Source organism: Litoreibacter arenae DSM 19593 (genome assembly GCF_000442275.2).
GTDB lineage: Bacteria > Pseudomonadota > Alphaproteobacteria > Rhodobacterales > Rhodobacteraceae > Litoreibacter > Litoreibacter arenae.
In genome coordinates this window covers 1,071,645-1,126,353 of record NZ_KE557306.1, presented here as the reverse complement: position 1 = coordinate 1,126,353, position 54,709 = coordinate 1,071,645, and the positions used below count along the sequence as shown (strand labels likewise).

Genomic DNA, 54,709 nt, shown 5'->3' with positions numbered 1-54,709 from the left:
TGGCTCCGAAGCCGGGCTGAGCGTGGCGCAGATTTCGGTCTTCGTCTCCGCGATCTTTGTCGGCGCCATGGTTTTGCAATACCCGATCGGGTGGATATCCGACCGGATGGATCGACGTGTGCTAATTCTGACGGTCTCGGCAATCGCATCCGTCGCTGCATTCGTAGCTTGGCTTTACGGCACCTATTTCCCTGTTTCGCTGGTGTGCGCCTTTATCATCGGCGGCATGACCAATCCGCTTTATGCGCTGCTGATCGCCTATACCAATGACTATCTTGATGTCGAAGACATGGCCGGGGCTTCCGGCGGTCTGCTGTTCGTCAACGGTTTGGGTGCCATTGCCGGTCCGGTTCTGACGGGCTGGTTGATGACGCAATTCGGGCCGCAAGGGTTCTGGCTGATCATCGTGGCGACCATGGCGGCTACTGCGATATACGCCGCATACCGGATGACCCGACGCCAATCGGCCTACGCCGAAGAGGACGAGTACGAGGCCGTGCCATACGCGGCGGTCGGTCCCGGCTCGACGCCGTACATCGCGGAGATTGCGCAGGAAGTGTATGTGGAAGCCGCCGAAGAGATTGCCGAGGCGTCCGAGGATGTTGCCTCATAGACCTCATGTTAATCAGTGTCTGGAAAAGTGCTTGCGGTTGTAGCCGCGTGTTGTAACCTTTTGTTAACGCTTGGGGGGCTGCGACACGGGAGGAAGTGCCATGTCTACAGCTGAGGACGTCCTTGCATTCTGGCTGGACGAGTTGAAACCATCCGATTGGTATACCGGAGGGAGCGGGCTGGACGCCAAAATCCGCGAGCGTTTCGAGCCGTTGTGGGAGCGTGCGATGGGGGGTGGGCTTTCGATGTGGATGACCTATCCCAGTGGTGCGTTGGCCTATATCATCCTCACTGACCAGTTCCCGCGAAATATGTTCCGTGACACGGGGAAAGCCTTTGCGTCGGACAAGTTGGCGCTCGCCGTTGCCAAGACCGCGATCAGCAAAGATTGGGACCTTAAGATTGACGAGCCGGCACGCCAGTTCTTCTACCTTCCGCTGATGCACTCCGAAAGTGTCAGCGATCAGGAGCGCTGCGTTCGCCTGTTCCTGACCCGAATGGAGAAAACGGGGGCGAACAACCTGCTTCATGCCAAAGCACATAGACAGGTCATCCGCCAGTTCGGGCGTTTTCCGTATCGCAACGAGGCGCTCAACCGCCGCACGACTCAGCCGGAAAGCACCTACATGGAGCAAGGGGGCTACGGAACGACCGTCCAAGCCCTTAAAGCCGCTGGTTAGGAGTCCTGTCCGCGTGACACTCTCAGCTTTTCGCCGGACTTTGTTGGCGGCGTGTCTGTCTTTTGCCGCGTTGTCACCCGCCGTCGCCGACCCTCGCGACGACATTCTGGTGATTGGTGACAGCATGCTGGAGTGGCAAAGCTTCAGGGGCGCTTCCATTCCACAGGTGTTGGCAAAACGCCTGAATCGGAATGTCGAGAACCGCGCGGAGTCCGGTGCCAAACTTTACCTGACGGGCAATGTGGACAATGAGCGCGATGTCATTCCCGCCCAATACTCGAAAGGGAATTGGAACTGGGTGATCGTCAACGGGGGCGCAAACGACCTGTTGGCAAAATGCGGCTGCACGCGTTGTGACGCGGTGCTGGACCGGCTGATCTCGAAGGATGCCAAAACTGGTATCCTGCCCGACCTTGTGGACCGCATCCGCCGCGACGGGCCGCGGGTGCTGCTCCTCGCCTATTACGAGGGTAATGTCCGGCCGAACCTGTTTTCGCGCTGCGAGCAGGTTGTCCTGCAATTGAGCGAACGTCAGCGACGGCTTGCCGCGTCGCTTCGCAATGTGGAGTTTTTGCGCACCAGACCCGCGATCAATCCCGAAAACCGCAGCCATTTCGCCTTCGACGGGTTTCACCTTTCCCGCAAGGGAACGCGCCGGGTAGGGGCGCTGTTGGCGCAAGCGCTAGAACAATTCGAGGCGCGGCGCCGCTGAGACCCCAAAGTGCGGGAGGTAAATATCGCGTTGCGTTACCAACTGGTAAAAACTAATTTAGCTTTAAACTATTTTACGCGCTTGCGGGAGTTATAGACATGGCTGCTAAATCCTTCGATCTGATCGTCATCGGTGCGGGGCCGGGAGGCTACGTGGCAGCAATCCGGGCGGCGCAGCTTGGCCTGAACGTGGTCATTGTCGAACGCGAGCATATGGGCGGCATCTGCCTGAACTGGGGCTGCATCCCGACCAAGGCCATGTTGCGCTCGTCCGAGGTATTCCATTTGATGGAGCGCGCCAAGGATTTCGGATTGAAGGCGGAAAAGATCAGCTACGATCTGGACGCCGTGGTCAAGCGCTCGCGCGGCGTGGCTGGGCAGTTGTCCAGCGGGATTGGGCATCTGATGAAGAAGAACAAGATCACCACGATCATGGGCGAGGCGACATTGCCCGCCAAGGGCAAGGTGTCGGTAAAAACCGACAAGGGCACGGAAGAGCTGACCGCCAAGAACATCGTGCTGGCCACCGGTGCCCGCGCCCGCGAATTGCCCGGCTTGGAGGCGGACGGCGACTTGGTCTGGACGTACAAGCACGCGCTGACACCCAAGCGTATGCCCAAGAAACTGCTGGTGATCGGTTCAGGCGCCATCGGGATCGAGTTCGCCAGCTTCTACAACACGCTGGGTTGTGACACCACGGTGGTGGAAGTCATGGACCGGATATTGCCGGTCGAGGACGAGGAAATCTCGAAATTTGCGAAGAAGCAATTCGAGAAGCAGGGAATGAAGATCCTTGAGAAAACGATGGTCAAACAGCTTGACCGCGGCAAGGGCAAGGTGACCGCGCATATCGAGGCGAAGGGCAAGGTCGAAAAGCTCGAGTTCGACACGGTGATTTCCGCCGTTGGCATTGTGGGCAATGTCGAAAACCTTGGCTTGGAAGAGCTTGGCGTAAAGATCGACCGCACGCATGTGGTCGTCGACGAATACTGTCGCACCGGCGTCGACGGGCTGTTTGCGATTGGTGACATTGCTGGCGCACCTTGGCTCGCGCACAAGGCCTCGCATGAAGGTGTGATGGTGGCCGAACTGATCGCGGGCAAGAATGACGTGCATCCGGTGCGACCGGAAAGCATCGCGGGCTGCACCTATTGCCACCCGCAGGTCGCGTCTGTCGGCTTCACCGAGGCGAAAGCCAAAGAGCTTGGCTACAAGATCAAAGTCGGGCGCTTTCCCTTCATCGGCAACGGCAAGGCCATCGCTCTTGGAGAGCCGGAGGGGATGGTGAAAACCGTCTTCGACGAGAAAACCGGAGAGTTGCTGGGTGCGCATATGATCGGTGCCGAGGTGACGGAACTGATCCAGGGATATGTTGTAGGGCGCACGCTGGAGACGACTGAGGAAGACCTGATGAATACGGTTTTCCCGCATCCCACGCTGTCCGAAATGATGCACGAATCCGTTCTGGACGCCTACGGGCGCGCGATTCACTTCTAAGCGCGCAGGCCAACCAAGCATCAACATTGTCGGCATAGTTGAGCGGTGCCTCAACGGCGTCCCTATTGTGCATTCATGCGCATTGACCGTGGCGGCTCTGAGGCGCAGAAGGCAGACATGGCACTTCAAAAAACAAACTGGCTCCTCGTTTTTGCCCTGCTGGTCGCAGGGCTTTTTGCTGCGGCGCAATTCGGCAAGCTGACGTTGACCCTTCCGCTTTTGCGGGATGCCTACCCGGAAGGCGGGGCATTGGTGCCGGTTTTGATTTCGATCGTCGGCATGGTCGGCATCGCGCTTGGTGCTGTGGCAGGGGCGGTTGTCGCACGGGTCGGGATCGCGCGGGCGTTGACAGGGGCCTTGGTGGCAGGCGGTTTGCTGTCGTTGATCGAAGCGACACTGCCCCACATTTCGGTCTTCGCATTGCTTCGCGCCGCCGAGGGAGTTTCGCATCTCGCCATCGTTGTGGCCGTGCCGACACTTATGGCGAGTATTGCGTCGGACAAGGATCGCCCTGTGGTCATGGGCATCTGGGCCACCTTTTTCGGCATCTCCATCGCGATCACCGCTGCGCTTTTGCCGTGGCTCCTGTCGATGGGCGGGCTGAAAGCGGTCTTTCTGGCGCATGGCGGCGGTATGCTGGTAATGGCCGCCTTATTGTTCCCGTTACTTCCCAAGGGACGCATTTCCCGCCCGGTCCCTGTTTCATATTGGGCGGAGCATCGCATCATCTACACGACGCCGCGTCTGTTGATCCCGGGCGGCGGCTTTGTCTGGTACACCAGCCTCTATATCGCGCTGCTTGCCGTGCTTCCGGTCGCGCTGGCGCTGCCGGTTTGGGTTATCACCGCCTTGCCGTTGATCAGTATCGTCGGCACCTTGCTCGGAGGCTTCCTCGGCAAACGCCTCGCACCCGACCGGCTGGTAATTGCGGGTTTTGTCATGACCATCGTAGCAAGTGCCATCGTCTACTTCGCAAGCCCTGCCATCTGGCCATTATTCGTCTTGTTCTTCGTCATGGCACTGATCCCCGCTGCCTCGTTTGCGGCGATCCCTCACTTCAACTATGACGCCACGGATCGTGCGCGGGCCACTGGCGGCATCGCGCAGTTGGGAAATGTGGGCACGACGACCGGCACCCCGATATTCGTGCTCGTTTTCGATCAAGCAGGCTTGGGCGGCGTTTGTCTGTTGATGTCGATGATTTGCATTCTTGGCATCGTATTGACTGCGCTCTTGCGCGCCAGAATTAAATAAATCGGTAGATGTTCCGTTAATGTTCTGATAACCCGTTGGAACCTCGCCCCAGACGCCTTATGTGTGGCGAAACGTATCCGGGTGGACCATGGCCGAGCTTAAGAAAATCGAAGTGCGCGGCGCGCGCGAACATAATCTGAAGAACATCGACGTGGACATTCCGCGCGACCAATTGGTGGTGATCACTGGCTTGTCGGGGTCGGGAAAATCCTCGCTGGCGTTTGATACGATATATGCCGAGGGACAGCGCCGCTATGTGGAGTCGTTGTCTGCCTATGCGCGCCAGTTCCTTGATATGATGCAAAAGCCTGATGTGGATCACATCTCCGGTCTGTCGCCTGCGATTTCCATCGAGCAAAAGACCACATCGAAGAATCCGCGCTCGACAGTCGGCACGGTCACCGAAATCTACGACTATATGCGCTTGCTGTTCGCACGTGTTGGCACGCCGTATTCCCCCGCCACCGGCAAGCCCATCGAGGCGCAGCAGGTGCAGGACATGGTCGACCGCATCATGGCGATGGAGGAGGGGACGCGCGGTTATTTGCTGGCCCCGATCATCCGTGACCGAAAAGGTGAATACCGCAAGGAATTCATGGAGTTGGCCAAGCAGGGTTTCCAACGCGTCAAGGTCAACGGCGAGTTCTACGAGTTGGAGGACGCGCCGACCCTGGACAAGAAATTCCGCCACGACATCGACGTGGTCGTGGACCGCATCGTGGTGCGCGAAGGGCTGGAGACCCGGCTGGCGGATTCGCTTCGCACGGCGCTCGACCTCGCCGACGGTATCGCCATTCTGGAAACCGCGCCCAAAGAGGGCGAGCCGGAACGGATCACGTTCTCGGAAAAATTTGCCTGTCCGGTTTCAGGTTTCACGATTCCCGAGATCGAGCCACGCCTGTTCTCGTTCAACGCGCCTTTCGGGGCCTGCCCCGAATGTGACGGTCTTGGCGTCGAGCTGTTCTTTGACGAACGTCTTGTGGTGCCTGACCAGACGCTGAAGCTCTATGACGGGGCCTTGGCCCCGTGGCGCAAGGGCAAGAGCCCGTACTTCCTGCAAACCATCGAAGCCATCGCCAAGCATTACGAGTTTGACAAAAACACGGCTTGGAAGAACCTCGATGCGCATGTCCAACAGGTCTTCCTCTACGGCTCCGGCGAGGATGAAATCCCGTTTCGTTATGACGAGGGCGGTCGCGTCTATCAGGTGACGCGCAGTTTTGAAGGCGTCATCCCCAACATGGAACGCCGCTACCGCGAAACGGACAGCAGCTGGATTCGCGAAGAGTTTGAACGTTACCAGAACAACCGCAAATGCGGTGTCTGCGACGGCTACCGTTTGCGGGCCGAAGCCTTGGCGGTGAAGATCGCTGGGCTGCATGTGGGCCAGGTGGTCGAGATGTCGATAAAGGAAGCGTTTGACTGGTGCGAAAGCGTGCCTGCGTCGCTGACTAATCAGAAAAACGAGATCGCACGTGCTATCCTGAAAGAAATTTGCGAGCGGCTTGGGTTCCTCAACAACGTGGGTCTTGAGTACCTTACCCTGTCGCGCAACGCTGGTACTTTGTCTGGCGGTGAAAGCCAGCGCATCCGGCTGGCGTCGCAGATCGGGTCGGGGCTGACAGGGGTACTTTATGTGCTCGACGAGCCGTCCATCGGTTTGCACCAGCGTGACAATGACCGCCTGTTGGCCACTCTGAAAAACCTGCGCGATCAGGGCAATACTGTGATCGTCGTGGAGCATGACGAAGAGGCCATTCGCGAGGCGGATTATGTCTTCGACATCGGTCCGGGGGCGGGTGTGCATGGCGGCGAAGTTGTGGCGCATGGCACGCCGGCAGAGGTTGCTGCCAGCGGCTCGATCACCGGCGATTATCTGACCGGCAAACGTGAGATTCCGTTCAACCCTGACCGCCGTAAAGGCAACAAGAAGAAGCTGACCGTGGTGAAGGCCTCGGGCAACAACTTGCAAGACGTGACGGTTGATTTCCCGCTGGGCAAGTTCGTCTGCGTCACGGGGGTTTCCGGTGGGGGCAAGTCGACGCTGACTATCGAGACGTTGTTCAAAACCGCCTCTATGACCCTCAACGGAGCGCGGCAGACGCCTGCGCCTTGCGAGACCATCAAAGGCTTGGAACATCTCGACAAGGTGATCGACATCGACCAACGCCCGATTGGGCGCACGCCGCGCTCGAACCCTGCAACCTACACGGGGGCGTTCACCCCGATCCGCGACTGGTTCGCGGGTCTACCGGAAGCCAAAGCGCGCGGCTACAAGCCCGGCCGCTTCAGCTTCAACGTCAAAGGCGGGCGCTGCGAAGCCTGTCAGGGTGATGGCGTTATCAAGATCGAGATGCACTTCCTGCCCGATGTCTATGTAGAATGCGAAACCTGCAAGGGCGCACGCTACAACCGCGAGACGTTGGAGGTGAAGTTCAAGGGCAAATCCATCGCCGACGTGCTTGGAATGACCGTGGAGGACGCACAGGAGTTCTTCAAGGCTGTCCCGTCGATCCGCGAGAAGATGGATGCGCTTGTGCGGGTGGGGCTTGGTTATATCAAGGTAGGCCAACAAGCCACGACGCTGTCAGGCGGCGAGGCGCAACGGGTGAAGTTGTCGAAAGAACTGGCCAAACGCTCCACGGGCCGCACGCTCTATATTCTGGACGAGCCAACCACCGGCCTGCATTTCGAGGACGTCAAGAAGCTGCTCGAAGTGCTGCACGAGCTGGTTGACCAAGGCAACACGGTCATAGTGATCGAACACAACCTTGATGTAGTCAAAACCGCCGATTGGATCATCGACATTGGCCCCGAGGGCGGTGATGGCGGCGGCCAAGTGGTCGCCACCGGAACACCGGAGAAGGTGGCGGAAGTGGACGGCTCCTACACCGGCCACTACCTCAAGCCGATGTTGCAGGCGAAGAAACCGTTGCCCGAAAAGACAGATAAGAAGGTCGCTGCCGAATAGAGACGTCTCACTGCCTTTTGACCTGAGAGCGTTTAGTTGGTGAGGATCCTGACCAGATCCAGAACCAGCCGCGTTTCCCGGTCCACGCGTAAAATGTTATCACCGACGCGGATATAGGCGTCGCCGTCGTTCAACGGGGGCATACCATATGCGCCTCGGTCGCGAATGACGACATAGTCGCGGTTTACATAGTCTCCGACCTTGTAGTGATACCCTCTGGACTTCTTCGCCTGACCCGGCGGCAGGCAGCCGTTGTCCTTCTTAGCCAAGCCCGGAGGACACCCTTTCGGACCCGCATCGGCCACGCCTGCCGACGCGGTCAGCAAAGCAAGCGCTGTCGTCAAAGATCTCAGAAACATAGGTCCAGGTCCTTCTTTCACGGGTGTTGTTTGATTTAACACCTGTTCGCTTCAGTCGGGCGAGAATTTCATGCGTCAGCCATTCTTCGCCAACACCGTCTTGATCTTTGCCCCGCTTTCCAGCGTTTTATGCACGGGGCATTTGTCGGCGATCTCCAATAGCCGTGCGCGTTGGGTGTCGTCCAAGTCACCCTCCAAATGGATTTCACGGCTGAATTGGTCAATCTTGGAAGGCCCGCCTGCGTCTTGAGCATGCATAGCGTCGTGGGTCACATCGACCCAGACGCGCGTGAGGGGCCACTTCTTTCGCCGAGCATACATGCGAATGGTCATGGAGGTGCAGGCCCCAAGGCCGGAGGCCAGAAGCCCGTAGGGTGACATGCCTTTGTTGGTGCCGCCATAGGCCAGCGGCTCGTCCGCGTAGATGTGGTGCAACGGGCCGGCATTGATGTCTTGCAAGAATCCGTCGGGGTCTGCCTCCGCCACCCGCACCACGCCTTCGGGTGCGCCAACTGGGGGCGCGGGAGGACGAAGGTCCAGATATTTCGAGGCCCAGGCGCTGATCACGTCTGCCGCGTATTCCGCATCTTCTGGTCGGCTGATCAGGTGATCGGCGCCGCAAAGGGTAATGAAGCTTTTCGGATGCTTGGCGTGTATGAATATCTGGGTGGCGTTCTCAATGCCGACGACGCTGTCAAGCGGAGCGTGCAGGACCAGCAGCGACTTGCGCATGGTCGAGATCGCTTCCGCCAGGTTTTCGGCGGCGACGTCTTCGACGAAGTCGCGCCCGATCCGCACGCCACGCCCGCCAAGCTGAACCTCGCCCGCGCCTTCAGCTTCGATTGTGTCAAGCGCGTCTGCGAAGTTATGGGTAACATGCTTGGGATCAAACGGAGCGCCGATGGTGACGACGGCTTTCGCCGATGCAATCCGGGGTGCGGCCTTCAGGATTGCTGCGCCGCCCAGAGAGTGACCGATCAGCAGGGTGGGGGCCATATCGAGGCTATCAAGATGCTTGGCGGCGAGGATCAGATCATCGACGTTGGAACTGAAGGTCGTGTTCTCGAATTCACCCTCGGAATGTCCCAAGCCGGTGAAGTCGAACCGCAGCACAGCAATCCCCATCGCAGCCAGCCGGGCCGCGATCCGCTTGGAGGCGGGGACGTCCTTGGAACAGGTGAAGCAGTGCGCAAACAGTGCTGTCGCCAGATGCGGGCCGTCCGGCATATCCAGTCTTGCGGCCAAGGCGGCCCCGGAATGTCCCGTGAACGTGATGCGCTCCATACCCATGGCAGGCTCCTAATCGAATACTGTCCTCAAGGAATGACCACCGGGGGCCGCGCAAACAAGGTCCGCGCCGCAATTGTCACGGCAAGGTGAGCGGTTGTGTCAGGTTTGACCCATCAGCGCCGGATCAAATGGATATTTTGTGAGGTTTTCGTAGCCATCCTCCGTGATCAGCACCTGATCTTCGAGCTTGATCGAAAAATCGCCTCCGACCTCTCCGACCAAGGCTTCGACGCAAATGGTCATGCCTGCCTTCAGTTCGTGATCGAAGGCCCCGTCCACATGCTTGTCGGGATAGGCCACCATCGGCCACTCATCGCACAATCCTACGCCGTGCATCAGGCAGCCGTATTTCTGCGCCTGATATTTGTCGTGCAGCACATGGGTGTTGGCCGACAATTCGTTGATCGACACGCCGGGTTTGAGCATCTCCATATTCGTTTGAATGTGCTCGACCGAGTGTTTCATCGCCTCGATCATATCGGCGCGGGGTTTCTGGTCGCCAATCCACCACGTCCGCGAGATGTCACAGCAGATGCCATACGGGCCAACGAGGTCGGTATCGAACGCCAGTATTTCGTTGTTTTTGAGGCGCCGCGGGCCGCATTCCTGAAACCAGGGGTTCGTGCGTGGGCCCGATGCCAGAAGTCGTGTCTCGATCCATTCTCCGCCACGCTTGATGTTTTCGGCGTGTAGTATGGCCCACACATCGTCCTCGGAGACCGTTCCTGTTGGGCCGAATTCGCGGGCGTAGTCCTCCATGACATACATTGCCGCTTCGCAGGAATGGCATGAGGCCCGCATGGCCAAAATCTCGTCCGGCCCTTTGACCGAGCGTGCGTGCTCCGTCACTTCTTCACCCTCGTGGACCTCGAAGCCACGGGCCTCCAGCGCCCGTAAGCCCGCCACCATGATTTTGTCGACGGCGATGCGCTTGTTGCCGCCGTGTTCGCGCATCAAATCCTCGACTTCGGCGGTGAAGCCGGACGCCGCTTGCTGCACCATGTCGCCGTTGGAAAAGTAGAACATAGACGCGCCGGAGCGCTGCTCGCGCACCAGCGGGTTGAACTTGGACAAAAACGGGGAGTTCTTGTAGTCCCAAATGACCATGTAGCCATCGGCGCACAGAAGCACCGCGCGAAACGGGTTGTGGGTGTTCCACAACTGCATGTTGGTGCTGTCGGTCGCATAGCGGATGTTGAGCGGGTCGAACATCAGCAAGCCACCAAGGTCACGGTCCACGATATGCTGCGTCAGACGTTTCCAGCGATACTCGCGCATGCGCTCAAGGTTGGGAAGGCTGAGTCCGGCGTTTTCCCATTCCTCGTAGGACAGCACCGTGGGGCCGATTTCCACGCGGTCATTGTCGTTGGGGCTGCCATCCCCAAGATGCGTGCCTTTGGTCGGATCAATCTTTCGCGTATCGCGGTAATGCGTGTTCATGGTTGCCTCCCTGTTCCCATCAGTCTGAGCGGCTGTCTTCGGGAGGGCTGTTTTGAAAACGGCATGGATAATGTCGATTTCGGGTGCTTAAAGACGATATGCAGCTAACTATCCAAACCGAGCTGCCAGAAAGAGCCGGAACAATGAGCGACGTGAAAACCCAGTACGAGGCCTTTCCGTATCCGGAACGCGACCCCAAAGACGAGCTTAAGCGCCTGATCACAGGCTCGCCGTCGCATCCGCTTGAGTTGGACCACCATCTGTTCGGTGGCCTGCGGGACTGGTCCGGCACAACCCGCATTCTGGTCGCAGGGGGTGGTACCGGCGACGCACTTGTTCAGCTTGCACAAGTGCTGACAAGTGCCGGAAAGAAATATGAAATCACCTATATCGACCTGTCGTCCGCTTCGCGCGAGATTGCGGAAGCACGGGCAAAGGTACGGGGTTTGAGTGGCATCACCTTTATCACCGGAAGCTTGCTGGACGCCGCGAACTACGGGCCTTTTGACTACATAGACTGCTGCGGCGTGCTTCATCACCTGCCCGATCCTCAAGAAGGCTTTGACGCACTTGCGAAAGCCTTGGCCCCTGATGGCGGACTGGGCCTTATGGTCTATGCGCCGTATGGCCGCTCGGGGGTCTACCCGTTGCAAGAAGCCTTCGGCCAATTGACGAAAGGGCTGACACCCAAAGAGCAATTAACGCAGGCCAAGGCTGTGTTCGAGAAGCTGCCGGAGTCTCATCCTTTCAAACGCAACACCCATCTGGTGGATCACAAGCAAAGCGACGCGGGGTTTTATGACCTGCTGCTCCACTCGCAGGACCGGCCCTATACAATCGAGCAGTTGGCCGCGTCTCTGGCCGCATCAGGGTTGCAGCTTGCGGGCGTTCCGCAGCCCTATCTTTACCAGCTGGACCGGTTCACGCCGCGTCCCGACGGGCTTGACGATATCGCGGCTATGGCGCTTGCCGAAAAGCTCGACGGGACGATCAAAACTCATGTCGTCTACGCCAAGCCCGCCGGTGCTGCCTGTGCGCGAGCGGGGCAGACCGACCGCGCGGTGCCGCATCTCAAGGGGGTCGGGGCGGCGGCGCTTGCACAAGCGGTTGCCGCGAAAGGCCGCATTCCTGTCACTCTGAACGGGATACGCCACAGCGTCGAATTGCCCAAGGCGTCTGCTTCAATTCTGGCCGGTATTGACGGAAGAAGGGATATTGCGGCGTTGCGCAAGGGGGCAGGGCTGGACGCCTTGGCCTGGGCGGCGATCTGGCCCAAGATCTCCCGCGCGTTGGAGCAATTCGGTCTCTTGGTCTATTCGCGCCTGCTGGTTTAAAGCGCACACTAATTCCTCTTCGGAAACAATCATGTGGAATTGACCACTCAGACTTGGTAAAACTCGCGAAAGAACTCATTTGCGGGACCGAGCATTCTCATGGCAACGACACCAAAGACCACTGGCACGAAGAAGACCAAACGGTCCACGACGCGCGCGGCAAGCACCACGCCCAAGGCCGCGGCAAAGACTGCGCCGAAGGCGTCTGTTATCTCCACCAAGGGGGCGCAAAAAGGTGACAAGCCCGCAGTTGATGCGCCGGAATTGACCAAAAAGGAAATAGTCGCCCGCATGGTCGCCAATAGCGGCATGAAAAAAGGCGACGCGCGGCGTGCGCTGGAGGCGACGATGGAGGCTTTGGCTGGTGCACTGCGCGAAGGCAACAATTTGTCGCTGGCCCCTTTGGGCAAGATCAAGATCGCCCGCACCAAGGACACGCCAAACGGCAAGCTGGTCGTGCTGCGCGCGAAGCTCAAGGACCCCAAACCGGCCGAGCCCAAAGACCCACTTGCAGAGGCGGCGGAGTAGCGCTAAACCGCCCGCCAACGGGTGATTAGCTCAGTGGTAGAGCGCTTCGTTCACATCGAAGATGTCAGGAGTTCAAATCTCTTATCACCCACCAGTTTCGGCGCGCCCCGCGATCATCGTGTAGGGCGCGCCTTTCGTTTCTGAGGGGGGGCGATGTTGGCGAGATTTCCAGACCTTTATGTCCTGCGCCATGGCGAGACGGAATGGAATGTCGAGGGGCGTATGCAGGGGCGACTGCATTCACCCCTGACGACGAAGGGGATCGCGCAAGCGCAGGCACAACGGCGCGTATTGGACGGCGTTGATCTGGACGGTGTCGACATCATTTCAAGCCCACAGACACGCGCGGTGCATACCGCTGTCGAAATCTTCGCCGCACGGGCTGCGATGATCCGGACCGACGCAGCGCTTTGTGAAATTGATGCAGGCGCGTGGCAGGGGCGCTTGCGTCGCGACCTTGAAATCAAGGGTGATCTGAAAATGACGGTAGATGGACCTCTGGCGCTCTACGAGCAGGCCGAAGGTGGCGAGGGTTTTGTTGCGTTACGCCAGCGGTGCGAGACTTTTCTTGCGACCTTGTCGGGCCCTGCCATCCTCATCACCCATGGAATAACATCCCGCATGCTTCGCACCGTGGCACTTGGCCTGCCGACGGAAGCCATGGCGGATTTGCCCGGAGGGCAGGGGGTTGTCTTCCACTTGAAGGACGGGGATCAGACGCAGCTGGAATAAATTTCCCGAGCGATACACACAGGGTCTGTTTTGGGGGTTGCAGTACAGCCCCGCTTTCCGGTAATTGATCGCCAGTCGGGTCGTTAGCTCAGTTGGTAGAGCGCTTCGTTTACACCGAAGATGTCGGGAGTTCGAGCCTCTCACGACCCACCATTTCCCCAACTTGCAGTGCAGACGCCAATACAAGCCGGATACGTGGCTAGAGGCTGCCCATTGTCGCGATCGCGGAAGTCATTTGTCAGAATTGTCGAAAAACATTGAGACAGGCTGTATCGCCGCTTGACGAGTCTGGTGCGGGGCCATAATACCACCCCCACGCCTGAGGGTTCAGGCGTGCAGCGGGCGGTTGTAGCTCAGTTGGTTAGAGTACCGGCCTGTCACGCCGGGGGTCGCGGGTTCGAGCCCCGTCAACCGCGCCACCGCTGCACTTTTGGAACCCAAACAGGCTGATGCGCGGTTGTAGCTCAGTTGGTTAGAGTACCGGCCTGTCACGCCGGGGGTCGCGGGTTCGAGCCCCGTCAACCGCGCCACTCCTTCATTTAGCTAAGAAAACGGAGCCTTCGGCCCGTGATGTTTTGCGCCGCGCTTTGCGCGTCGCGGTGGGCGAGGGGCCAGCCCCTCGCGCTCCCCGAGGTATTTTTGAAGCAATGATGGGCTAGCTGCGCCTGCGGGAGACAAAGCGCGGCAGCATCGCCGAGAAGTCGCGGCCGGCGCCGTCCTCGTGTTCGACGAATTGCGAGTAGAGTTCCGTTGCGCGGGCGCCCATCGGGGTGTCGGCGTCCAAGGCTTCGGCGGCTTGCTGGCTCAGGCGCAGATCCTTGAGCATCAAATCGGCGGCGAAGCCTGGCTTGTAGTCGTTATCGGCAGGGCTTTGCGGCCCGACACCGGGGGCGGGGCAATAGGCGTTCATCGACCAAGAATAGCCTGAAGAGGTGGACACCACATCGAACATCTTTTGGCGGTCCAGGCCGAGCTTATCGGCCAGCGCGAACGCCTCGCAGGTGGCGATCATCGTGACGCCCAAAATCATGTTGTTGCAGATCTTCGCGGCCTGCCCGTTGCCGGACGGGCCGCAATGCACGGCTTTCTGGCCCATGATGTCGAAGAGCGGAGACACGGCTGCAAAAGCCTCGTCGCTGCCACCTGCCATAAACGTCAGTGTGCCTGCGCTCGCGCCGCCGATGCCGCCGGAGACCGGTGCATCTACGGCCATAAGCCCCGCCGACTGCGCCTTGTCGGCCACGGCGCGGGCGCTGTCCACATCCACCGTGGAGCAGTCGAGCAAAGTCGCGCCCGAACGCATGGCTGGGATGACCTCGTCTGCGACGCTGCGCAGGATCTCCCCGTTGGGCAACATGGTGATAACCACGTCCATGTCAGTCGCAGCCTCTATTGAGGAGGCGGCGGTCGCGACGCCCTCCGGCGGGGTGTTGGCGATGTCAAAGCCGGTAACCTCGTGACCCGCTTTGGCGAGGTTGGCGGCCATCGGTCCGCCCATATTCCCAAGCCCGATAAATCCGATCTTCATGGCATATCCTTCCAGTTCAGTGCGTCATCCCCAAGCGGTCTGAGCATGTTGCTTACCTCAATTTCAGTGACCGCTTCCGGTCCGTCATGAGCCCATTTGGGGGCGCGATCCCGGTCGATGATCGCGGCGCGGATGCCTTCGATGAAATCGCCTTGGGCGACCGCGCGATATGTGTAGCGGAACTCCTGATCCAGCGCCTGCCGGATCGAGTTGGCCGACCGCAGCCTGCGTACGATGGTCATGGTGCAGGCCATGGCGAGGGGTGCGTTTCGGCTCAGCGCTTTCAGGGCGTTTCCGGCGAACGCGCTGTCATCGGTTTTCAACGAGCGTGTGATATCGCCCAGCGTCGCGCCTGCGAAATGTCTGTCGATCCGGGGTTGCAATGCTTGCAACTCGCCTTCGGGTGGGGCGTGGTCGAGCGTCGGCAGCGTGCCGCTTTCGATCATCGAGGCTTTGAGGGTAGGCCAGTTATCCTCCGGCGCGTAGGCGTCGGCAAAGCCCGCGTATATCGCATCCGCAGGTCCCATGCGCGTCGCAGTCAGGCCCAGATACTCTCCCAGCCGTCCCGGGGCTAAGGCCAGCATCAGAGAGCCGCCCACATCCGGCACCAGTCCGATGCCGCATTCCGGCATGGCGATCTGGCTGCTGTCGCCCACGATGCGCAGCGAGCCGTGGCAGCCTATGCCGACGCCTCCGCCCATCGTGAAGCCTTGAAGGAAGCTGACCATCGGCTTGGGATACTCGAATATCTTGGCGTTGAGGCGGTATTCGTCGCGCCAGAACTGGCGGCCATAGTCGAGGTTGCCCTCTTTCCCCGACTTGTACATATCCGCGATGTCGCCACCGGAGCAGAAGGCGCGGTCGCCTTCGGCGTCGAGCAGAACGAGGTCGATATCCGCGTCCCGCCAGTCGTCCAGAGCGGCCTCGATTGCCAGCACCATATCATAGGTCAGTGCGTTCAGCGCTTCGGGGCGCTGCAAGGTGATGCGACCCGCGCGGCCTTCGATCCGGATGAAGATGTCGCTCATGCCGCGATCATCTGGCGGGCGACGATCATGCGCATGATCTCGTTTGTGCCCTCAAGGATCTGGTGGACCCGCAGGTCTCGGGCCAGTTTCTCGATGCCGTAATCAGCGAGATACCCGTAGCCGCCATGTAGTTGCAGGCAGCCATCGACGATGTGTGAGCCTGCCTCGGTCACGAACTTCTTGGCCATGGCGCAGTGCTGCACCGCATCCGGCGCACCGTTGTCGAGCTTCCACGCGGCCTGGCGCAGGAATACGCGGGCGGCTTGCAACTCGATCTCCATATCCGCCAGGCGGAATTGCAGGGCCTGGAATTGGTCGATGGGTTTACCGAAGGCTTGCCGTTCGGCCATGTAAGCCAGTGTTTTGTCCAGCGCAGATTGCGCGGCACCAAGCGAGCAGGCGGCAATGTTCAGGCGGCCACCGTTCAGCCCCTGCATGGCGTAGGTGAAGCCTTTGCCCTCTTCGCCAAGCAGGTTGTCGGCCGATACCTTGCAATCGTCCAGTTGCACCTGACGCGTTGGCTGCGCGCGCCAGCCCATCTTGTCCTCAAGCCCGCCGAACGACAGCCCGTCAGTGCCATCGTCGACGATCAGGGCCGAGATGCCTTTCGGGCCGGCATCGCCGGTGCGCGCCATGACAATATAAGCATCGGAATATCCACCGCCCGAAATGAATGCTTTGGTGCCAGTGAGCGCGAAACCTTCATTTGTACGCTCGGCGCGGGTTTTCAGTGCGGCGGCGTCGGAGCCGGAGCCGGGCTCGGTCAGGCAGTAGGAAAAGAACGTCTCCATGCTCAGCGCTTTTTCGAGGTATTTCGCCTTGAGCGCGTCGGAGCCGTTCTTGTCAATCATCGCGGCGCACATGTTGTGGATCGACAGGAAAGCCGCAACGGAGGGGCAGGCCATGGACAGCGCCTCGAACACCAGTGTCGCATCCAGACGGGACAGGCCGGAGCCGCCCGCCTCCTCCGAAACATAGAGCCCGCCAAACCCCAGTTCCGCCAGTTTGGGCCACAAGTCCTTAGGGATGTTTTCGTCTTTTTCCCATTGCAGGGCGTGGGGGGCTACGTATTCCTCGCCGAAAGCGCGGGCCATGTCGAAGATGGCCGTCTGTTCCTCGGTTAAACCAAAATCCATCTTGCCGTGCTCCTCCCAAGAATTGAACAAGGATTAAATTAATGGCAACTGGACGCTGGGGCAAGCAATAGTCTTGGCACAGAATGAATTCCGGTGACCTCGTTAAAAGTAGTGATTTCTGCCTCCAGACTTGGAATTCAGACGACTTCCTGTTATCAGATTCGTGTTTAGTCAGTTTCGGAGTAACGATGTCACGCTTGTTTAACTTTGGTTTGATCGCCGTCGCGTCCATTTCAGTCGGATTTTCTGCGGCAGCGCGAACGGTTGATTTCGACTTCACCACATCCCCCGACAGCCCCGGAACGTATGAACGCAGCACATCGCTGTCTTTCCAGCAGGGCGGGCTTGATCTCGACGTGTCTGCACACGGGTATTCGACACCCGGCTCCGTCGGTGATCCACTTGCAACCCATAGTGATATCGACGTTTCCCGTCGGGACGGCTACGGGCTATACGTGGCGCAAGGATGGCAGGGTTGGTTCAACTACGACGACCCACGCGTGGACGGCTGGTATAACGAGGTTGTCCAGTTCGACTTCAACCAGACAGATGTTTCGATCGAGCGGATCGTGTTCGGCGACTTCAACGGTGGCAGCGACTTCGACCTCTTCGTAGGTGACGGCGGAGTTCTGTATTATGAGGGCACGAATCAAGTGTTCCAAAACGCGGTGCTCGACACGGAAACCTCCTCGCTCTTCGCAATTGGCGCATCCGACAACTTCTCGTCGTTCATGATCCGAAGCGTTGAAGTCAGCGTTCTGGACGGGACGGATGGGCAGCCCAGCCCGGTTCCATTGCCTGCCGGTGGCGCTTTGATGCTGACCGCCATTGGAATTCTGACCGCCACCCGGAAGTGGTCACGAAAGACCTGATACGCTTCACAGCTGAATTCAAAAGAACGCGCGAGGATTGCTCCCCGCGCGTTTTCGTTTGTTCTGGTTGGCTTATTCCATCACGGGGATGGAGAACTCGCCGCCCTCTTTCAGGCCCGATGGCCAGCGCGAGGTCACGGTCTTGGTACGCGTGTAGAACTTGAACGCGTCGGGGCCATGCTGGTTCAGGTCGCCAAACATCGATTTCTTCCAACCGCCGAAGGTGTGATAGGCCAGCGGAACCGGGATCGGGACGTTGATGCCGACCATGCCGATATTGATCCGGTTGGCAAAGTCTCGCGCGGTGTCGCCGTCACGTGTGAAGATCGCGGTCCCGTTGCCATATTCATGATCCATGGCGATTTTCAGTGCGTCTTCGTAGTTTTCCGCGCGAACGGTCGACAGAACCGGGCCGAAGATCTCGGTCTTGTAGATGTCCATATCGGTGGTGACGTTGTCGAACAGGTGAGGGCCGACGAAGAAGCCGTCCTCATAGCCTTGCAACTTGAAGCCGCGGCCGTCGACGGCCAGCTTGGCCCCTTGGTCGATGCCCGTTTGCACGAGCCGTTCGATATTGGCCTTGGCGGCGGCGGTGACGACGGGGCCGTAATCCACATCATTGCCGGAGGTGTAGGGGCCGACTTTCAGCGCTTCGACTTTCGGCACCAGCTTTTCGAGCAACCGGTCAGCAGTGTCGTCGCCAACAGCAACAGCGACCGAGATCGCCATGCAGCGTTCGCCAGCAGCACCGTAACCTGCGCCGACCAACGCATCAGCGGCTTGGGTCATATCCGCGTCCGGCATGATGATCATGTGGTTCTTCGCGCCGCCGAAACACTGCACGCGCTTCCCGTGAGAGCAGCCCTTGCCGTAGATATATTCCGCAATCGGCGTGGAACCCACGAAGCCCACGGACTGGATCACGTCATGTTCCAGAATGGCGTCGACGGCTTCCTTGTCACCGTTCACCACTTGCAGGATGCCTTTCGGCAGGCCTGCTTCTTCCATCAGTTCGGCCAGCATCAGCGGCACGGACGGGTCACGCTCGGACGGCTTCAGGATGAAGGCGTTGCCGCAGACGATTGCGGGGGCAAACATCCACATCGGGATCATGGCGGGGAAGTTGAACGGCGTGATGCCAGCTGTCACACCAAGCGCCTGCTTCATCGAATACATGTCGATGCCGGGCCCCGCGCTGTCGGTGAAGTCACCCTTTAGCAGTTGTGGTGCACCGATGCAGTATTCCACCACTTCCAGACCGCGCTGCACGTCGCCAGCGGCGTCGGGCAGGGTCTTGCCGTGTTCGCGGGACAGGGCCTCTGCCAGCTTGTCCATGTCGCGGTTCAACAGGTCCACGAACTTCATCATTACCCGCGCGCGGCGCTGCGGGTTGACGGCTGCCCAAGCGGGCTGGGCCTTGGCCGCGATCTGCACGGCTTTGTCCATTTCGTCCTTCGAGGCCAACGGCACCTTGGCCTGAACCTCGCCGGTGGCAGGGTTGAAAACGTCCGCAAAGCGGCCGGATGTGCCTTTTACATGGGCGCCGTCGATGTAGTGGGTAAGCTCTTGCATGGAATCCTCCTTCAATGTCCCGCGCAGCTTACTCTTGCATTTCTGCATGAAAAAGGGCCAGTTTCCCAAAATCATTTTGCAAAAATGTAAGGACCCACATGGCTGAACCAAAATGGGACGATCTCAGGGTTTTTCTGGCAGTCTCGCGTTCCGAGAGTCTGTCCCGAGCGGGCAAGGCACTGCGCCTAGATCCCGCGACTGTCGGGCGCCGCATCTCGCGGCTCGAACAGGCGCTGGAGGTGACCCTGTTTATGAAATCGCCTCAGGGCTACGCGCTGACTCAGGCCGGCGCACGGCTGGTCGCGCGGGCGGAAGCGGTGGAATCCGCCATTCTCAGCGCTCAGGACGACGCCACTGGCGGCGGCGAGGAGATGACCGGCCAGATCCGTGTCGGAGCGCCGGACGGGTGCGCGAATTACCTGTTGCCACAGGTCTGCGCCGCCATCTGCGAGGATCATCCCGGGCTGGAGGTGCAGATCGTCGCGCTACCGCGCGTCTTCAACTTGTCGAAACGGGAGGCCGATATGGCGATCACCGTCTCGCCACCCACGGCGGGCAGGCTGACCAGCCAGAAATTGACAGACTACCATCTGCACCTCATGGCAAGCCGCGCCTACCTGGAAAAGTCCCCGCCGCTCGACACATTGGCCGACCTCGAAAAACACCCGATTATAGGCTACATCGCCGACCTGATCTTCGACGCAGAATTGGACTATCTGTCGGAAATCGGCGGCCCGCGCACGAGTTTCGCCTCCAACTCGGTATCCGTGCAACTCAACTGGGCGCGGATTGGGGCGGGGCTTGTTATCGGGCATGATTTTGCGCTGCCGTTCGCGCCAGAGCTGACGCGAGTCTTGGCAACGGAGTTCTCTCTCAAGCGCAGCTTCTATCTCGTTCGTCACGCCGACGATCACAATATCTCGCGACTGCGCTTGTTTGCACAGGAATTGGGCACAAGAGTGCGGCACGAAATGGCACGTCTTGAAGGTCGCACTTGACGTAAACCCGACCTTGGGACGACAGTGGAGTCATCGATCACTCTATTTTCGCGTACAGGAGACACGAGCATGCTGGTAAGCAACATTTTGAAGCAGAAAGCGGATGATGGGGTCGTGACTATCGCGCCGGGTGCCGCGGTATCAGATGCCGCCAAGATACTGTCGGATCGAAAAATCGGCTCTGTGGTCGTATCGTCGGACAACAAAACAGCCCTTGGAATTCTGTCCGAGCGCGACATCGTGCGCGAAATTGGCCAGCGCGGGTCGGTCTGCCTGTCGGAGACGGTCGAGAGCATGATGACCAGTAAGCTGGTAACTTGCGTGTCGAGCGATCGCGCAGACAACATTCTTGCGACCATGACCGAAGGCCGCTTCCGCCACATGCCCGTCGTCGAGAACGGCGAAATGATCGGGCTGATTACCTTGGGCGATGTCGTGAAGGCCCGTTTGAGCGAGTTGGCGATGGAGAAGGACGCGCTGGAAGGGATGATCATGGGGCACTGACGCGCGGCTATCTTCTTGCATTCCTGCACGCAATATTGTTGCGTAGGTCTGCGTCAAACAAAAGAAAGCCCGCCCCATGCGCATTGGACTCTATCCCGGTACATTCGACCCGATCACACTGGGCCATGCCGATATCATCCGTCGCGCGTGCTCTTTGGTGGATCGCCTGGTCATTGGCGTCGCCATCAACCGCGACAAAGGGCCGTTGTTCACGTTGGAAGAACGCACTGACATGATCGAGGCGGAATGCGCCAAAATCAGCCGCGAAACCGGCTGCGAGATCGTCGCGCATCCCTTCGAGAACCTGCTGATCCATTGCGCCCGCGACGTGGGGGCCTCGGTCATTATCAGGGGCCTGCGCGCGGTCGCCGATTTCGAGTATGAATACCAGATGGTCGGCATGAACCGGGCGATGGATGACAGTATCGAGACGGTGTTTCTCATGGCCGAGGCGGAGCATCAGGCCATCGCCTCGAAACTCGTCAAAGAGATCGCGCGTCTGGGCGGGGATGTGTCGACTTTCGTCACGCCATCTGTAAAGGCCGCCTTGATAGATCGCTTGGGCTAGAAGGCCGCGCGCTTGCGGGACAGGGGTTTACACCACCTGTCACTGGTCTAGTTTGGCGCCCAAATCAACACGCTCAGGAGCGCCCTACATGGCCGATATCAAAGATCCCGAAAACACCATCCTTATGGAGCTGTCCGGCGGCACCGTAACGATCGAGCTTCTGCCCGACGTGGCCCCTCAGCACACGGCCCGCATGAAAGAACTGGCCCGCTCGGGGGCTTATAACAACGTGGCGTTTCACCGGGTGATCGACGGCTTCATGGCGCAGACCGGCGACGTTGCCAACGGCAACATGGAAAAGGACTTCAACATCCGCATGGCGGGCACCGGCGGCTCCGACATGCCTGATTTGCCCGCCGAGTTTTCCAAGCTGCCCCATGACCGTGGCACCATCGGCGCGGCGCGGTCGGCAAACCCGAACTCGGCCAACAGCCAGTTCTTCATCAATTTCTCCGACAACAGTTTCCTGAACGGCCAATACACTGTCTACGGTCGCGTCATTTCCGGCATGGAACATGTCGATGCGATCCAGCGTGGCGAGCCGCCGATGAACCCGGACCGCATGATCTCGGTCACGGTTGCCGCCGACGCGAACGCGGCGGACGGGCCTGCCGACGCAGGCGGCGACGCTGACGGGGGTGACGGCGGTGAATAAATCCTTAGCGATTGTTGCCTGTCTGTTGGCAAGCCCCGCGCTTGCGACGGGACTGGAGATTGACATTGAGGGCGAGGCCAATGGCACCGTGGTGATCGACCTGCTCGAAGATGTGGCACCCAAGCATGTTGAGCAGATTACGGCACTGGCGTCGGAGGGCGCATATGACGGCGTGGTATTTCACCGCGTCATCGACGGCTTCATGGCGCAAACCGGCGATGTGGAATTCGGCAAGGCCGGTGGCGACACCAGTGGCGCAGGGCGTGGTGGCTCCAGCCGCCCGGATATTCCGGCGGAGTTCTCGAAGATCAACTTCAACCGCGGCGTAGTCGGCATGGCCCGCAGCCAGAACCCGAACTCGGCCAATAGCCAGTTTTTCATCATGTTCGACGAAGGCTCGTTCCTGAACGGGCAATATACGGTTGTGGGCAATGTCACTTCCGGTATGGATGTCGTCGACCAGATCAAGCGCGGCACCGGTCCTAACGGATCAGTGTTGGGCGCGCCGGACGTGATGAAAGACGTCCGCGTCACCGACTAACGCGCCATCAACCCCGCGTGAGCGGGACTATGACAGGCGCGAATAACGGGCCATGCTGCTTTGGGAGGAGCCAGCATGGCCCGTTTCTTTTTGATCTTCGCCGCGTTGTTCGTTGCCTTAGCGAGTGGTGCGTCAGCACAAACTGCGCGGCTCACGCAAGGCTGGCCGGATACCGACTTTTCGAAAACCACAGTTGATCTGTCCGAAATCCGCTCCGGTGGTCCAGGCAAGGACGGCATTCCTGCAGTGGACTCGCCGTCGTTCCTGAAAGCTGCCGACGAGCGCCGAATAGGCGACCGCGAGCCGGTTCTGACGGTGGAGATCAACGGCCAGAAGCCGCGTGCCTATCCGATCCGCTATTTTATGGTCCATGAGATCGTGAATGACGTCATCGGCGGCATTCCCGTCGCCGTTACATTTTGCCCGTTGTGCAATTCCGGCGTCACCTTCGATCGCCGCGTCGCCGGGCGCACTCTGAGTTTCGGCGTCTCCGGCAATCTGCGCAACTCCGACATGGTCATGTATGACCGCCAAACGGAAAGCTGGTGGCAGCAGGCGGTGGGGGAGGCGATCGTCGGCGATTTGGCTGGGCGCAAGCTCAAACAGATCCCCAGTTGGATGGAAAGCTGGGCGGCCTTCAAGGCGCGAAATCCCGACGGTCTGGTCCTGAACGCGCCGCGCCGGAACTTCAACTACGGCGCGAACCCTTACGTGAACTATGACAGCTCTACGCGGCCGTTCCTCTATGACGGCGCCTTGCCGCCAAACGGTATAGACCCCATGGCCCGTGTGATCCGCGTCGGTAATCGTGCATGGCCGATGGAGCGATTGCGCCGCGAAAAGATGATCCGCGAACACGGGGTAGAGTTGTCATGGCAGGGCGAGCAAGCCTCGGCACTGGATAGTCGCACCATCAATGACGGACGCAGCGTCGGCAGCGTTCGGGTGCGCGACGGGCAGGGGCGCGACATCGTGCATGACGTGATGTTCGCCTTTGCGTTTCATGCGTTCTACCCGAATGGACGTTGGCACTAGCCCCAGCTTGGTTTGCGCTTTTCCAGAAACGCGGTGATGCCTTCATCGGTGTCTTCAAGCGCCATATTCACGGCCATCACCTCGCCGGTATAGGCATAAGCCTCCGCAACTGGCATCTGTGCTTGCTCGTAGAACGCCTGCTTGCCGATGCGCACCGCTGAACCCAGTTTTGCGGCGATGGTGTGTGCAAACTCCAGCGTTTCCGCCGCCAGATCGCTTTTCGCCACGCGGTTGACCAGCCCCAATTCCCGCGCACGATAGGCGTCGATGAACTCGCCCGTGGTCAGCATCTCGAAGGCCTGCTTGCGGTGTATGTTGCGGCTGAGTGCCACCATCGGCGTCGAGCAGAACAGCCCGATATTCACCCCGTTCACCCCGAACTTGGTCCCCTCCGCCGCAACGGCCAGATCGCAGGTCGCAACCAATTGGCACCCGGCTGCCGTCGCTATGCCGTGGGCCTGGGCAATGACGGGTTGCGGCAGGCTTTGAATGCGGGCCATGACAGCCGAACAGCGCTCGAACAGATGAAGCCAAGCGGCGCGCCCGCCATCCTTACCGTTCCGTGCCGCTTGCATTTCCTTCAGATCATGACCTGCGCAGAAGACCTTGCCAGCACCATCCAGAATAACCACGCGAATGTTTGGATCGCCTGCCACTTCATCCAGCGCGCTGTGCAGCGCCGCCAGCATCGCGTCGGACAGGGCGTTCAGCTTGGCCGGGTTGTTCAGTGTAAGCCGCGCGACCGCTCCGTCGTCATTGCGCAAAACTAACGCGTCGTCCATCTTGTCATTCCCTTTCTGATCTGGTCCGGTACCCGCAAGCCTAGGACGAAGAGGGGCAGGGGGAAAGCATGGAAGTGAAGATGGATAAGGCCGCGTTGGAGGCCTTCCTGCAACGGGACTTCATGCAGGTGGCTGACGATTTCGAGTTTGTCGAGATCGCTCCGCCATTCGTAACCATGGCCTTGGCAGCCTCTGACAAGCACCTGCGGCCCGGCGGCACGGTGTCCGGCCCCGCCATGTTCGCGCTGGCCGATGTCTGTGCCTATTTCTGCATCCTGTCTGTGTTGGGGCCCGTCGCCTTGGCGGTTACCACCAATTGCTCCATCGACTTCATGCGCAAACCGGCGCCGGGGCGGCTTATCTGCCGAATGGAATTGCTTAAGTTGGGCCGCGCGCTGGCCGTCACCGAGGGGCGGCTCTATTCCGAGGCAGCGCCGGACAAACCCGTCGCCCGCGCCGCGCTGACGTATTCGATCCCGCCAACTGCAAAATAAATTGGGGTACTTTAATACCGTATTTTTAACGTATTGAATTTACGCAGATAAATCATCTATTCTGCCGTTGACTGCGCTGCCAGAACCGTTAGAACCCCTCCATCCCAAGGGGCCATCAGCCCCGTGGCCGCAATTCTTGAGGAACACCCATGAAAACCTTTACCGCTACTCCTAGCGATATCGACAAGAAATGGATCCTGATCGACGCCGAAGGCGTTGTTCTGGGCCGTCTTGCGTCTATCGTCGCCATGCGCCTGCGTGGCAAACACAAGCCGTCCTTCACTCCACACATGGACATGGGCGACAACGTAATCATCATCAACGCTGACAAAATCCAGCTGACCGGCAACAAACGCGAGAAGCCGAACTACTGGCACACTGGCCACCCGGGCGGCATCAAGTCCCGCACGAACGCCGAGATTCTTGAGGGCAAGCACCCCGAGCGCGTTGTGATCCAAGCTGTGAAGCGTATGCTTCCCGGTGGCGTTCTGTCGCGTCAGCAAATGACCAACCTGCGTGTCTACGCGTCGGCTGATCATCCGCATGAAGCTCAATCCCCCGAAGTTCTGGACGTCAAAGCCATGAACAAGAAAAACACCCGGAGCGCATAACAATGGCTGACGAAATCAAATCCCTCGACGAGTTGAACACCGTCGCCGAAGGCGTCGCGCCGGCCGAAGCCGTAGCAGAAGCCATTTCCCGCGAGCCTGTCCGTGACGATCTGGGCCGCTCCTATGCCACCGGCAAACGTAAAGATGCGGTCGCCCGCGTCTGGATCAAGCCTGGCTCCGGCAAGGTCACCGTGAACGGCAAAGAGCAAAACACATATTTTGCACGCCCCGTTCTGCAAATGATCCTGCGCCAGCCTTTCACCGTGTCCGGCACCGAAGACCAGTTCGACGTTGTCGCAACGGTCAAAGGCGGCGGCTTGTCCGGTCAGGCTGGTGCGGTCAAGCACGGCATCTCCAAGGCGCTGCAACTCTACGATCCGTCCTTGCGTGGCGCGCTGAAAGCGGCAGGCTTCCTGACCCGCGACAGCCGCGTTGTGGAACGTAAGAAATACGGTAAGGCGAAAGCCCGTAAGAGCTTCCAGTTCTCCAAGCGTTAAGCTTGAGAAATTGCTGCGATAGGCCGCCCTTCGGGGCGGCCTTTTTCGTTTTTTGGCGAAAATGTGCTATGATCCCAAAATTATGAGTATTAATTTTGGAGAGTACCAATGGCAGCTGCCAAGTCCCCATTATGGGCGGAATTGTTGAAAGCCGCTGCTCGCGGCTATATCAACGCCAAGCAAAAGCAAATCGAAGAAGAACGGGCTGCAGCGCAGTCCAAGCAGGAACCGGCACCTCGCCAAAGTGCTGTTCCCAGAAATCCCATCGACGATATGGAGCGAATACCGGGCGAATCTAAGGTGGACTTCGTCCTGCGCAAGAATAAGGTTTTAAGTCACCATCTTGAAGGACAACGGCGCATTCGCGAGGAGGAGCAGGCGTGGAAAACCAAACTTGCGAAAATGCGGATGGGGTATTTTGACGATGGTCCGTCCGGCAAGAGCGATGAGCGCACGCGGGAATGCGGTGCATGTAACGGGCGTGGCCGATATATGGGTGTCCATGGTGACACCTATTGCGACAATTGCTTTGGGACTGGTCGGGTTCGACGTCACGTAATTAAGTGATCGGATAACCTCTACCTGTCCGGCTCGATCAGCCCCAGTCCGCGCAGGTAAATCCCTATACCGGCTTCCAGCAAGTCCTCGGGCGGATAGGGCGCTTTGGCACCCGGAGCACCGCGGGCGAACAACTCCACGACGCCGTGCGACATCGCCCAGATATGGCTGGAAAACATTGTAGCGGGCGGGCGCTTGTCTGCGGGGATATGCTCCGACAGCTTCTGAGCCGCCTGCTCCAACACGCCGCGGGAGCGGTCGGCGGCGGTGGCCAGCGCAGGGTTGGCTTGCAGGTTCACGCCGCTTTCAAACATCGCCATGTAGTGGCCGGGGAACTTGCGCGCGAAAGCAAGGTAGGCCCGGCCCGTCGCCTCAAACGCCTTGAGCGCCGTGGGATGCCCGCCGGCATAGGCATGTTCCATCAGGTCGCCGAAGATGCGGTGGCCTTGCAGCGCACATTCCGCGATCAACGCCTCGCGTCCCTCGAAGTGGCGATAGACGGCGGCAGGTGTCACGCCGGCCAGCTTGGCGGCCTCCGCGACTGTAAAACCGGTCGGTCCCTTTTCCTCGATCAGCCGCAGCGTGGCCTCCACCAAGGCCTGCTTGAGATTGCCGTGGTGATATCCGCGTTTAGCCATTGGGATTCCAGATTTCCACGCCGCCGCAAATTTTGGCGTCCGGACGGATGGCGATGCTGTCATCCTTGTTGGCGTAGTGGATGGTGTTCAGCACCTTGCGCAGCGCCGCAATCCGCGCCCGTCGCTTGTCGTCGGAGCGGATCACCGTCCAACGGGCATGGGCGGTGTCAGATGCCTCGAAGGTCTCGGAAATCGCGCGGGAATAGGCGTCCCATTTGTGCAGGCCTTCAACGTCGATCGAGGAAAGTTTCCACTGCTTCAGCTTGTCCTTCTCGCGCGCCAACATCCGGCGCAACTGTTCGGCCCGCCCGACATTGAGCCATAGCTTGATGAGGATGATCCCGTCATCCACCAGCATCTTCTCGAACTCAGGCACTTGGGTGAAGAAATGTTGCCGCTCCCCGATGGAGCAGAAGCCGAACACGTCCTCAACCACACCGCGATTGTACCAACTGCGGTCGAACAGCGTGATCTGCCCTGCGGTCGGCATGTGTTTGACGTAGCGCTGGAAATACCACTGGCCGCGCTCTTCCTCGGTGGGCTTGGACAGCGCCACGATTTTGCAGTTTCGCGGGTTCATGTTCTCGCGGAACCGCTTGATGGTGCCGCCTTTGCCCGAGGCGTCGCGCCCTTCGAACACGATGGCGACGCGCTTGCCCTCGTTCTTGACCCATGCCTGCAACTTCATCAGCTCGACCTGCAAGCGCTTCATGGTGTCGTTGTAGTCGTCCTTATCCATGCGGGTGTCATACGGATAGCTTTGCGCCAGAATGTCGTTCTTGCCCGCGTTGCGGATCGCCTCCCGAACGCCGTCGGGAATTTCTTCCTTGTAGAATTTGGAAATGGCACCGTCGAAGGGCAGGGTCATAGAGGCCTCACGCATTGTATTTCCGCGTTACTATGAAGCCTTAACCTATTGCAGGCCAGCGCGTTTTGCCAAACGGCGCAGGGCTTTGATCGTGCTGGCCTCGTCCGCGTGATGAGGCATGTGACCGATGCCGTCGAGCTTTGTCACTTCGGCATTCGGCAGCTTTTGCGACAGCGGCACCGCATGCACCTCGTAAGGGACAATTTTGTCTGCGGTCCCGTGCACGATCTCGACTGGCATATCCAGCCCTTCATAAAGCTTCGCCTGCGCCTCGATCTGGGGCAGCAGCGAATTCACCATCGCCGCGTTGGTCTTCAACTGAGCGGGCCGTATGGCAAGCCCATATCCCATATGCTCCAGATAGCCTTCCGGCACGGGGTCAGGGGCGAAGATGGCCTCCAACGTCTCCTCTGCCTTCCGGTCATTGGCAAAGGCCGAGGTCACGGGGATCAGCACATGCCGCCCGAACCATGTGTCAGTCAGGCGATACCAGATGTCCAAGTCGCCTTCCCAGGGGTTTGATACGCCGGATACGATCACCAGCCCCGAGGTATCTGCGGGGTGGCGCAGCCCGTAAGCCAGCGCGACCGCGCCGCCATAGCTTTGGCCCAGCACCAGCGGCTTTTTCGCACCGACCATCTCAGCCGCCGCATGAAGCAGGTCCGCCTGTTCGTTGACGCTCTCCACGTCGTCCGCGCGGTCGGCGATCCGGCCGGTATGCCCATGCGCGGGGCGGTCGATGGCGATGAAGCGGAAATGGTTTTTCAGCTTGGGGATCAGCGAAAAGGTGAAGTCCTGCCAGTTGCCGCCCGCACCATGGATCAGCACCACATCGGGTCCGGAGCCTTCCACATGGACATGCACCTTGGTGCCGTTCACGTCCAGTATTTGCCCGGTCGGAGGATGCTCCGCCAACGCCTTGGATGTGCGCGCCTTGATCCGCTTGTCCAGCGCAGCGCCGCACCCGACCAGAACCAGCACGGCCCCGAGAAGGAGTGCGATTTTAAGCACCGATCTTGTCCAGGTCGAAATGCGTTGTCTGGTATATCTCGTTGATCCAGTTGCCATAAAGCAGATGCGCGTGGCTGCGCCAGCGGTTCATCGGCTTCTTGGTCGGGTCGTTGTCGGGGTAATAATTCACCGGCACGTTGATCGCGGTGCCCGCTGCGACATCGCGGTCATATTCTTCCTTCAAGGTGCAGCTATCATATTCGAAATGGTTGAAGATGTAGATCGCCCGATGCTTGCGGTCTTCGACCAGACACGGGCCTGCGACATCGCTGCCCAGCAGCGTGGTCAGCCCGTCCGCCGCGTCGATCTCGTCTTGCCGCATCTCGGTCCAGCGCGATACGGGGATCACGCAATCGTCCGAAAAGCCGCGTAGATAGGGTGAGGCGGGGTCCAGATTTGTGTGCCGGTAACACCCGAACAGTTTGTGATCCAACAGGTGTTTCTTGACCCCGTGGAAATAATTGATCATCGCCATGCCGCCCCAGCACACGCCGAAAGTGGAATGCACATTCGTCTGCGTCCAGTCCATCACCTCGCGCAGCTCGTCCCAGTAGGTCACCTCGTCGAACGGCAGGTGTTCAATCGGCGCACCCGTGATGACCAGCCCGTCGAACTTTTCGCCCTTCACCTCTTGGAACGGGCGGTAGAATTCCTCCATATGCTCGGCGGCGGTGGTCTTGGTCTCATGCTCGGACATGCGGATCAGCGACAGCTCGATCTGCAAGGGCGTTGCGCCGATCAGCCGGGCAAACTGGTTCTCGGTCTGGATTTTCTTCGGCATCAGGTTCAGCAGTGCAATGCGCAAGGGCCGGATATCCTGCCGCGCCGCCTGATCCTCGCTCATCACGCTCACGCCCTCGCGCGAGAGCACGTCATAGGCGGGAAGGGAGGTCGAAGGCAGCTTGATGGGCATAAGGCGGGTCCGTTGTCTAAGGCTTTGTTAACTAGGCGGGTCAGCCCTTGTTGCCAAGGGTGGCCGCGATCAACTCGTCGAGACCCTCGGAAGTTGTCACCTTGCCCAAATCCGTATGCGACACCTTGATCCCGAAATTGTCCGCCATCGCGCGGTAGCGCGGCTCGCGCTGCGAAATGGCGCGGGCATAGGTGAAGGTCATGAAGGCGTTGGGGTCGACCTCTTCCTCGGCGCATTTGTGGGTGTCCAGATACTCGGCCCACAACTCGCTCAGGAATTCCGGCCGGTAGCACATCGGCTTCGGCGCGCGTTTGAAGCGGCGCACCAGTTCGGCCTCGTGATCGGGGGAGCCTTCAATCCAGACCATCAGATGGTTTTTCGCCAGTTCCGTCAGCAACGGGTCTTCGGGGTTGAACGGGTCCACGACCTCGCAGGTCGAACCACCACTGTCGCAGACGAAATTGTCGTAGCCATACAAATCCTTGGCCCGCTCGATGAAATGCGCGGTGTCATAAAGCGCGGCGACCTCCGCACGGTGGTGCTGCGCCTGTCGCTTCTGGTATTCTTCGAAACTCAACCCACCAAGCTCCGGATTGCCCGGCTTGCCCAGATAGGTGGAGAGAGGTGACAGGTCGTCAAAGGTCAGGTTCGACGCGATGTAAATGCTGTCGGAGCGCAAAAGCTCCGCCAGAAACGGGTCTTGCATGGCGCGGCGCTTGAAGTTGTCGGTGATGTATTCGCCCATATAGCGCGTGCCGATGCGGTAGTCGGCGCTGTAGTGAAACCACTCCCCTGTGCCGCGTAACATGTTGGAAACATGGGTTTTCCCAAGGCCGGACATGCCAAAGAACAGCACCTTTTTCGCCTCGGCCTGTAGCCAATCCTGACCGGAATTATAGATCATGCGCGTCGCTCCTTCGCCTCGACAACTAGGTAGCGGGCTGCGGGCGGGCTTGCTAGGGGGCTGCACGCAAAAAGCGAAGGATGCGGCCATCCAACACCAATAGCCCAAGCGCTAAGATGGCAAAGCCCAAATAGGCACGCGGCGCCAGTTCCTCGCCCAAGACGACCGCGCCTAGCACGATGGCCACGGGTGCGATCAGCAAGGTGCAGATCATCAAATTGCCGCTGCCCGCCATGTCCAGAATGCGGTAGTAGAGCAAGTAGGCGCAAGCAGTTGCAATCACGGCGTAATATCCAATAGCACCCCAAACGGTCGGGCTAAGGTCAAAGGACGGCACGCCGTCGATCACAAGCGCCAGCGGCACCATCACGAGGCTGGAGCCGGTCAGCATCCCCGCCGCTGCAACCTGCGGTGTCAACCTCGCCAACATCCGACGCGCCCAAGCGCCTGCAACGGCATAGGATAAAGTCCCAGCCAAAACAGCAAGTTGCGCGGTGGAGCGAATGTCGAGCTGCAGCAGGTTTTCCAATCCGATGGCCGTCGCGACGCCAAAGAATCCGAACACAACCCCGACTGCACGGCGCGGCGTGAGTTGTTCGTCGGCAAACAGGGCCGATGCCACGATAACCCCGAATATTGCCGTGGCCGCGTTCAGGATCGAGGTCAGGCCTGTCTCGATATGCAGCTGCCCCCATGCCATCAGCGAGAAGGGGATTACGTTGTTGAGCAGCCCCATGACCAGAAAGGCCCCCCATATCCGAGGGTCACGTGGCAGAGGCAGCCGACGGACCGCGATATAGGCCCACAGCACCAGCATTGCCCAGAAAACGCGATGCGCCACGGTGGTCATCACAGGCACTTCGTTCAGCGCCAGCCGGATCGACAGGAAGGAGCCGCCCCAGATCAGGGCGAGCAAAGCCATCTCGGCCCACGCGCGGGTGGTCATGGTTTTTTGTGTTGGTATCATGAGTGCCATGAAGCCTAAATTCGCGACAGCGGCGACCCGAATTTTGCGGATAAACGAAAAAACGCCCGACCTTTTCGGGCCGGGCGTTCAAAACCAGTTGGCGAAGTAAGATCAGAAGCTGTAGCCGACCTTGAACCCAACGACGACCGCCTTGTTGTCGTTAAAATCAGACGCCGCGATGCCGCTGCGAGCAAGCTGTGTCTGCGCATCGCCAATCTTGACGTATCTCACGCCGCCGGTGACTTTCACGCCGCCATTGGTGTATGTGCCACCCAGCCCGATGCTGACATTGCCATCTGTCGGACCAAGGTTCGACGCAAACCCACCGTTCGACTTTTCGTACCCGATGGATACCGCGCCGGACCAGTTCTCGTTGAAGCGACGCCCGACGCCCAGGTTATAGGTTATGACATCATCCGCGTAGGACACCAGCGAGCCGCTGGTCGCAACCTGATAACCGGCTGGCGTCACGTCGAAGTCGCTCCAGTCAACCCAGCGGACGGAGCCGAACAAAAGCGTGTCGGCTGCGATGCCGGTTTGAAAGTCCAGATTGACAGATTGCGGCGTGTCCACATTGGTCACCGTAGAGCCGGGAACAGGACCTGTCTCGACCGTCGAAAGCGAATGCGAAATTTCGGAAGAGTAGGTCAATGCCACGCGCAGTGCGATATCCGGGCGCTCGTATGCCGCACCGACCACATAGCCCACGCCATAGTCTTTTGCGCCATTCGCGGCATAGGGGATGCCCGCTGTCGGACCGGCTGGCGCTTGCACGAACGGAATTGATGCCCGTGCTTCGAAGGACTGGTAGCGCAGACCGCCGTGAACGCTAAAATTTTCGTTGATTTTATAGCGCACAAGGCCGGTGAGCGCTTGTGTTTTCAACGTCGCGGTAGAGCCGCGGGCGAAATAGGTGGTCGCCGCCGGATAGTTAACATCCGCGCCGAACGGCTCGTCCAACATCAGGGCAAATGACAGCTTGTCGTTGAACTGGTGCTTATAGCCAAGCCCGAACAAGGTGTAGTCTTCCACCATGTTGCCAGACGCTTGGCCCGGTGTGGGTTGTGCCGGAGGGTTCGGCACCGTGCCTGCCCCGACGCCGGATACTGTCGGCGAAATGGAGCCGAAGGACAATTCTACATAATTGCCTTCTTCGAAAATGATGCCAATCACCTGACCGGAGCGGTCAACACCGCCAGCCGACGCAAGTGATGTGGTTGCTGCGAGTATCGCTGCGGCGCTTGTGAGCTTCTTCATGGTTTCCTCCCCGAAACACTTGAAAGTGATTTGATCCCATCCTAGGGGCGAGTTTCCGCCTGCGTCAATTTATGACCCAGCGTCACGGATGATTACGCCGCGTTATTTCCCGAAAGCACCAAAAGGCGTGGCGGAAAGTCCACAAAAGGCTCAGTAAATCGCTCGGGCCAGCGCCCGGTTCCGGCGCGCCTCTGCGGCGATGTTGAGATAGTTTGCGCCAAAAATCACCGCGGCACCGACGAAGACCCACACGTCCAGCGCTTCGCCGAAGAGGACCATTCCCAAAAGGGCCACAACGGGCAGGCGGGCGAAGTCCATTGGCATGACGATCACCGCCGGCGCATGGCTCAGCGCGGTGGTCAGGCAGAAATGCGCGCCCAACCCAGTGCAGGACACCATCACGACCCATGGCAGCAGCGATACGGATGGTATGGCTATGTCTCCGTCATACCCTGCGCAGACCAATCCGAAGACCGCCTGCATCACCGCAAGCCAGAACAGGATGCAGGTGATGGAATGGTGCCGCGTCAAGATTTTAGTGAAGATGGCCGAGCCTGCAAAACCGATGGCCGAGCCTGCGGCAAAGACCGACCCAAGCTCGATATTGGACAGATCAGGCCGCGCCACGATCAGGATGCCGATGAAGCCCATCACCGCCACGAACATGCGCAGGCGGGTGAGTCGCTCCGATAGCAGGAATGGGGCCAGCAACGCGACCCAGATAGGCGAGGTGAATTCCAGCGCGATCACTTGTGCCAGCGGGATCATCGTGATCGCGGCGAACCAGAGGTTCTGACCGGCGAAATGCGACAGGTTCCGCGCGGCGTGCAGCCCGAAGTTGCGCGTGTTGATTTGCCCTAGGGTCCCCGCCATGCCGCCGATTCCCACCACCAGCGCGATGGAGATGAACGAGCGGTAGGTCATCAACTCGAACGTATCAAGCTCGACGCTGACCATGCGGCCCGCCACCGCCATCCCCGAGAAGGACACGATCGCGCCCGCCATCCACAGGGCGGCAAGAGGGAGGTTTGACGCGTGTTGATCCATGGGGGTGAAAGACCCTTTGGCGGGCGCAGGGTCAAGCGGATTGTGTGCCCGTCGGGTGCGCGCTAGCCTCAAGGCAACCATGGGAGAACGCGATGAAGGCCGTCTGGATTACTGCCGCCCTTGCCTTGTTGGCCAGCCCGGGTGCAGGACGGGATTTGATGCCAATTCCCCCCGACGCCGTTGCTGTCATGAACGCAGCCCATCGACTGTTTGCCGACCTTCCCTCACCGCAGGTGGTCGCGCGGATGACGGATGTATGTGGCGCAGACAGGGGCGTGAACGATCAGGTTGCCTTTTGTGCGTCGAACAACGTGATCTACTACCGCGCCGACAGCTTTTACCAAGACCACGAGGCCTACGAGCTGGCTCATGTCCTCGGTCACGCCATACAGGTGCGCCATGGCGTGGCTGATGTAGCGTTACGCGAGATCAGACGGCGCCGTGACGAAGAGGACAAGTTGCGCGGCTGGGTAACGCGGCAGGTGGAATGCATTGCGGGGTATCTGTTCCTCCAAGCAAATCTACCCAAAACAGACCTGCACCACCTTTACGACGCAGAGCCGATGACGGGCAGCCATTGGGGTCGTGATCCGCTGTCGGTGGGGCCGAAGGTGTCCATAGGACTGGACGCGCGGGCGGAGTGGTTTGCTATCGGACAGGAAGGTGATTTGAACGCCTGCGCCGTGGGGGAGTTCGGTGCGGACCTGCTCCTGAAGGCGCTTCGCTAGACTGCGCTCCCCGTCACTCCAGCCACGCCTCACGCGTATCCTGCGCCACGCCAAACGCGCCGCCGATCTCGAACGCCACGACGCGGCCCGCATTGAACCAAAGCGCTGCCGCTTCGCGCAGGACCATCGTAATTTTCGGCAGTCTGGAGCCGGGGGATGCTGTTCGCAGGCGCTCTGAATGGCTCAGGCTAATGATTGGAACGGGCGCTCCGCTTTGCCATGCGGCCCATTTGAAACTGAGCCAACTGCGTGGCAAGTGGAAGCCTTCAGTCACAAGGCGCAGATGCTTGGCATCAGCGATCATCGGTTGAGAAAAAAGCGCATTTTGTAAGGTGGATAGAGATCGATCTTCATGCGTGACCACATTGCCGGACACGCCCAGGCGTTCGGCCAGTGCCGCCATTTGCGCTCCTGCTGACAGTCCGTTGGGCCGCCCCATACCGCCCGAAAAATGCATCTGAGGGGCGGCCTGAGCCTGCCAAAGTTTCACCCCCGTCTCAACGCGTAAGATCGAAGAGCGATGCAACGTGCCGTCTGGGTCCATGCCAGCACCAAGCACGACGATGATGTCCGATCTTTCAACCTGCGACGGCGGTGTGTCTGGGTGAAGTTGAGCGAAAGCGTAGATAGCGATGCAGGTCAGCACATAAGCCGCGACCGAAAACTTGGCGACGCGGCCCATGGTCTTGAGCACTGCTCATTCCCACTCGATCGTGCCCGGAGGCTTGGAGGTGATGTCGTAGGTCACCCGATTGATGCCCGGCACCTCATTGATGATGCGGGTGGCGGTTTCGCCGAGGAACTCGTGGGTGAACGGGTAGTAGTCCGCGGTCATTCCGTCGACCGATGTCACCGCACGCAGGGCACAGGCGTAGTCATAGGTGCGACCGTCGCCCATGACGCCCACGGTACGCACCGGCAGGATCGCAACGAACGCCTGCCAGATATCATCATAAAGACCGTGCTTGCGGATCTGGTCGATATAGACCGCGTCGGCTTCGCGCAGAATGTCGAGTTTGGCGCGGGTGATTTCACCGGGACAACGGATCGCCAGGCCCGGTCCGGGGAAGGGGTGGCGGCCGATGAAGCTCGGCGGCAGTCCCAACTCGGCCCCAAGCGCGCGGACTTCGTCCTTGAACAGCTCGCGCAGGGGCTCGACCAGTTTCAGACCCATCTTCTCGGGCAGGCCCCCGACATTGTGGTGTGACTTGATAGTCACGGACGGCCCGCCGGAGAAGCTGACGCTCTCGATCACATCGGGGTAGAGCGTCCCTTGGGCAAGGAACTCGGCTCCCTCGATCTCGTTGGCGTATTTCTGGAATACGTCGATGAACAGCTTGCCGATGATCTTGCGCTTGGTCTCGGGGTCGGATTGCCCGTCCAGTTCGCCCAGAAACAGCTCCTGCTCGTCGGCGTGGATCAGTTTCATGTTGTAGTGGTCACGGAACATGGTGACGACCTCCTCGGCCTCACCTTTCCGCAGCAGGCCGTGGTCTACGAAAACGCAGGTTAGCTGGTCGCCGATGGCCTCGTGGATCAGCACGGCAGCGACGGAGGAATCGACGCCGCCGGAGAGCCCGCATATGACCTGTTTGTCGCCCACGGTTTCGCGGATCGCCTCGATGGCCTGCTCGCGGTAAGCGCCCATGGTCCAGTCGCCGGAGAAGCCCGCCATGCGCACGAAATTCTCGTAGAGCTTCGCGCCGTTGGGGGTGTGGTGCACCTCGGGGTGGAACTGCACAGCGTAGAAATTGCGCGACACGTCGGCAGTGATCGCGAACGGCGCGTTGGGGGAAGTGCCGTAGACCTCGAACCCCGGCGCGATTTTCGAGACGTGGTCGCCGTGGCTCATCCAGACCTGTTCCTTGTCGGTCAGGAACCAGCCTTCCAGCAACTCAAGCTGCCCATGAGGCACCACAAAGGCGCGTCCAAACTCGGCGGTGCCATGGCCGCGTTCCACGTGACCGCCCAACCCCTGCATCATGACCTGCTGGCCATAGCAAATGCCAAGGATTGGCACGCCAAGGTCGTAGACAGACTCAGGTGGGCGGGGCGAATCCTTGTCGATGACCGAACACGGTCCGCCCGAGAAGATCACCGCCTTGGGCGCGAACTCGGCCAGAAAGGCGTCGGTGACGTTCTGATAGGGATGGATTTCGCAATAGACGTTCAACTCGCGCAGACGCCGCGCGATCAGTTGAGTGACCTGCGATCCGAAGTCGATGATCAGCAGCTTTTCATGCGTGGCGGCGGGGTCGATGGGATGATCTGTCATGCACGCTGATTATGGGGCCTCTGCGACCGTTGCAAGGGGGTGCGCACCGTGCGCAGGCTCCGCACGGTGGATAATATCCCTGCCCATGTCGCTTTTTCGCCGTAAGGGACGGATTTGGGCGTCGGCTTTGGGCAGGGTGCGGTAATCACTGAACCAAGCAATATCGGGGAGTAGACCATGACCGACACAGCAGCACCACGCAGGCGCGCACGCGGAGGCGGCGGGGCGGCCCGCCGTGCGGAGCGCACCGCCGTCTCGGTCGAGACCGCGAAATACATCGAACGCAACATCCCGAATTTCGAGGTGCTGACAGAAGAGGCGCTGCAGATCATCGAGGCAAATGCCGAGACGGTGCTGGCGGAGATCGGGGTGAACTTCGTCGACAACCCCTACGCGCTGGATCTGTGGCGCGAGGTGGGGGCCGACATTGATGGCGAACGCGTGCGTATCCCGCGCGGGCTGGCACGCAAGTTGTGCGAAACCGCGCCTTCGATGATTACGCAGCACGCACGCAACCCCGAGCGGTCGGTGGAAATTGGCGGTCGTAATTTGGTCATTGCGCCCGTCTATGGCCCACCTTTCGTGCGCGACGCCGCAGGTGGTCGCCGTTACGCGACCATGGCGGATTTCAACAAATTTGTGAAACTGGGATACATGTCCAAATGGCTGCACCATTCCGGCGGGACGGTGTGCGAGCCGACGGACATTCCGGTGAACAAGCGCCATCTGGACATGCTCTACGCCCACATGTCGCTGTCAGACAAGCCGTTCATGGGGTCCGTCACGGAACCATCACGCGCGCAGGATTCTGTCGATATGGCAGATATCCTGTTTGGCGGGCTGGACGGGCGCACGGTGATGACATCGCTGATCAACATCAACTCGCCCATGACGTTCGATTCGATCATGATGGGGGCGCTTGAGGTCTATGCGCGCGCCAATCAGGCCTGCATTATTTCTCCGTTCATTGTTGGCGGCGCGATGGCTCCGGTCTCTGTGGCAGGGACGTTGACGCAGGTTCTGGCCGAGGTCTTGGCGGGAGTGGCTTACAGCCAGTTGGTCAAACCCGGCGCGCCGGTAATCTTCGGCGCGTTCGTGACTTCGATCGACATGAACTCCGGCGCGCCGACCTTCGGGACACCCGAGGCATCACACATCACCTACGGGGCGGGCCAGTTGGCGCGGCGTCTGGGGTTGCCTTACCGGTCTGCGGGGTCGTTCTGTGGCTCGAAGCTGCCCGACGCGCAGGCGGCGTATGAAACGGCGAATTCACTGAACATGGGGCTCTTGTCCGGCGTGAACTTCATGCTGCATGGTTGCGGATGGTTGGAAGGTGGGCTGGTGTCCTCCTTCGAGAAATTCGTTATGGATGCCGACCAGTTGGGCACGCTACACCATTTCGCCAAGGGGGTGAGCATGGACGAAAATGCCCAAGCCATGGGGGCCATTGAAGAGGTCGGCCCCGGCGGCCATTATCTGGGCTGCGAGCACACGCAAAACAACTTCAAAACGGCGTTCTGGCGGTCGGATGTGTTCGACTACAAGCCCTTCGAGACCTGGGCTGACGAGGGCGAGCGCGACACGGTGGCCCTGGCGGCCGCGCGGGTGGAAAAGCAGCTGAGCGACTACCAGCAGCCGCATCTGGACCCCGCCATCGACGAGGCCCTTCGCGCCTATATGCGCGAGAAGAAAGACAGCATGCCGGACTCGTTCATGTAGCGGTCAGACAACCGAGGGCCGCCATCCGGTGCGGCCCTCGGCGCGTGCGGGCGGGGGCATCGTCCGGCTTTCGGCCATCAATGCGATCAGCAATTCCACGTGCTTGTTGGCACTGTACGTGCCGTCGTTTGCGAGGCGCGTCTGCTCGGCCTGTTCCTCGTGCTGCAACAACGTCTGTACGACCGCCTGGTGTGATGATCCGGTTAACAGCTGCCCCGTGATGCGACGCAGGTCGCGGGAGCGTCGGTAGTTGCCCACCCCGTGGCGCGCCGCACGCACCAGAAGGCGGGGGCGGCGCAGGTTATTCAGTTGGGTGGTGAGGTCGGTCATGGCAGTGCTCCGGAGTTGAATTTGTGGCCTCTTCCTATGCCTGCGTTCGGTGCTGTTGCGCGGAAACCTGCCCTGCGGACGCCGTCAAATCCTCTGTTTACGAAATGGAAACATATTCACGCAAATGCAGCGTCCGTTAACCATCTCGTAAGTAATGCAACTTCAAGTTGTGCGCATTGCCGAGGGGCGTCTGCCGCCTCTGCCTGATCGACCTAGGGGGATGTAACACATGTTTTCTGTCGCCGTATCGCCACCGGAATCGCTTCTGTCGAACTGGATTCCACAAGCTGCGCGACGCTATTTGATTCACACGGAAAAAGGGCTGTCACTCAGAGACTTGGCGCGGCGGGAGGGGTGTCACGCCTCCACCATCCTGCGTCAGGTTCGCCGGTTCGAAAACCGGCGCGACGACCCGTTGGTAGACGAAGCGCTTGAGCGCCTGAGCACCAGGCTGAACACGAGCCAAACGACAGATTCCGAACAAGGACTACACAATATGATCGCACACGCCCGTAACCATTCTGAAATCTCTGTTAAAGCCAGCGACGCCACGGGCATGGCTTTGCTGAACGACGCAGAGGGGCTCGCCCGAGAAGCCCGCCGCGTTTTGCGCCGCCTCAGCGAGACCGGCGCTGTGCTGGCGCTTGCGGCTGACATGGACAAGGCTGTGGTTCTGCGTTCGTTCAAAGACAGCGCACCCACCCGCACGGCCGTGGTCTCACGGGAGGTCGCGCAGGCGTTTGCGTTGAAGGACTGGATCAGCTGTTCGCGCAGCGGACGGGTGGCGAGCTACACCATCACCTCCGCCGGACGCGCGGCGCTGAAGCAGTATCTGGCTGAGGATATGGAGCGCAAGCGCCGTGCACGCGGCCTTCAGGATGGCTGTAATCCGTTTCGCGATGTAAAGAATGACTGGGCGGGCGAAGGCGCGGTCGCAGGTATGTCACGCCCGGCCATGGCCGAAAGCCCGCTAGCCATGCTGGCACGGCGACGCGACAAAACAGGCCGCTCGTTCCTGAGCGCCGAACTCGTGCAGGCTGGCGAGCGGTTCCGTGAAGATTACGAACTGGCCCAGATGGGGCAGGATGCAGCGCAGAATTGGGACAGGTTCATGCTCTCTGGCGATCGTGCCGAGATGGCGGGTGATGAGACCTTGCCTGATGGCCCGAAAACCGCCCGCAACCGGATGCTGTCCGCCCTCGACGATCTTGGGCCGGGCCTGAGCGATATCATCATGCGGTGCTGTTGCTTTCTGGAAGGGTTGGAGACCGCCGAAAAGCGGATGGGGTGGTCCGCACGGTCTGGCAAGGTCGTGCTGCGGATCGCCCTGCAACGGCTGCACCGCCACTACATGGATGCAAACGGTCATGTAAGTGCGATGATCGGCTGAGAAGGCCTTAATGGTGGAAACTGCGCAGGGCATCCGGGCAACCGGTTGCCCTGTTTTCGTTTGCGTGCTTTCGGGATTAGACTTGCAAGGTTGCCCCTGCGACAATACTTCGTTTAGCGTTGAACCAATTTGTGGCGTATAGGCAAAGCCACCCCTTCAAGGAGCCGACCGCATGGCCACCCGTGACCTGAAAATTCCAAGCCAACGCCATCCCGAAAAGGCGAAGCGGCCGGATAATGCGCAGCCGAAGAAGCCCGCGTGGATCAGGGTCAAGGCGCCGGTCGGCGAGGGCTACAAAGACACCCACAAGATCATGCGCGAGCATAAGCTAACGACTGTGTGCGAAGAAGCTGGCTGCCCCAATGTTGGCGAATGCTGGAATCAGGGCCACGCGACCATGATGATCATGGGCGAGGTCTGCACGCGGGCCTGCACCTTCTGCAACATCGCCACGGGCAAACCGCCAGAGGATCTGGACGTGTTCGAGCCGGGCCGTGTCGCGGGTGCGGTGAAGAAGCTGGGGCTGAACCATGTGGTGATCACCTCGGTGGACCGCGACGACATCGAGGATGGCGGGGCAGAGCACTTCGCCCAGACAATCCGCGCCATTCGCCGGCAATCGCCCGGGACCACGATTGAAATTCTTACGCCGGACTTTATTCGCTGTGATCCCAAAGTGTTGGAGGTCGTTGTTGAAGCGCGACCTGATGTGTTCAACCACAACCTCGAAACCGTCCCCGGCCTCTATCCCGAAGTGCGCCCCGGCGCGCGATATTTCCATTCGCTGCGCCTTTTGCAGCGCGTGAAGGAACTCGACCCGACGATGTTCACCAAATCCGGCATCATGGTAGGGTTGGGCGAGGACCGTCAGTCGGTGATGCAGGTCATGGAAGACATGCGCGCCGCTGATATCGACTTCCTGACCATCGGGCAATATCTGCAACCGACGCCCAAGCATCATCGCATCGACCGTTTCGTGACGCCGGAAGAATTCGCAGCCTACGAGAAGGCAGCGTTCGGGAAGGGATTTCTGATGGTGTCGGCCACGCCGTTGACACGGTCAAGCTATCACGCAGGTGACGACTTCGCCAAATTGCGCGAGGCGCGGCTGGCGAAGATGGGGCATGCTTAACTAGGGCTCCGCGACCGGCGGAACAGCTTTCAGATAATCGACAATGGCTTTGCGGTCCTTTTCTGGCAATCGTGCGAGATTCTGGACGACGGAAGCCATATGCCCGCCAGCGCTGTCATAATCGGGTGTCAGGCCAGTGGTAAAATAGGCCATCAAGTCCCGTTCGGACCAGTCAAGTTTGGCGGGGGTGATGTTAGGGATGCGGCCCTTGCCGTTCGGGTTGGGCGCGCCGCCGAGCCATTTCGACGTATCCAACCCGCCTAACGCATTGCGTGATGTGTGACATTCGGTGCAATGGGCCAAAGCCTCCGACAGGTATTGCCCACGTTGAACCGAGTCATTCGCGGATGGAAGCTTGGGGCCGTCCGGCGTGCCGAACATGAACTTCCACCCGCCAAGGCTGCGACGGATGTTGAACGGAAAGCCGACGTCGTGCGGTTTTGACGCGGTCGCGTCTGCGGGCAGGGTTTGCATGAACGCATAGAGTGCCGCGATATCCTCCGGGGTCGCCTTGGCGTAGGCCGTATAGGGAAAGGCGGGATAGTAGTGTGCACCTTCGGGGCTGACGCCCGCCATGACTGCGTTGGCGAACTCGATCAGGGTCCAGCCGCCGATACCTTCGGGGGCTGGCGTGATATTTGGGGCATAGAACGTGCCGAACTCGCTGGCAAACGCCTGTCCGCCAGCGAGGGAGGGCGCGTCGGTCTCCTCTGCGCCGGGGGCCACGTGGCAAGAGGCGCAGCCTGCCGCCCAAAACACCTGTTCGCCAGCCTCGGCATCGGCGGGGGCCGTCATAAGCGCTGTTTCGGTCGCGTGAGCTATAGGCTTGGGCGCGGTGATCCACCACGCCACACCGGCGCCCAGCAGGGCGACGGCGGCAATTGTGCGTTTCAGCAAGACCTATTCCGGCTCACGATAGGGCTTATGGCATGCGCTGCAGGCGCCGCCGAGATCCTTCATGGACACCTGAATGGCCTCAAGGTCGATATCCGTCACCTGCGCCATGGCGCTGGCGGCTTTGTCGAGGTCATCGGCCTTGGCATCGAAATCGGCACGGTCTTCCCAGATTTTCGGCAAGGCACGGGTGCCGTCGATGGACATTGTGTCCGTGCCCTCGGGCCAGAGAAGCGACTGATCGGTTGCGGCAAAAGCTGCGAGGTTCTTGGCGGCGGTGAGTGCGAGGTCTTCGTTATATTCGCGTTCGCCCTTGGCCATGTCGCCCAGAATTCCAAGATACAAAGAGTAGTTCGCCATCAGACCGTTGCGCGCTTTCACTTCGGCGGGGAGGTTGTGACCGTCCGCGAAGGCCATCGTGGAAATCAGGCCTGCGGCCAAGCCTGCCGTTGCAAGTACTCGTGTCAGCTTCATTGGTGGTCCTCCAGAAAGTGAAATGACTAAAGAGAGGCTACCTGTTATGAAATGTAAGGCTAGTATGTATTTTCGGAGAAGGGCCGTGAATAAATGCACAGGTTCAATTGGGATGATCTGAAGTATTTGCTGGCGGTTGCCGAATGTGGCTCGGTCTCGAAGGCGGGGCGGTTGCTTAAGGTCAACCATGCCACCGTGCTGCGGCGGGTGACCCTTTTTGAGGAACGTTTCGATTTGAGCGTTTTTGATCGCACACCCCAAGGCTATCGCCTGCCCAAGGAAAACGAACATCTGATTGAGGCTATCCGAGAAGTCGACCATGCCGTGCGCTCGGTCGAGCGACTGATAGCGGGGGGCAAAGCGCCCCTGAGCGGCAGGGTCCGGATCACGTCGACGGATACATTGTGCCATTCGGTATTGCCCGAAATCGTATCCAACATGCAGGCAGAATCCGATGAGCTGACACTCGAATTGATCTCTACGAATGCGCATCTGGATATGACAAGGCTGGATGCGGACATAACGGTGCGACCGGCCGCGCAGCTCCCCGACCACCTGATCGGAGAACGGGCCGGTGAGCTGGTGTTCGACGTATTTGGGCTTGCCGAGCGCGAGGACGGGGAGGACGCGGCTTGGTTGGGCCTCTCCGGCCCCTTGTCGCGCACCGCCGCCGCGCGGTGGATGGAAGAGAACCTGGGTGAGGGGCAGATAAAGGGATCCGCAGACAGCTTTCTAACCTTGCGGGAAATGGTGGCAGCGGGTGCGGGTCTGGCATTCCTCCCCAGCATGATAGGTGCGCGGGACGGCCGCTTGCGCCGCAGAGATGGGCTGGCACCGAGATTTTCAGTTCCGATCTGGGTGGCGAGCCATGCTGATCTCCACAGCATTCCGCGCATTGCGCAGGTATCGCGCTTATTGGTCGCAAAGCTGGTCGAGAAAGCCGGGGTGCTGTCAGGCCATCAATAGCGTGGCACGCGCGGCGCACGCTCCATCGTTGCCCAGTCCGGCCAGCCGACATAGTGCTCGATCAATGCGATCAGTATACAGACAACGATGAGGCCGACCACGAGCTTGACGCGACGGTCCGATGGCGGGCGGCGCACCCACATGGACGCGCGCAGCAGCCAACGCCAGCTCACGTAAAGCGGACCTTGCCGATATAGGGCAGGTTGCGGTTACGCTGGGCATAGTCGATGCCGTAGCCGACGACGAATTCATCGGGGATTTCAAAGCCGGTCCATGTCGCTTTGATGTCGACTTCGCGGCGGGTGGGTTTGTCCAGCAGGGCAATGGTCTCGATCCGGGCGGGGGAGCGGCTTTTCAGCAGAGACAGTACATGCGACAGCGTGAAGCCGGTGTCGACGATGTCTTCCACCACCAGCACGTCGCGCCCGCCGATCTCGCCGCGCAGGTCCTTGAGGATTCGCACTTCGCGAGAGCTTTCCATGCCGTCGCCATAGCTCGACGCTTCCAGAAAATCGACCTCCACCGGCAGGTCCAACTCGCGCACCAGATCGGCGATAAAGACGAAAGAACCGCGCAGCAGACCAACGACCACCAGCTTGTCCGTGTCCGCAAACCTGTCGTGAATTTCGCGCGCCAGCACCTCTATGCGGGCAGCAATGGACTTGGCCGAGATCAATTCGTCAATGGCATAGGGTGGGTGAGACATGGTATCCCCTTGAATTTTGCGTCAGGCTGGGGGACACCCCCACGACCCAACGAGCAAGCCGAGCCCAAACCGCCTATGCCAAGCCACCGCGAAAAACGCAAGCTGCCCTATAGCGCCGACCAGATGTATGCGTTGGTCGCAGACGTCGCCAGCTACCCCGAATTCCTGCCGTGGTGCTCCGCCGCGCGTATCCGGTCGCAAGTCCACGAGGGCGACGCGGAGGTGATGCTCGCCGACTTGGTGATCAGCTTCAAAGTCTTCCGCGAACGGTTCGGAAGTCGGGTAACGCTCTGGGCCGATGATATGAAGATCGACACGGAATATCTGGACGGCCCGTTCAAGTTTCTCAAAAGCACATGGGAATTCCGCTCCATTGGTGAGCAGGAATGCGAGGTGGAATTCTTCGTGGATTTCGAGTTCAAGAACCGGATATTGCAGGGTGCCGCGGGGCTGTTCTTCAACGAGGCCATGCAGCGCGTCGTTCGGGCGTTCGAGGCACGCGCGAAGGAACTACATGGCCCCGGCGCCAACTCCTAGTAGCCGCGCCAGATCCAGCCGCCGCCGAAGATACGCGACGAGTTTTCATCGTAGAACACGCAGGCCTGACCGGGGGAGACGCCTTCCTCCGGTGTCAGCAACTCTACTTCGGCCTCGGTCGCCGAAAGCGGGCGAATGATCGCTGAAGCAGGAGGGCGCGTGGAGCGGACCTTGATGCCAACCTGCCATTCATCGCGACTGTCGAACGGGGCATCGCCTAGCCAATTGATTTCCCGCACCGGAATTGTGCGGGTCGCCAATGCCTCTTTCGGGCCGACGATCACGTGCTTTTTGTCCACGTCCAGTTTGACCACATAAAGCGGCGCGGCAAGCCCGCCGACCCCAAGCCCACGGCGTTGGCCGATGGTGTAGTGGATCACGCCGCTATGCTGGCCCAGAACGTTTCCGTCCATGTCGACGATATCGCCAGGCTCACCTGCGCCGGGGCGCAGTTTTTCGATGACCGAGGCGTAGTCACCGTTCGGCACGAAGCAGATGTCCTGACTGTCGGGCTTGTCGGCAACCGACAGCCCGTATTTTGCCGCCAGCGCCCGCGTTTCTGCTTTCGAGGCCAGATGCCCCAGCGGAAAACGCAGATACTCCAACTGTGCAGGCGTGGTTGAGAACAGGAAATAGCTTTGATCGCGATTCGCGTCGGCGGCGGAATGCAACTCCGCGCCATGCTCGCCCATCTTGCGTTGGATGTAGTGGCCGGTGGCCATGCAATCCGCGTCGAGGTCCTTGGCGGTCTCCAACAGGTCCTTGAACTTCACCCGCTCGTTGCAGCGGATGCAGGGAACGGGCGTCGCCCCGCCAAGATAGCTGTCGGCGAATTCGTCAATCACCGCGTCCTTGAACACGTTTTCATAATCTAGCACGTAATGCGGAAACCCCATGTCCTCGGCCACGCGGCGGGCGTCGTGAATGTCGCGGCCGGCACAGCACGCGCCTTTTTTGGCCAAGGCGGCGCCATGGTCATACAACTGCAAGGTCACGCCTACGACGTCGTAGCCTTCCTCGGCCAGTTGGGCGGCGACCACAGAGCTGTCCACGCCTCCGGACATCGCGACGACGACGCGAGTCTCGGAAGGGGGCTTGGCAAAACCAAGCGAATTCAGACGTCCGGGTGTCCAGTCCAATGCCATGACGGCCTCCGTTGCGGGGATACGCGGGAATATAGGAAAATCTTAGCCAGTCACAAGGCCGCGCTTCACCTCCTCTTAAGGCAAAGGGTCATTAAATGGTGCGGAATTGAGATAGGCGGGACGATTTGACATGTATTTGAAACGAGAAGCGGGGCCACGCATGGTCACATTGCCGGATGGCACCACGATGAGTCGCGCGGATTTGCCCGACCCGAGAACACGCCGTTGGGTGGCAAGCCGCAAGGCGCTTGTCGTGCGCGCGGTGGAGGCGGAATTGATCTCGGCGGCGGAAGCATGCGAGATGTATGCGTTGTCCGAGGAGGAGTTAGCATCGTGGCGCAAGGCGGTCGCAGATCACGGAATAAGGGCGCTAAGAGCGACGTCATTGCAAAATTACAGACAAAATGGTGAAGATTCCGCTGCGGAGCGCCCGCGGTAACCTTGCATTAACCTTTCATGTCCTAGAGTTAACCTACATGAGGGGAAGTATACCGGAGATACCATAATGCGAGTGCTACTCGTCGAAGACGATCCAACCACCGCCAAGTCCATCTCGATGATGCTGACCCACGCAAATCTCAATGTCTATTCCACCGATTTGGGGGAGGAAGGCGTAGATTTGGCGAAGCTCTATGATTACGATTTGATCCTTCTGGACCTGAACCTGCCCGACATGACCGGCCATGAAGTGCTGCGGCAACTGCGGCAGGCGCGGGTCGAGACGCCGATTTTGATCCTTACAGGTGCGGACGACACCGAAAACAAGCTGAAAGGCTTTGGCTTCGGCGCGGATGACTACCTGACCAAGCCATTTCACCGCGAAGAGCTCGTGGCCCGCATCCATGCGATTATCCGCCGCTCCAAAGGGCACTCTCAGTCGATTATCAAGACCGGCACCATTGCGGTAAATCTCGATGCCAAAACTGTCGATGTAGAGGGCGCGCCTGTCCATCTCACAGGCAAAGAATACCAGATGCTGGAACTTCTGAGCCTGCGCAAGGGCACGACCCTGACGAAGGAGATGTTCCTCAACCATCTCTATGGCGGCATGGACGAACCTGAACTGAAAATCATCGACGTCTTCATTTGCAAGCTGCGTAAGAAGCTGGCAATCGCGACGGGTGGTGACAGCAACATCGAAACCGTCTGGGGCCGTGGCTATGTGCTGCGCGATCCGCAACCTGCCTCCGGCGCAAACGATATGGAGCGTCTCGCGGCAAGCGCGTAAGGCACTTGATTTGCGGATGATGAAAGGCGCGGTCGGTTGGCCGCGCTTTTTTCTTGTCCAAAGCAAGAGTATACTGCGGATGCCGCTCAGCGACTGGACGCCCTCTCATTCTCGCCATATCTAGAAACAAGGCGACACATTGGGGGCGATCTTTGACACAGAGCAATAAGGTGGAATTGGTCGATCCCGCAAAGCTTACCGAGCAACAAGCTGTGGCCGAGCTTGCCCGACTGGCCGCAGAGCTTGCACAGGCCAATCTCGACTATCACGGCAAGGACGCACCCGCGATTAGCGACGCGGAGTACGATTCGCTCAAACGGCGCAACGTAGCGATCGAAGCGCGCTTCCCGCATCTTAAACGCGAAGATAGCCCGACCGATCAGATCGGCGGTCCACTGGCTGAGGGGTTCTCGAAAATCCGCCACGAAGTGCGGATGCTGTCGCTTGGCAACGCTTTCGAGGAAGGCGAGGTCGAAGAGTTCGATGCGCGGATCAGAAAATATCTAGGGCTCTCGAATACGGACCCGCTGGTCTACACAGCGGAGCCGAAGATTGACGGATTGTCCCTTTCTCTGCGCTATGAGGGCGGAAAGCTTTCCTATGCCGCAACGCGCGGCGATGGAGAGACGGGCGAGAACGTCACCGCCAATGCAAAGATGGTCGCAAGTATTCCACAGCGCCTTGAGGACGCGCCGGACGTGCTGGAAGTGCGTGGCGAGGTCTATATGAGCCACGCGGATTTTGCGGCGCTTAATGAGGCGCAAGAGGCGGCCGGTGGCAAGGTGTTCGCCAACCCAAGAAACGCGGCGGCTGGATCACTACGCCAGTTGGACGCGAACATCACCAAATCGCGTCCTCTGGCCTTTTTCGCTTATGCATGGGGAGCGATTTCGGAGCCATTGGCCGACACCCAGATGGCCGCTATCGAGCGTCTTGGCGCACTTGGGTTCCAGATCAACCCGCTGACTAAGCTATGCAACGGCCCGGCGGCGCTAATCGACCACTACCACGAAATCGAAACGAGTCGCACCGATCTCGGCTATGACATCGACGGCGTGGTTTACAAGGTGAACGATCTTGCCCTGCAACGTCGCCTCGGCTTCCGTTCCACGACGCCCAGATGGGCGATTGCGCACAAGTTCGCGGCGGAGCTGGCATGGACCCGGCTCGAAGCTATCGAAATTCAGGTCGGGCGCACCGGGGCACTTTCGCCGGTCGCCCGGCTTGTGCCAGTGACTGTGGGCGGTGTCGTGGTGTCAAACGCGACGCTGCACAATGAAGACTACATCAAAGGTCTCGATAGCAAGGGCGCAAAAATCCGTGGTGGGAAGGACATTCGCGAGGGTGATTTGGTGCAGGTCTACCGCGCGGGAGACGTGATCCCGAAAGTGGCTGATGTGGACCTGTCGGAGCGGCCTGCTGACGCCGTGCCTTACGAGTTTCCGCAGACTTGCCCTGAATGTGGCTCCGACGCCTTGCGCGAAGAAGGCGACGCGGTGCGGCGCTGCACGGGCGGGCTGATCTGCCCGGCGCAAGCCGTTGAGAAGCTGAAGCATTTCGTCAGCCGCAGCGCGTTCGATATCGACGGGCTGGGGGCCAAGCAGGTTGAAGCGTTCTACCACGACGATCAACTGGCCGTGCGCGAGCCTGCCGACATTTTTACTTTGAAAACCCGCGATGCACAGGCGCTGACAAAACTGAAGAACCGCGACGGATGGGGCGAGACCTCGGCCCGCAATCTGTTCGAGGCGATAGACCAGCGGCGGAGCATCCCGCTCAATCGCGTGATTTTCGCGCTTGGCATAAGGCATGTCGGTGAAAGCGCGTCAAACCTGTTGGCGCGGCATTACCGGACATGGGAGGAATTCGAGAAGGCTCTGCGCGAGGCGGAACCGCAAGAGGGGGCCGCGTGGGATGAGTTGTTGTCAATTGACGGCGTCGGTGCGGTGATGGCGTCCTCGCTGACGCAAGCCTTCGCACAGGAGGCGGAATACGCGTCGATCAAGCGGCTGGTTACAGAATTGGAGATCGAGCCAGTTGAAAGCGTGTCAAATGACGGCAGCCCGGTGGCGGGGCAAACCATCGTTTTCACCGGAACGCTTGAAAAGATGACCCGCGCCGAGGCCAAGGCACGGGCAGAGCAGCTCGGCGCCAAGGTGTCCGGCAGCGTATCGGCCAAAACGGATCTACTGGTAGCTGGTCCGGGGGCGGGGTCAAAGGCCACGAAAGCTGCTGATCTGGGCATCAAGGTGATCGACGAGGACGACTGGCTCGCCCTGATCGGCGACGCCTGAAGCATCATGGCAGGGCGTCCGGAAATCCTGTTCCCGCTCTTCTCCGCTTTGACGGAGCTGGAAGGCGTTGGCCCGAAAACGGCCAAGCACTTCGAGCAACTGGGCATCGAAAAGCCGCGTGACCTGCTGATGACGCTGCCGCAGTCCGGCATCGACCGTGCGGTGAAGGCGTCCGTGCAGGACGCGGTTTTGCCGGATGTGATCACGGTTGAAGTCGAGATTGGCATGCATGTGCCACCGCGTTCGCGGGGGCGCCCGTACCATGTGCATGTGCGCGACGAAAAGCTGGAGTTCCGGTTGGTGTTCTTCCACGCGCGTGGCGACTACCTGCAAAAACAGCTACCGTCCGGTCAGCGTCGCGTGGTGTCCGGCAAGGTAGAGATGTTCGATGGGCAGGCGCAAATGGTACATCCGGATTATATGCTGCCTGTCGACCGCGCGTCTGAAATTCCCGCATTCGAGCCGGTTTATCCGCTAACTCATGGAATCACGCAGCGGATGTTTTACAAGGCTGCGCACTCGGCGCTGGAGCGGGTGCCGGAGTTGGACGAGTGGATCGATTTGGGTCAAAAGAAGAAAGCAGGATGGCCCAGTTGGGCTGAGGCGATACGCGCGGCGCATAATCCGAAATCCTTGGCTGACATCACGGCGACTGACCCCGCACGGGAGCGATTGGCCTATGACGAGCTATTCGCCCATCAACTGACCCTTGGGCTGGCGCGCGCGACCGTGCGGGCGAAGCCCGGGGTTTCCAGCAAGGCAACCGGCAGGCATCAATCGCGGGTTTTGGCGGCATTGCCCTACGCCCTTACGGGTGCTCAGACGCGGGCTATTGCCGAGATCGCGACGGATATGGAAGCGCCGGTCCGGATGAACAGGCTGCTTCAAGGTGACGTTGGCTCGGGCAAGACGCTGGTCGCGTTTATGGCGTTGCTTGCCGCCGTCGAGGCTGGCGGGCAGGGGGTTATGATGGCCCCCACCGAAATTCTGGCACGCCAGCATCACGAAAGCCTGGTGCCTCTGGCGCGGGATGCAGGCGTGGTGCTGGAGCTGTTGACCGGTCGCGACAAGGGGGCTGAGCGCACCTCCAAGCTGAAGGCGCTGGCAGAGGGCGAAATCCATGTGTTGGTTGGCACTCACGCAGTTTTCCAAGAAGACGTGCAGTTTCAGGATTTGCGCTTGGCGGTGGTGGACGAGCAGCATCGGTTCGGGGTCAATCAACGCTTTGAACTGGGGGCCAAGGGTAAAGCGGTCGACGTTCTGGTGATGACAGCGACGCCGATCCCGCGTTCGCTTGCGCTGGCACAATACGGGGATATGGACGTCTCGGTCCTGGACGAAAAGCCGCCGGGGCGTAAGCCGATCACCACGGCTACGGTTTCGACCAAGCGGATCGACGAGGTGGTCGCCAAACTGCGTGGCGTGATTGCCGAAGGGCGGCAGGCCTATTGGGTTTGCCCGCTGGTGGAGGAAAGCGAGCTAAGCGACAAGACCGCCGCCGAAGATCGCTTTAAACGCTTGCGCGCCGCTTTGGGGGAAGGCGCCGTCGGGCTGGTGCACGGGCAAATGCCGCCTGCCGAGAAAGACGCCGCGATGGCGAGCTTCGTGGCTGGGGAAACCTCTGTGCTTGTCGCCACGACGGTGATCGAAGTGGGCGTGAACGTGCCGAACGCCACGATCATGGTGATCGAGCGGGCGGAGGGCTTCGGGCTGGCACAGCTACACCAGTTGCGCGGACGGGTTGGGCGCGGTGACGCGGCCTCCACCTGTTTGTTGTTATTTCAAGAGCCACTCTCCGAGACTGCTAGGCGGCGGCTGAGCATCATGCGAGAGACCGAGGACGGTTTCAGAATTTCTGAGGAAGATCTAGCGATACGCGGAGCAGGGGATCTGATCGGCACTGCACAGAGCGGGCTGCCCCGTTTTCGGATCGCGGATTTGGAACGACAGACGGCTCTCATGGCGGTGGCGCAAAGCGATGCACGGAAATTGTTGTGGGATGACCCTGCGCTGGAAACCTCGCGCGGTCGCGCGGCACGTGTTCTTTTGTGGTTGATGGAGCAGGATAGGGCTATTCGTTTGATTTCAATTGGTTAGGGATGTTTCCCATTGTTTTGAGTCGGTTTGTTCGCAAATGTTCTTAAAAAGTTCTTTACAGAGCATGAAGAAAATGAGAACAAAGATGCAACAAAATGCAATGTGAGGGAGTATTAATCATGATCAAGGATCTTCGCGACATTCTGGCCCGGTCCCCTAAAGCCCTCGCACAAGATGCCGCGGGCATTGCCGCCATCGGTGTGATGATGGTTGTCGCCCTCTACATGCCCACACTTTTCTGAGAGTTAACTGCCTGCTGTCTTTTCCCTAGGCTCGGCTGGTTTTTGTCCCGAACCCGCCGGGGATGCGCATTGTCCCCAACTTGACCGGCTGCCTCTTTCCCGGTTCGCGCATCTGACCTGACTAGACAAGCCGACTGGCCGCCGCGTCCCGCCCGGGCGTGGCGGTTTTTTTATGCGCAGTTGGCGTTGCGAACCTGTTCGATGGCCTCGACCGTGGCATCCAGTGCCAACATGATCGACGCATGGCGATTGCGGAAGTCCTTGGCGGGGAGGAGCACTTTCAACCCGTCGAACGGGGCATCGGGGGCGGGGCCGTCGGACTTAAGCATAGCCTTCAGCTGTTCTTGGGCCGCGTGGACTTCTTCTTCCGTGCGACCGATGATGGCCGCCCCCACGACGGACGCGGCCGCCTGACCCAAGGCACAGGCTTTGACGTCCTGCCCGAACGCGGCGACGCGGCCACCGTCCATGTTCAGATCGACGGTCACGGTGGAGCCACACAAGGGCGAGCGTTTTTTTACGGACGCCTGTGGAGCGGTCAGGCGTTCCGTGTGCGGAATATCCGCCGCCAACGCCAGAATCTGACCGGAATAGAGCTTGATCAGATCGGTATTCTCGGACATCTCGGGCGCTCCTTATCGGGCCTTTTCATCATAGGCAGAACCATAGATAAACCTCTGAGCCATGATTGCAAAAGGGAAATCCCATGACCCGTTTTGACCCCGAAACCCTGACTTTCAACGAACAGGGGTTGCTGCCCGTGATCGCGCAAGATCATGAGAGCGGTGAGGTACTGATGCTTGCATGGATGAACGCCGAAGCCGTAGCACGAACGCTGGAGACCAGAAAAGTGACCTATTGGTCGCGGTCCCGCCAGGCATTTTGGGTAAAAGGCGAGACATCCGGCCATGTGCAGGAACTTGTCGATCTGCGCGTCGATTGCGACCGGGATTGTCTGTTGGCGGTGGTCAGGCAGGCGGGGCCAGCCTGCCACACCAACCGTCGGGTGTGTTTTTATACGTCCGTAAAGGATGGAGTGGAAATCGAGATGATGGCGCCCGAGGCGTGACGTTATATTTTGAGTACTTTTAACCAAATGGAGATAGGGCGGGGTGCCTAGATTGGCAGGCCGACCATGCGGCGAATATCGTCGGGCGTGTAGCCTTCATCGCGGTATTTGGAAATAGCGCGGGCATCATCGCGTTTGGCGAGGCGTTTGCCCGCATCGTCGCGGATGAGTTTGTGGTGATGATAGACCGGTGTCGGAAGGCCGAGCAGGCGTTGCAGCAGCACATGGATTTTGGTGGCTTCAAACAAGTCCTGTCCGCGGATCACGTGGGTGATGCCTTGGGCGGCGTCATCAAGAACCACTGAGAGGTGATAGGAGGTTCCCATGTCTTTGCGGCGCAGAACGATGTCGCCGACCTCACGAATGATCTGTTCCAGAGCGAAGGTGATGTCGCCGGTTTCTCCCTTCGGACCGCGGCCGGTCTCTTTAAAGGTCATCAATTGGGCTTCGGCTCCGTGGCGGGGAGGGGCGGTCTCGATGGCGGCGATGTTTAATCGCAACGTATCATGTTGACCCCAGTTCCGTTTTGTCGAGGACCCGTGTGATGGGCGACAGATACCGGGATAGATTTGCCCGTCCGGCCCGAACTGTGGAACACCCTCTTGTGGCGCCGAGATAGCCTCCCTTATGTCGGCGCGGGAACAGGTGCAGGGATAAAGATATTCGGCCAGTTCGGCGGTTTCGATTGCCCGAGCGTATTCATCCAGCCGGTCTGACTGCCGCATCACGGGTTCAGGCCAGCGAAGGCCAAGCCAGTCCAGATCACTATAGATCTGTTGCTCCCACTCGGGTCGCGCTCGGGTCTTGTCGATATCTTCGATCCGCAGCAGAAATTCGCCACCACGCTCTATCGCCATGTCATAGGCCAATAGCGCTGAATACGCATGGCCCAGATGCAATGGCCCCGTAGGGGACGGCGCGAAACGAGTGCGGAAGGTCACTTTTTCTCGAACACGTAGATCATGGATTTCAGGCCCATCTTGGGCAGGTGATCGCCATATTCCTTGAACCGCGCAAGGTGGCCTGCGTCTTGGAGACGGGCGACGCCTGCGAGGTAGTCCGCGTCCTCCAGTGCGTGATCGTTCAGCGAG

At 59.7% G+C, this 54,709-nt stretch carries 58 protein-coding genes, 4 tRNA genes and 1 pseudogene (2 of these 63 only partly in view); 36 read left to right on the top strand and 27 right to left on the bottom strand.

The genetic code is table 11. The annotated features are described in order from the left end of the window. The 6 genes from THALAR_RS05615 to uvrA form a co-directional block, all read left to right on the top strand. Positions 1-613 carry the 3' portion of an MFS transporter gene (locus THALAR_RS05615; RefSeq protein WP_021100530.1) on the top strand. It extends 671 nt beyond the left edge of the window, so only the last 613 of its 1,284 coding nucleotides appear in the window; its start codon lies beyond the left edge, outside the window; its stop codon occupies positions 611-613. 100 nt (positions 614-713) lie between these two features. Beyond that, positions 714-1,292 (top strand): DUF924 family protein, encoded by a 579-nt coding sequence (locus THALAR_RS05610; RefSeq protein WP_021100529.1) that lies wholly within the window; start codon positions 714-716, stop codon positions 1,290-1,292. A 13-nt stretch (positions 1,293-1,305) separates the two neighbouring features. Next, positions 1,306-2,004, top strand: a complete 699-nt coding sequence (locus THALAR_RS05605) for an SGNH/GDSL hydrolase family protein (protein WP_154666746.1) — start codon at positions 1,306-1,308, stop codon at positions 2,002-2,004. Between the two features lie 98 nt (positions 2,005-2,102). Then, entirely contained in the window at positions 2,103-3,500 is a 1,398-nt protein-coding gene (gene lpdA, locus THALAR_RS05600) for a dihydrolipoyl dehydrogenase (protein WP_021100527.1), read from the top strand. A 117-nt stretch (positions 3,501-3,617) separates the two neighbouring features. Beyond that, a complete protein-coding gene (locus tag THALAR_RS05595) occupies positions 3,618-4,754 on the top strand; it encodes an MFS transporter (protein WP_169788516.1) in 1,137 nt (378 codons plus the stop codon). 88 nt (positions 4,755-4,842) lie between these two features. Further along, positions 4,843-7,725 carry an excinuclease ABC subunit UvrA gene (gene uvrA, locus THALAR_RS05590; protein WP_021100525.1) on the top strand — a complete coding sequence of 961 codons (2,883 nt, stop codon included), beginning with the start codon at positions 4,843-4,845 and terminating at the stop codon, positions 7,723-7,725. A gap of 32 nt (positions 7,726-7,757) precedes the next feature. On the opposite strand, the gene THALAR_RS05585 is transcribed toward uvrA, so the two are convergent. The 3 genes from THALAR_RS05585 to dddP all read right to left on the bottom strand — a co-directional run bounded on the left by THALAR_RS05585 (position 7,758) and on the right by dddP (position 10,814). Continuing rightward, positions 7,758-8,084, bottom strand: a complete 327-nt coding sequence (locus THALAR_RS05585) for a hypothetical protein (RefSeq protein ID WP_021100524.1) — start codon at positions 8,082-8,084, stop codon at positions 7,758-7,760. 75 nt (positions 8,085-8,159) lie between these two features. Continuing rightward, positions 8,160-9,374, bottom strand: a complete 1,215-nt coding sequence (locus tag THALAR_RS05580) for a bifunctional alpha/beta hydrolase/OsmC family protein (protein ID WP_021100523.1) — start codon at positions 9,372-9,374, stop codon at positions 8,160-8,162. A 99-nt stretch (positions 9,375-9,473) separates the two neighbouring features. Beyond that, the gene (gene dddP / locus THALAR_RS05575; RefSeq protein WP_021100522.1) at positions 9,474-10,814 is read right to left on the bottom strand and encodes a dimethylsulfonioproprionate lyase DddP; all 1,341 of its coding nucleotides are present in this window, start codon (positions 10,812-10,814) and stop codon (positions 9,474-9,476) included. A 143-nt stretch (positions 10,815-10,957) separates the two neighbouring features. On the opposite strand from dddP, the gene THALAR_RS05570 reads away from it, so the two are divergent. The 7 genes from THALAR_RS05570 to THALAR_RS05540 all read left to right on the top strand — a co-directional run bounded on the left by THALAR_RS05570 (position 10,958) and on the right by THALAR_RS05540 (position 13,938). Beyond that, positions 10,958-12,148 carry a class I SAM-dependent methyltransferase gene (locus THALAR_RS05570; RefSeq protein ID WP_021100521.1) on the top strand — a complete coding sequence of 397 codons (1,191 nt, stop codon included), beginning with the start codon at positions 10,958-10,960 and terminating at the stop codon, positions 12,146-12,148. A 99-nt stretch (positions 12,149-12,247) separates the two neighbouring features. Next, positions 12,248-12,676: an HU family DNA-binding protein gene (locus THALAR_RS05565; protein WP_040817272.1), complete on the top strand. Its 429-nt coding sequence runs from the start codon at positions 12,248-12,250 to the stop codon at positions 12,674-12,676. Positions 12,677-12,695: 19 nt separating this feature from the next. Continuing rightward, positions 12,696-12,770, top strand: a tRNA-Val gene (locus THALAR_RS05560). 59 nt (positions 12,771-12,829) lie between these two features. Beyond that, entirely contained in the window at positions 12,830-13,408 is a 579-nt protein-coding gene (locus tag THALAR_RS05555) for a histidine phosphatase family protein (protein ID WP_021100519.1), read from the top strand. A 77-nt stretch (positions 13,409-13,485) separates the two neighbouring features. Then, positions 13,486-13,561, top strand: a tRNA-Val gene (locus THALAR_RS05550). A 189-nt stretch (positions 13,562-13,750) separates the two neighbouring features. Beyond that, positions 13,751-13,827: transfer RNA gene (locus THALAR_RS05545), tRNA-Asp, on the top strand. Between the two features lie 34 nt (positions 13,828-13,861). Continuing rightward, positions 13,862-13,938, top strand: a tRNA-Asp gene (locus tag THALAR_RS05540). A gap of 125 nt (positions 13,939-14,063) precedes the next feature. On the opposite strand, the gene mmsB is transcribed toward THALAR_RS05540, so the two are convergent. The 3 genes from mmsB to THALAR_RS05525 are packed head-to-tail and all read right to left on the bottom strand — an operon-like array spanning position 14,064 to position 17,100. Beyond that, positions 14,064-14,936: a 3-hydroxyisobutyrate dehydrogenase gene (mmsB, locus tag THALAR_RS05535; protein WP_021100518.1), complete on the bottom strand. Its 873-nt coding sequence runs from the start codon at positions 14,934-14,936 to the stop codon at positions 14,064-14,066. Beyond that, positions 14,933-15,964, bottom strand: coding sequence for a 3-hydroxyisobutyryl-CoA hydrolase (locus THALAR_RS05530; RefSeq protein ID WP_021100517.1), 1,032 nt, complete (start codon positions 15,962-15,964; stop codon positions 14,933-14,935). Before THALAR_RS05530 ends, mmsB begins: the two co-directional genes overlap by 4 nt. Continuing rightward, positions 15,961-17,100: an acyl-CoA dehydrogenase family protein gene (locus THALAR_RS05525; RefSeq protein ID WP_021100516.1), complete on the bottom strand. Its 1,140-nt coding sequence runs from the start codon at positions 17,098-17,100 to the stop codon at positions 15,961-15,963. The genes THALAR_RS05530 and THALAR_RS05525 overlap by 4 nt, the downstream gene beginning before the upstream one ends. Positions 17,101-17,288: 188 nt before the next feature. Between THALAR_RS05525 and THALAR_RS05520 the strand changes: the two genes are divergently transcribed. Further along, entirely contained in the window at positions 17,289-17,972 is a 684-nt protein-coding gene (locus tag THALAR_RS05520; protein ID WP_021100515.1) for a VPLPA-CTERM sorting domain-containing protein, read from the top strand. Between the two features lie 72 nt (positions 17,973-18,044). On the opposite strand, the gene THALAR_RS05515 is transcribed toward THALAR_RS05520, so the two are convergent. Then, positions 18,045-19,544, bottom strand: a complete 1,500-nt coding sequence (locus THALAR_RS05515) for a CoA-acylating methylmalonate-semialdehyde dehydrogenase (RefSeq protein ID WP_021100514.1) — start codon at positions 19,542-19,544, stop codon at positions 18,045-18,047. Positions 19,545-19,642: 98 nt separating this feature from the next. Here THALAR_RS05515 and THALAR_RS05510 point away from each other — a divergent pair, with 98 nt between their 5' ends. From THALAR_RS05510 to THALAR_RS05485, 6 genes and pseudogenes are all read left to right on the top strand, one after another. Next, the gene (locus THALAR_RS05510; protein ID WP_021100513.1) at positions 19,643-20,542 is read left to right on the top strand and encodes a LysR family transcriptional regulator; all 900 of its coding nucleotides are present in this window, start codon (positions 19,643-19,645) and stop codon (positions 20,540-20,542) included. A gap of 69 nt (positions 20,543-20,611) precedes the next feature. After that, the gene (locus tag THALAR_RS05505) at positions 20,612-21,046 is read left to right on the top strand and encodes a CBS domain-containing protein (protein ID WP_021100512.1); all 435 of its coding nucleotides are present in this window, start codon (positions 20,612-20,614) and stop codon (positions 21,044-21,046) included. Positions 21,047-21,122: 76 nt separating this feature from the next. Then, positions 21,123-21,614, top strand: a complete 492-nt coding sequence (gene coaD / locus THALAR_RS05500; protein ID WP_021100511.1) for a pantetheine-phosphate adenylyltransferase — start codon at positions 21,123-21,125, stop codon at positions 21,612-21,614. 88 nt (positions 21,615-21,702) lie between these two features. Further along, a pseudogene (locus THALAR_RS05495) lies at positions 21,703-22,206 on the top strand (peptidyl-prolyl cis-trans isomerase); the annotation flags it as partial. Positions 22,207-22,261: 55 nt separating this feature from the next. After that, positions 22,262-22,810: a peptidylprolyl isomerase gene (locus THALAR_RS05490; RefSeq protein WP_021100509.1), complete on the top strand. Its 549-nt coding sequence runs from the start codon at positions 22,262-22,264 to the stop codon at positions 22,808-22,810. 75 nt (positions 22,811-22,885) lie between these two features. Beyond that, positions 22,886-23,845: a DUF3179 domain-containing protein gene (locus THALAR_RS05485; RefSeq protein WP_021100508.1), complete on the top strand. Its 960-nt coding sequence runs from the start codon at positions 22,886-22,888 to the stop codon at positions 23,843-23,845. Here THALAR_RS05485 and THALAR_RS05480 read toward each other — a convergent pair. Then, positions 23,842-24,627, bottom strand: a complete 786-nt coding sequence (locus THALAR_RS05480; RefSeq protein WP_021100507.1) for an enoyl-CoA hydratase — start codon at positions 24,625-24,627, stop codon at positions 23,842-23,844. The two genes, THALAR_RS05485 and THALAR_RS05480, sit on opposite strands and share 4 nt — an antisense overlap. 68 nt (positions 24,628-24,695) lie before the next feature. Between THALAR_RS05480 and THALAR_RS05475 the strand changes: the two genes are divergently transcribed. The 4 genes from THALAR_RS05475 to THALAR_RS05460 all read left to right on the top strand — a co-directional run bounded on the left by THALAR_RS05475 (position 24,696) and on the right by THALAR_RS05460 (position 26,796). Further along, on the top strand, positions 24,696-25,121 hold the full coding sequence (locus THALAR_RS05475; RefSeq protein ID WP_021100506.1) for a PaaI family thioesterase: 426 nt from the start codon (positions 24,696-24,698) through the stop codon (positions 25,119-25,121). Positions 25,122-25,270: 149 nt separating this feature from the next. Beyond that, positions 25,271-25,732, top strand: coding sequence for a 50S ribosomal protein L13 (gene rplM / locus THALAR_RS05470; protein WP_021100505.1), 462 nt, complete (start codon positions 25,271-25,273; stop codon positions 25,730-25,732). 2 nt (positions 25,733-25,734) lie between these two features. Then, positions 25,735-26,229 (top strand): 30S ribosomal protein S9, encoded by a 495-nt coding sequence (rpsI, locus tag THALAR_RS05465; protein WP_021100504.1) that lies wholly within the window; start codon positions 25,735-25,737, stop codon positions 26,227-26,229. Positions 26,230-26,337: 108 nt separating this feature from the next. After that, complete coding sequence (locus THALAR_RS05460; RefSeq protein ID WP_021100503.1) at positions 26,338-26,796, top strand: DnaJ-like cysteine-rich domain-containing protein; 459 nt, start codon at positions 26,338-26,340, stop codon at positions 26,794-26,796. A gap of 11 nt (positions 26,797-26,807) precedes the next feature. On the opposite strand, the gene THALAR_RS05455 is transcribed toward THALAR_RS05460, so the two are convergent. From THALAR_RS05455 to THALAR_RS05420, 8 genes are all read right to left on the bottom strand, one after another. Further along, positions 26,808-27,425, bottom strand: a complete 618-nt coding sequence (locus THALAR_RS05455; protein ID WP_021100502.1) for a TetR/AcrR family transcriptional regulator — start codon at positions 27,423-27,425, stop codon at positions 26,808-26,810. After that, complete coding sequence (ppk2, locus tag THALAR_RS05450) at positions 27,418-28,293, bottom strand: polyphosphate kinase 2 (RefSeq protein ID WP_021100501.1); 876 nt, start codon at positions 28,291-28,293, stop codon at positions 27,418-27,420. Before ppk2 ends, THALAR_RS05455 begins: the two co-directional genes overlap by 8 nt. Positions 28,294-28,338: 45 nt before the next feature. Next, positions 28,339-29,304 (bottom strand): alpha/beta fold hydrolase, encoded by a 966-nt coding sequence (locus tag THALAR_RS05445; RefSeq protein ID WP_040817267.1) that lies wholly within the window; start codon positions 29,302-29,304, stop codon positions 28,339-28,341. Beyond that, complete coding sequence (gene metA / locus THALAR_RS05440) at positions 29,297-30,217, bottom strand: homoserine O-acetyltransferase MetA (RefSeq protein ID WP_021100499.1); 921 nt, start codon at positions 30,215-30,217, stop codon at positions 29,297-29,299. Before metA ends, THALAR_RS05445 begins: the two co-directional genes overlap by 8 nt. A 40-nt stretch (positions 30,218-30,257) precedes the next feature. Continuing rightward, entirely contained in the window at positions 30,258-31,121 is an 864-nt protein-coding gene (locus tag THALAR_RS05435) for a hypothetical protein (protein ID WP_021100498.1), read from the bottom strand. 52 nt (positions 31,122-31,173) lie between these two features. After that, a complete protein-coding gene (locus tag THALAR_RS05430; RefSeq protein ID WP_051153659.1) occupies positions 31,174-32,088 on the bottom strand; it encodes a DMT family transporter in 915 nt (304 codons plus the stop codon). Positions 32,089-32,199: 111 nt separating this feature from the next. Next, entirely contained in the window at positions 32,200-33,345 is a 1,146-nt protein-coding gene (locus THALAR_RS05425) for an OmpP1/FadL family transporter (RefSeq protein ID WP_021100495.1), read from the bottom strand. 150 nt (positions 33,346-33,495) lie between these two features. Next, a complete protein-coding gene (locus THALAR_RS05420; RefSeq protein ID WP_040817264.1) occupies positions 33,496-34,392 on the bottom strand; it encodes a DMT family transporter in 897 nt (298 codons plus the stop codon). A 158-nt stretch (positions 34,393-34,550) separates the two neighbouring features. Between THALAR_RS05420 and THALAR_RS05415 the strand changes: the two genes are divergently transcribed. Further along, positions 34,551-35,120: a hypothetical protein gene (locus THALAR_RS05415; protein WP_154666745.1), complete on the top strand. Its 570-nt coding sequence runs from the start codon at positions 34,551-34,553 to the stop codon at positions 35,118-35,120. Between the two features lie 13 nt (positions 35,121-35,133). On the opposite strand, the gene THALAR_RS05410 is transcribed toward THALAR_RS05415, so the two are convergent. Continuing rightward, positions 35,134-35,814, bottom strand: a complete 681-nt coding sequence (locus THALAR_RS05410) for a YdcF family protein (RefSeq protein ID WP_021100492.1) — start codon at positions 35,812-35,814, stop codon at positions 35,134-35,136. A 3-nt stretch (positions 35,815-35,817) separates the two neighbouring features. Continuing rightward, on the bottom strand, positions 35,818-37,395 hold the full coding sequence (gene guaA / locus THALAR_RS05405) for a glutamine-hydrolyzing GMP synthase (RefSeq protein ID WP_021100491.1): 1,578 nt from the start codon (positions 37,393-37,395) through the stop codon (positions 35,818-35,820). 177 nt (positions 37,396-37,572) lie between these two features. Here guaA and THALAR_RS05400 point away from each other — a divergent pair, with 177 nt between their 5' ends. Continuing rightward, positions 37,573-39,114: a trimethylamine methyltransferase family protein gene (locus tag THALAR_RS05400; protein ID WP_021100490.1), complete on the top strand. Its 1,542-nt coding sequence runs from the start codon at positions 37,573-37,575 to the stop codon at positions 39,112-39,114. A 3-nt stretch (positions 39,115-39,117) separates the two neighbouring features. On the opposite strand, the gene THALAR_RS05395 is transcribed toward THALAR_RS05400, so the two are convergent. Further along, positions 39,118-39,444 carry a DUF6477 family protein gene (locus tag THALAR_RS05395; protein ID WP_021100489.1) on the bottom strand — a complete coding sequence of 109 codons (327 nt, stop codon included), beginning with the start codon at positions 39,442-39,444 and terminating at the stop codon, positions 39,118-39,120. A 229-nt stretch (positions 39,445-39,673) separates the two neighbouring features. Here THALAR_RS05395 and THALAR_RS05390 point away from each other — a divergent pair, with 229 nt between their 5' ends. Next, positions 39,674-40,834 carry a DUF6456 domain-containing protein gene (locus THALAR_RS05390; RefSeq protein ID WP_051153582.1) on the top strand — a complete coding sequence of 387 codons (1,161 nt, stop codon included), beginning with the start codon at positions 39,674-39,676 and terminating at the stop codon, positions 40,832-40,834. Positions 40,835-41,006: 172 nt separating this feature from the next. Then, positions 41,007-41,966: a lipoyl synthase gene (gene lipA / locus THALAR_RS05385; RefSeq protein WP_021100487.1), complete on the top strand. Its 960-nt coding sequence runs from the start codon at positions 41,007-41,009 to the stop codon at positions 41,964-41,966. Here lipA and THALAR_RS05380 read toward each other — a convergent pair whose 3' ends face one another. Together THALAR_RS05380 and THALAR_RS05375 are read right to left on the bottom strand one after the other, a co-directional pair. After that, positions 41,967-42,863, bottom strand: a complete 897-nt coding sequence (locus THALAR_RS05380) for a c-type cytochrome (protein ID WP_021100486.1) — start codon at positions 42,861-42,863, stop codon at positions 41,967-41,969. 3 nt (positions 42,864-42,866) lie between these two features. After that, the gene (locus THALAR_RS05375) at positions 42,867-43,334 is read right to left on the bottom strand and encodes a c-type cytochrome (protein ID WP_021100485.1); all 468 of its coding nucleotides are present in this window, start codon (positions 43,332-43,334) and stop codon (positions 42,867-42,869) included. Between the two features lie 93 nt (positions 43,335-43,427). On the opposite strand from THALAR_RS05375, the gene THALAR_RS05370 reads away from it, so the two are divergent. After that, entirely contained in the window at positions 43,428-44,300 is an 873-nt protein-coding gene (locus THALAR_RS05370) for a LysR family transcriptional regulator (RefSeq protein WP_021100484.1), read from the top strand. On the opposite strand, the gene THALAR_RS05365 is transcribed toward THALAR_RS05370, so the two are convergent. Further along, positions 44,294-44,473, bottom strand: coding sequence for a hypothetical protein (locus tag THALAR_RS05365; RefSeq protein WP_021100483.1), 180 nt, complete (start codon positions 44,471-44,473; stop codon positions 44,294-44,296). The two genes, THALAR_RS05370 and THALAR_RS05365, sit on opposite strands and share 7 nt — an antisense overlap. Beyond that, positions 44,470-45,006 carry a hypoxanthine phosphoribosyltransferase gene (gene hpt / locus THALAR_RS05360; RefSeq protein WP_021100482.1) on the bottom strand — a complete coding sequence of 179 codons (537 nt, stop codon included), beginning with the start codon at positions 45,004-45,006 and terminating at the stop codon, positions 44,470-44,472. The genes THALAR_RS05365 and hpt overlap by 4 nt, the downstream gene beginning before the upstream one ends. 75 nt (positions 45,007-45,081) lie before the next feature. On the opposite strand from hpt, the gene THALAR_RS05355 reads away from it, so the two are divergent. Then, positions 45,082-45,543 carry a type II toxin-antitoxin system RatA family toxin gene (locus THALAR_RS05355; protein WP_021100481.1) on the top strand — a complete coding sequence of 154 codons (462 nt, stop codon included), beginning with the start codon at positions 45,082-45,084 and terminating at the stop codon, positions 45,541-45,543. Here the strand turns inward: THALAR_RS05355 and mnmA are convergent. Next, entirely contained in the window at positions 45,540-46,688 is a 1,149-nt protein-coding gene (gene mnmA, locus THALAR_RS05350; protein ID WP_021100480.1) for a tRNA 2-thiouridine(34) synthase MnmA, read from the bottom strand. The genes THALAR_RS05355 and mnmA overlap by 4 nt on opposite strands. Before the next feature lie 130 nt (positions 46,689-46,818). Between mnmA and sciP the strand changes: the two genes are divergently transcribed. The 5 genes from sciP to THALAR_RS18930 all read left to right on the top strand — a co-directional run bounded on the left by sciP (position 46,819) and on the right by THALAR_RS18930 (position 52,549). Then, complete coding sequence (gene sciP / locus THALAR_RS05345; RefSeq protein WP_051153580.1) at positions 46,819-47,127, top strand: CtrA inhibitor SciP; 309 nt, start codon at positions 46,819-46,821, stop codon at positions 47,125-47,127. 66 nt (positions 47,128-47,193) lie between these two features. Further along, complete coding sequence (ctrA, locus tag THALAR_RS05340; protein ID WP_021100478.1) at positions 47,194-47,916, top strand: response regulator transcription factor CtrA; 723 nt, start codon at positions 47,194-47,196, stop codon at positions 47,914-47,916. A 170-nt stretch (positions 47,917-48,086) separates the two neighbouring features. Next, positions 48,087-50,210 (top strand): NAD-dependent DNA ligase LigA, encoded by a 2,124-nt coding sequence (ligA, locus tag THALAR_RS05335; protein WP_021100476.1) that lies wholly within the window; start codon positions 48,087-48,089, stop codon positions 50,208-50,210. 6 nt (positions 50,211-50,216) lie between these two features. Further along, on the top strand, positions 50,217-52,307 hold the full coding sequence (recG, locus tag THALAR_RS05330) for an ATP-dependent DNA helicase RecG (protein ID WP_021100475.1): 2,091 nt from the start codon (positions 50,217-50,219) through the stop codon (positions 52,305-52,307). Positions 52,308-52,426: 119 nt separating this feature from the next. After that, positions 52,427-52,549, top strand: a complete 123-nt coding sequence (locus THALAR_RS18930) for a hypothetical protein (RefSeq protein ID WP_021100474.1) — start codon at positions 52,427-52,429, stop codon at positions 52,547-52,549. A gap of 170 nt (positions 52,550-52,719) precedes the next feature. On the opposite strand, the gene THALAR_RS05325 is transcribed toward THALAR_RS18930, so the two are convergent. Continuing rightward, positions 52,720-53,172, bottom strand: coding sequence for an iron-sulfur cluster assembly scaffold protein (locus THALAR_RS05325; protein WP_021100473.1), 453 nt, complete (start codon positions 53,170-53,172; stop codon positions 52,720-52,722). Between the two features lie 83 nt (positions 53,173-53,255). On the opposite strand from THALAR_RS05325, the gene hisI reads away from it, so the two are divergent. Continuing rightward, entirely contained in the window at positions 53,256-53,618 is a 363-nt protein-coding gene (gene hisI, locus THALAR_RS05320; protein ID WP_021100472.1) for a phosphoribosyl-AMP cyclohydrolase, read from the top strand. Positions 53,619-53,665: 47 nt separating this feature from the next. Here the strand turns inward: hisI and gluQRS are convergent, their stop codons facing one another. Together gluQRS and THALAR_RS05310 are read right to left on the bottom strand one after the other, a co-directional pair. After that, positions 53,666-54,559 (bottom strand): tRNA glutamyl-Q(34) synthetase GluQRS, encoded by an 894-nt coding sequence (gluQRS, locus tag THALAR_RS05315; protein ID WP_040817258.1) that lies wholly within the window; start codon positions 54,557-54,559, stop codon positions 53,666-53,668. Beyond that, positions 54,556-54,709, bottom strand: partial view of a class I SAM-dependent DNA methyltransferase gene (locus THALAR_RS05310; RefSeq protein WP_021100470.1) — the 3' end only. 458 nt of this gene lie beyond the right edge of the window; 154 of the gene's 612 nt are visible here — the last part of the coding sequence; its start codon lies off the right edge, out of view — the gene reads right to left on this strand; it ends in the stop codon at positions 54,556-54,558. The genes gluQRS and THALAR_RS05310 overlap by 4 nt, the downstream gene beginning before the upstream one ends.

What these genes read in the sequence shown, in the direction of transcription:
- THALAR_RS05415 (WP_154666745.1), top strand. Translation starts at nt 34,551, where the DNA reads ATGCCAATTCCCCCCGACGCCGTTGCTGTCATGAACGCAGCCCATCGA.
- THALAR_RS05390 (WP_051153582.1), top strand. Translation starts at nt 39,674, where the DNA reads ATGTTTTCTGTCGCCGTATCGCCACCGGAATCGCTTCTGTCGAACTGG.
- lpdA (WP_021100527.1), top strand. Translation starts at nt 2,103, where the DNA reads ATGGCTGCTAAATCCTTCGATCTGATCGTCATCGGTGCGGGGCCGGGA.
- uvrA (WP_021100525.1), top strand. Translation starts at nt 4,843, where the DNA reads ATGGCCGAGCTTAAGAAAATCGAAGTGCGCGGCGCGCGCGAACATAAT.
- THALAR_RS05510 (WP_021100513.1), top strand. Translation starts at nt 19,643, where the DNA reads ATGGCTGAACCAAAATGGGACGATCTCAGGGTTTTTCTGGCAGTCTCG.
- THALAR_RS05475 (WP_021100506.1), top strand. Translation starts at nt 24,696, where the DNA reads ATGGAAGTGAAGATGGATAAGGCCGCGTTGGAGGCCTTCCTGCAACGG.
- recG (WP_021100475.1), top strand. Translation starts at nt 50,217, where the DNA reads ATGGCAGGGCGTCCGGAAATCCTGTTCCCGCTCTTCTCCGCTTTGACG.
- THALAR_RS18930 (WP_021100474.1), top strand. Translation starts at nt 52,427, where the DNA reads ATGATCAAGGATCTTCGCGACATTCTGGCCCGGTCCCCTAAAGCCCTC.
- THALAR_RS05325 (WP_021100473.1), bottom strand. Translation starts at nt 53,172, where the DNA reads ATGTCCGAGAATACCGATCTGATCAAGCTCTATTCCGGTCAGATTCTG.
- THALAR_RS05530 (WP_021100517.1), bottom strand. Translation starts at nt 15,964, where the DNA reads ATGAGCGACATCTTCATCCGGATCGAAGGCCGCGCGGGTCGCATCACC.
- THALAR_RS05595 (WP_169788516.1), top strand. Translation starts at nt 3,618, where the DNA reads ATGGCACTTCAAAAAACAAACTGGCTCCTCGTTTTTGCCCTGCTGGTC.
- THALAR_RS05520 (WP_021100515.1), top strand. Translation starts at nt 17,289, where the DNA reads ATGTCACGCTTGTTTAACTTTGGTTTGATCGCCGTCGCGTCCATTTCA.
- THALAR_RS05585 (WP_021100524.1), bottom strand. Translation starts at nt 8,084, where the DNA reads ATGTTTCTGAGATCTTTGACGACAGCGCTTGCTTTGCTGACCGCGTCG.
- ppk2 (WP_021100501.1), bottom strand. Translation starts at nt 28,293, where the DNA reads ATGACCCTGCCCTTCGACGGTGCCATTTCCAAATTCTACAAGGAAGAA.
- sciP (WP_051153580.1), top strand. Translation starts at nt 46,819, where the DNA reads ATGTATTTGAAACGAGAAGCGGGGCCACGCATGGTCACATTGCCGGAT.
- metA (WP_021100499.1), bottom strand. Translation starts at nt 30,217, where the DNA reads ATGCCCATCAAGCTGCCTTCGACCTCCCTTCCCGCCTATGACGTGCTC.
- coaD (WP_021100511.1), top strand. Translation starts at nt 21,123, where the DNA reads ATGCGCATTGGACTCTATCCCGGTACATTCGACCCGATCACACTGGGC.
- mnmA (WP_021100480.1), bottom strand. Translation starts at nt 46,688, where the DNA reads ATGGCATTGGACTGGACACCCGGACGTCTGAATTCGCTTGGTTTTGCC.
- THALAR_RS05570 (WP_021100521.1), top strand. Translation starts at nt 10,958, where the DNA reads ATGAGCGACGTGAAAACCCAGTACGAGGCCTTTCCGTATCCGGAACGC.
- ctrA (WP_021100478.1), top strand. Translation starts at nt 47,194, where the DNA reads ATGCGAGTGCTACTCGTCGAAGACGATCCAACCACCGCCAAGTCCATC.
- THALAR_RS05505 (WP_021100512.1), top strand. Translation starts at nt 20,612, where the DNA reads ATGCTGGTAAGCAACATTTTGAAGCAGAAAGCGGATGATGGGGTCGTG.
- THALAR_RS05555 (WP_021100519.1), top strand. Translation starts at nt 12,830, where the DNA reads ATGTTGGCGAGATTTCCAGACCTTTATGTCCTGCGCCATGGCGAGACG.
- hisI (WP_021100472.1), top strand. Translation starts at nt 53,256, where the DNA reads ATGACCCGTTTTGACCCCGAAACCCTGACTTTCAACGAACAGGGGTTG.
- THALAR_RS05420 (WP_040817264.1), bottom strand. Translation starts at nt 34,392, where the DNA reads ATGGATCAACACGCGTCAAACCTCCCTCTTGCCGCCCTGTGGATGGCG.
- THALAR_RS05430 (WP_051153659.1), bottom strand. Translation starts at nt 32,088, where the DNA reads ATGATACCAACACAAAAAACCATGACCACCCGCGCGTGGGCCGAGATG.
- hpt (WP_021100482.1), bottom strand. Translation starts at nt 45,006, where the DNA reads ATGTCTCACCCACCCTATGCCATTGACGAATTGATCTCGGCCAAGTCC.
- THALAR_RS05355 (WP_021100481.1), top strand. Translation starts at nt 45,082, where the DNA reads ATGCCAAGCCACCGCGAAAAACGCAAGCTGCCCTATAGCGCCGACCAG.
- mmsB (WP_021100518.1), bottom strand. Translation starts at nt 14,936, where the DNA reads ATGAAGATCGGATTTATCGGGCTTGGGAATATGGGCGGACCGATGGCC.
- THALAR_RS05480 (WP_021100507.1), bottom strand. Translation starts at nt 24,627, where the DNA reads ATGGACGACGCGTTAGTTTTGCGCAATGACGACGGAGCGGTCGCGCGG.
- THALAR_RS05395 (WP_021100489.1), bottom strand. Translation starts at nt 39,444, where the DNA reads ATGACCGACCTCACCACCCAACTGAATAACCTGCGCCGCCCCCGCCTT.
- guaA (WP_021100491.1), bottom strand. Translation starts at nt 37,395, where the DNA reads ATGACAGATCATCCCATCGACCCCGCCGCCACGCATGAAAAGCTGCTG.
- THALAR_RS05485 (WP_021100508.1), top strand. Translation starts at nt 22,886, where the DNA reads ATGGCCCGTTTCTTTTTGATCTTCGCCGCGTTGTTCGTTGCCTTAGCG.
- THALAR_RS05610 (WP_021100529.1), top strand. Translation starts at nt 714, where the DNA reads ATGTCTACAGCTGAGGACGTCCTTGCATTCTGGCTGGACGAGTTGAAA.
- THALAR_RS05435 (WP_021100498.1), bottom strand. Translation starts at nt 31,121, where the DNA reads ATGATCTATAATTCCGGTCAGGATTGGCTACAGGCCGAGGCGAAAAAG.
- THALAR_RS05565 (WP_040817272.1), top strand. Translation starts at nt 12,248, where the DNA reads ATGGCAACGACACCAAAGACCACTGGCACGAAGAAGACCAAACGGTCC.
- lipA (WP_021100487.1), top strand. Translation starts at nt 41,007, where the DNA reads ATGGCCACCCGTGACCTGAAAATTCCAAGCCAACGCCATCCCGAAAAG.
- THALAR_RS05515 (WP_021100514.1), bottom strand. Translation starts at nt 19,544, where the DNA reads ATGCAAGAGCTTACCCACTACATCGACGGCGCCCATGTAAAAGGCACA.
- dddP (WP_021100522.1), bottom strand. Translation starts at nt 10,814, where the DNA reads ATGAACACGCATTACCGCGATACGCGAAAGATTGATCCGACCAAAGGC.
- THALAR_RS05400 (WP_021100490.1), top strand. Translation starts at nt 37,573, where the DNA reads ATGACCGACACAGCAGCACCACGCAGGCGCGCACGCGGAGGCGGCGGG.
- THALAR_RS05580 (WP_021100523.1), bottom strand. Translation starts at nt 9,374, where the DNA reads ATGGGTATGGAGCGCATCACGTTCACGGGACATTCCGGGGCCGCCTTG.
- THALAR_RS05460 (WP_021100503.1), top strand. Translation starts at nt 26,338, where the DNA reads ATGGCAGCTGCCAAGTCCCCATTATGGGCGGAATTGTTGAAAGCCGCT.
- THALAR_RS05375 (WP_021100485.1), bottom strand. Translation starts at nt 43,334, where the DNA reads ATGAAGCTGACACGAGTACTTGCAACGGCAGGCTTGGCCGCAGGCCTG.
- THALAR_RS05370 (WP_021100484.1), top strand. Translation starts at nt 43,428, where the DNA reads ATGCACAGGTTCAATTGGGATGATCTGAAGTATTTGCTGGCGGTTGCC.
- rpsI (WP_021100504.1), top strand. Translation starts at nt 25,735, where the DNA reads ATGGCTGACGAAATCAAATCCCTCGACGAGTTGAACACCGTCGCCGAA.
- THALAR_RS05525 (WP_021100516.1), bottom strand. Translation starts at nt 17,100, where the DNA reads ATGGATTTTGGTTTAACCGAGGAACAGACGGCCATCTTCGACATGGCC.
- rplM (WP_021100505.1), top strand. Translation starts at nt 25,271, where the DNA reads ATGAAAACCTTTACCGCTACTCCTAGCGATATCGACAAGAAATGGATC.
- THALAR_RS05425 (WP_021100495.1), bottom strand. Translation starts at nt 33,345, where the DNA reads ATGAAGAAGCTCACAAGCGCCGCAGCGATACTCGCAGCAACCACATCA.
- THALAR_RS05455 (WP_021100502.1), bottom strand. Translation starts at nt 27,425, where the DNA reads ATGGCTAAACGCGGATATCACCACGGCAATCTCAAGCAGGCCTTGGTG.